Origin of the sequence: Candidatus Pantoea floridensis (genome assembly GCF_900215435.1) — a bacterium.
GTDB classification, from domain to species: domain Bacteria; phylum Pseudomonadota; class Gammaproteobacteria; order Enterobacterales; family Enterobacteriaceae; genus Pantoea; species Pantoea floridensis.
In genome coordinates this window covers 2,124,863-2,182,284 of sequence record NZ_OCMY01000001.1, presented here as the reverse complement: position 1 = coordinate 2,182,284, position 57,422 = coordinate 2,124,863, and the positions used below count along the sequence as shown (strand labels likewise).

The window sequence follows — 57,422 nt, the reverse complement described above, 5'->3', positions numbered from 1 at the left end:
CGTCTACATTCTTCCAGCGCTGACAAAATGCCTGGCGGGCGGCACCGCCTATTACGGCGTGGTGGCGGGACTGGTGGAGAAAGGCTTATACAGCGCCCATAACATCAACGCCTCGGCAGGTTTGTTGATTCAAACCTTCGATCTGCCCGGCATTGGTATTTTCCTTGGCCTTTCAAGCCGCTTCCCGCGCCTGTTCCGCTTCGCCGTTCCCGGCATTCTGCTCGGTATCGCCCTGCGTGCTACGGTACACGCCATCCTATTCTGAGTCTTCATGGCGCTGAATATCCTCTTCAGCACCCTGTGATCAATAACATGCTACTTCACGGTGGTTATGGTTTTACCACTCCACCGTAATTTTGCCGAAATGTCCCGCGCTCTGCTGATGCTTAAACGCTGCCGGGAGATCGCTCAGTGAACCGTAGCTATCGCTGATCACTGGCCGGATATCGTTCTGCTCCAGTGCGCGGACAAAATCCTGCTGCTGGCGGCTATGGCCGACAATCAGCCCCTGAATACGCGCCTGTTTTGCCATCAATAATGAGGTGGGGATCACGCCTTCAAAGCCGGTAAGGACGCCAATGAGCGCGATATGCCCACCAACACGCACCGCCTCAATCGACTGCGCCATGGTGCCAGGACCGCCAAGTTCAATCACCACATCCGCGCCCTGGCCATTGGTTAACTGCTGTACCGCTTTGCCCCACTCCGGCGTGCTGCGATAGTTAATGCCCGCATCGGCACCCAGCTCACGCGCGCGCGCCAGCTTTTCGTCGGAGGAGGAAGTAACAATCACGCGGGCACCCATTGATTTAGCGATCTGCAACGCGGTAATCGACACTCCACCGGTGCCGAGCGTAACGATCGTATCACCCGCTTTGATCTGCGCATCGCCCACCAGCGCACGCCATGCGGTGAGCCCCGACGTGGTGATGGTCGCCGCTTCTGCATGGCGCCAACCGCGCGGTGCCAGCGTGAAGTGCTGCGCCGGACGTACCACCACCTCGGCAGCAAAGCCGTGCGCACCGTCGCCCGGCGTTTGAGTGAAATTGCCCACCTGGCTCAACGGCAACCCATCCTGCCACTGCGGGAAGAAGCATGACACCACATGATCGCCCGGCTTAAATTCAGTAACGCCCGCGCCCACCTCTTCCACCACGCCTGCGCCGTCCGCCATCATAATGCGGCCATCGGCGGTAGGTATCGATCCATCCGCCACCAGTAGATCGTGGAAGTTCAGCGACGTAGCGTGGATCGCTACACGGATCTCTCCCGCGCCAGGTTTGCCGGGATCGGCAAGATCGATCAGCTGCAGGTTTTCTAAGCCGCCGGGATACTTCAGGATCATCGCTTGCATGTTAGAACGTCTCCTTGAGTCATAGGATTGAGCGGATTGGTCGCCATAAATGGCGACCCTACTCTGACCGGTATAGGGTGCACATTCATGCGCACCGGGCAAAATGCATAATGGCTGAGTTTGGCAGCTATCTGCAGATTCCGCCTAACATCCTATGCGGTTGAGCTAAGCAGGTTAGAAACGTAGCAACGTAATCCATATCTATATTTCTATTTTAAATATAGATAATTTTCCGTCCTAAACATCTATAAAAATTGCCAATATAGGTAAAAAAACCTATTGTTATTATCTCCAGTGAAGGAGGTTGTTAACAATGTGAGGTAAGGGAATGCCAGAGCTACATTGGCGCAAAGCGGCTATGAAGCAGATGCAGGGTATTGCAGACGCTAATGAAAGGAAGAAGCTGAAACAGAATATCCCCTTATTTTTCAAAATATTAAAACGCAAAATACTGGAACATAAACCCTATGATCGAATTTATCACTGACAGCGCCGGAAATCGTAAAGCGGCAATCGTCCCCATAGAGTTGTTCGAAAGGCTGACTCGCAATTCTGATTTGCCTGAATTATGGGAGTCAGTTTCTTATGAAGCCGGGAAAAATGACGATGCCATGATCCCTGGCGACGTAGTAAACATTGCGATTGAAAAAGGTGTCACTCTTCATGCCGCATGGCGTATTTATCGCAAACTGACGCAAAAGCAGGTTGCTGAATCAATGGGCATCACGCAAGCGTCTGTCTCTGCGATGGAAAAAAGCGAAAAACCACGTGAGTTTAATCTCGCCAGACTTGCGGAGCTTTACGACTGCACGCCTGAACAACTTACTGATGATTAAATAAAAAGCCGGGAATACCGGCTTTTTTGCGAGTAGCTGCTAAGGGTATTCGCATGTTGTTATAAATTATGCGATTACACGTCCGCGCCGAATGCCACATCGCGCTGCGCGCGCAGCTCCGCCAGACGGCTTTCCAATGCCGCTTCTATGTGCTGATAAGCGGTGCTGCCAAGCGCCAGGCGCAGCGGCATGCTGGGCTTATCAAGCGTCTCAATCATCGCCGTTACGCATTTCCCGGCGTCACCGGCAATGGTGAAATCACCGGATAAAATCGCACGGCGCAGCTGGCCTGAGGCGTTATCGCGGTATACCTCGAGCGCGTCAGCGATATCCAATCCTGTAGCAAAATTCGTCGCCGTTGGGCCCGGCTCCACCAGCAGGAAATCAATGCCGAAGCTGGCCACTTCCTGACGCACCGCCTCGACAAATCCCTCAATGCCCCATTTGCTGGCGTGATACAGGCTGAAGTTGGGATAAGCCACCTGGCCGCCTTCTGAAGAAATCTGCGCGATACGTCCGCCGCCCTGCTGGCGTAACAGGGGAATGACGGCGCGAATCAGCTGGATAGAACCGGTAAGATTGGTGGCGATCTGGCGATCAATCTGCGCATCACTCAACTCTTCCGCCGCGCCGAACAGGCCGTAGGCGGCATTGCTCACCACCACATCAATGCGTTCGACCGCCTTAAAAGCATCCGCAATGGTGGGCGCAATACGATCGGTTTGCGCCAGATCCAGCGCAACAATCTGCAGCTGCTCGCCATAGGTTTGCTGCAGATCGGCCATCGCCTGTTCGCGACGTATGCAAGCCAGCACGCGATCGCCACGCGCCAGTAAACGTTCACTCATCAAACGACCTAGCCCGCTGCTGGCGCCGGTAATTAACCAGGTTTTCATGTTGTGCTCCTCCTATTGAAAACCTGATGGTAGATCGCTTTACTGGTGGAGATAATCTACCTAATCGCGTATGACCCGGTGAGGAAAAACCACCAATGAAACGACCTTCGTGGCACGAGCTGCAAGCCATCAAAACCCTTGGTGAACAGCGCAGCTTTCGTCGTGCCGCCGAGCAGCTCGGATTAAAGCGCTCTTCGCTCAGCCATCTGGTGAAAACGCTGGAGCACAATCTGGGCGTTCAGCTGTTTCAGCGCACCACGCGCAGCGTGTCGCTCACCGATGCCGGGCAGCAGCTACTGGATCGACTCTCGCCGCTCTTGAATCAGATGGATGAGGTGCTGCACGACATCTCAGCCAGCCGCCAACAGCACTACGGCACGTTGCGCATCAGCGCCAGTGATGCCTCGATCGGTTTGCTGTTGCAGCACGTAGTGGCGGAATTTAGCGCCCGTTATCCCGATATCCAGCTCGATTTCGCCGCACAAGGCGCATTGGTGGACATCACCGCCGCCGGTTTTGATGCCGGAATCAGGCTACTTGAGGATGTACCGCAGGATATGGTGGCGGTTCCGCTCGGTGGTCCGCTGACGTTTGTCACCGTGGCAGCACCGGCTTACCTGGCGCTGCACGCGCCGATTAAGCATCCCCGCGATCTGCTGCGGCAGCAGTGCATACGCCAGCGCTTACCCAGCGGCAAACGTTATCACTGGGAATATGCGCAGGCGGCAGAAACGCACGAAATTGATGTGCCCGGCACGCTCACGCTGGACAGCAACGCGCTGATGGCGCAGGCCGCCCTTGCCGGGTTAGGCATTGCTTATGTGCCGTCGCTGTATGTGGAAAAAGCATTGCGCAGCGGCCAGTTGGTTGAACTGCTGGCCGATTGGCGAGTGCAATCAGCGGGGATTGCGCTGTGGTTCCCGCCCAACCGCCACCAATCCATGGCGCTGCGGTTGTTTATTGATGCGTTGAAAGTCAGCTTGCCGCGCATCTCATGATTCGGTCTTAAAAAAGCGTCAGCAATGGCGTTGATTCCGCCGTGCTGACCGGCGTACCCTAACGCCACAAAACCTAAAAAATACACCATCGCAAAATGATCGTACGTCCCCATCAACACTGGTTTATCCGGCTGTTTGACTGGCATGGCTCGGTGCTTAGCAACATCGTGTTTCGCCTGTCGCTCAATCTACTCATGTCGCTGATCGCTATCTTTGGCTATCCGTGGTATTCGACCCTCGGCATTCACCTCACCACCGCGCCTTTTAGTTTGGTCGGGGTGTCGATCGCCATCTTCCTTGGTTTTCGCAACAACGCCAGCTATGCGCGTTTTATCGAAGCCCGCCACTTGTGGGGTAACTTGCATATCACCGAGCGTTCGCTGCTGCGGCAAATTAAAAGCATTCGCGGCATCCGTGAAGAACAGGTGCGGGAATTTACCGGCTTGCTGCTGGCGTTTAGCTGGAGCCTGAAACACCGCCTGCGTAAAACGCCGGTGCAGGCCGATTTGCAGCGCCTGCTGCCCGATAACTGGCACAGCGCAGTGCTGAATCATCCTATGCCTACATCGCAGGTTTTATTGTGTTTGAGCACCTGGCTGGCGCAGCGCCGCGATGAAGGGGACATATCGGATATTATCTGGCAGAGCATTGATGAAAATCTCAATCAGCTGTCCACCATTCTGGGCGGCTGCGATCGCATCGCCAACACGCCGATTCCGTTTGCCTACAGCCTGATCCTGCATCGTACCGTGTATCTGTTCTGCACGCTGCTGCCGTTCGCGCTGGTGGCGGATTTGCATCTGATGACGCCGCTGGTGTCGATGTTTATCTCCTACACCTTTTTGTCACTGGAAGCGCTGGCGGAGGAGCTGGAGCACCCGTTTGGCACCGCGCCGAACCATCTGCCGCTTGATGCGCTGTGCGTTAATATCGCACGCGATCTGAAAGCGATGAATGGCGAACGGTCGCTACCGGAACCGTTAGAGCCGGATGCGCATTTTAATTTGACGTGATGTTTCTGGAGATCTGTAGGGGCGCCATTTATGGCGACCGTCCCCATGCACGCACGAATCATGATGACGCCATTTATGGCGACCAGGGTTAACTCAGATTATCCAGCCAGCGCACATAAGCCTGATCCCACAACGCGGCTGGCGTGCCCGCTTTACCGAGGCCGAACCCGTGTCCGCCTTTGCTGAGCTCAATCAGCTCAACCGGCACGCGCATGCGGCGACAGGTATCCCGCATGATTTCAGTGTTATGAGGATTGGAGGTGTGATCGTCTTCGGCCTGCGCGAGGAAGGTCGGTGGATAGTGCCGCGTGACGTAGTTTTGCACTGACCAGTTGGCTTCCTGCGTTGGCGTGGCGTTATTGCCAACCAGCATCAGGTGGGTGTTGGTGTGCTGATACGGCGCTTCAAGGGTGATCACCGGATAAATCAACCCCACGCTATCGACGTTAGGCGTGACCTGATCCAGCGGATCTTGCGCCGGATACGAGTCGAAATTCGGACGCGCCGCCGCCATGCCGAGCAGATGCCCACCGGCAGAAAAGCCCAGCACGTGCACTTTGCGCTCCATCGAACGCACCAGGCGAATCGCCCGTTGTGCATCCTGCAGCGGTGCCAGATTGCCCGCCTGCCACTTTTCGCCCGGTAAACGGTAGCTGAGGACATACACGGTGTAGCCGTTTGCATTCAGCCAGCGCGCTACCGGCCAGGCTTCGCGCCCCATACCGATAAAACGATAGCCGCCGCCCGCAGCGACGATCACCGCTTCGCCGTTGGGATTTTCCGGACGGAAACGCTGAATGGCGGGGGAAACGATGTTGGTCCAGGAACCGTACTTGTTCACTTTGAGCAAACCTGAAGGGCCGCCGCCGCCTGGCGGATCGTCGGGCCACAGCGGAATGACGTCATCGCGAGCAAACAGCTTGCCCGTGGTCATGGAGAGAACGGTTGCTCCGGTAGCCAACAAAAAGTGACGACGTGTAATCATCTTGCCCAGTGTCAGTATGCAAAAAATGCCAGCTATAAAAGCTGAATCTCATTATGTGATGCGTGTCTTATTTCAACGCTGGCGATTATGTACGTAAATCATACAAAAAAGCCATAAAAAAACGCGCCTGATAAGGCGCGAGCTTTTTCGAATAACCTAAATAATTCGAGCGGCAGCAAGGCGGCAAGTACGTGACAGGGGTGAACGAACGCAGCCAACGCAGCTGCCGCTTGAAGTATGACGGCTATTAATCTTGCTGCTGGAACTGGGTCATCACCGTTTGCTCACATTGCGATTGATCGTGGCGCAGCTTTCCGCGTTCATCCTCGCCCAACTCCAGCCAGGCGCTAATCACTTCCTGCGCGATTTCTTCATTAAATTCCGGTTGCTGTATCGCCGATGACGACTGGCTGGCCGCGAGCTGCGACTTCATTTTCTCGGTGTAACCATCCAAATCGCTGGTCTTCTTTTCGCTACTCACCAAATGACACAGCTGGCTGGCATAAACATTTTCTTCCTGATTATTATCACCGTCGGCGGCCAGCGCGCTGGCGGACAGTGACAGCCCAACGAGGGCGAGTAATAACGCTTTCATAATAGGCTCCAGTAATTTCCAATAAATCAGTTTTCATTGTGCTCTGCGCGGGCGGCCTGGCGGGCGGCACGCCAGTTAAGCAGCGGCGTCACCGTCACGCCGTGCAACACAATGCTGCACACCACCAACGTCAGCGCCATATCCACCATCTGTTCTGCCTCGGGGCCGCGCATACCGTGCACCCATGCATAAGCAATATAATTGATACTGCCGATGCCGCGAATACCCAGCCAGCCAATCAGCAGCCGTCGCATCAGCGGAATGTCGCAGCGCCAGGTGGTGATCCACACCGCCAGCGGGCGCACCACGACAAACAGCAGCAGCGCCAGGCCAATACCGGTGAGATTCCAGTGCTGTGCCAGCGTAATGCCCAGCACCACCATCATGCCCGCCGCCAGCAGGCGTTCGATAGTATCACCAAAGGAGAGCGCATCGCCGATCACCAACCCGACCGATTTCACCATGCCGCTACTGCCTTGCGCCAGGCGCTGGCCGGTATTCACGCGGGCTTCTGCTGGCAGGAAACGCTCCTCTTCTGACATCTCATCTTGTGGATAGTGCTTCACCACGCGTAATTCCGCGCGCCGCAAGCCCACGCCTGCGGCAAACGTGGCGAGGAAGCCCGACGCATCCACCGCCTGCGCGGCGGCGTAGCTCAACGCAATCAACGCAAGGGCGAACAGATCGTTGGGTGCTACATCCTGATTGGCGGTGCGTAAATGCGTTGCCAGTTGGCCAATCAACCAACCCAATGCGAAGCCAATCCCGAGGCCGCCGCCCATGGCCCAGAGCGTATCTTTGGCGAACCATTCACCGAATGAGGAGAGCGTCAGCGCGCCCGGCTGCAGCATGATCATGGCCAGCATCAGCAGCGGCAGCGCTGAGCCATCGTTCATGCCCGCTTCGCTGGAGAGCGCCACGCGCAGTGCGTCGTCATCGCGCGCATCGTTCACCGAAATCAGGCTGGCAAGCACCGGATCGGTCGGCGCCACAATGGCGCCAAATGCCAGCGACAGTGCCCAATCAAAGCCGGTGATCCAGTGCACCAACACCGTCATACTGCCAACGGTCAGCAACATCGCCGGAAACGCCAGCCTGACGCCGATGCGCCATGCGTGCGCGTTGAGCGGCAAACGCAGCTTAAGCCCGGTGATAAACAGCGAGGCGGCCATGGTAATTTCAGTGATGTGCGCGGCGAGGTTGGCGTGACCGATGATATCGACTTGCAGCAAGTTGAGCATCCACGGACCACACAGGATGCCGGCGAACAGATAGAGACCAAATGAGGTCACGGGCCCACGGTGAATCCAACCGGAAGCCAGTGACATAAGAAGTAAGAGACCGCCGGTGGCAGCGGTCCAGGCCAGGAAATTCATAACGCTCCGTTTTTAAATCATATTCTTCCTTTAAGCCTGGCACATGTTAGGCGATCAGTTTTTCAGATGGCGGCTCGCAAGGCGAATCATCAGGGCAAGCGCAGCGGCGAGCGTGGAGAGCGCTACCACGCCGGTCCAGCCCCAATGTGCCAGCGCCAGGCTGCCGAGCGCCGCGCCGGTTGCCATACCGATGAAAACAACGGTAAACATTAAGGCGTTAAGACGGCTGCGTGCTTCCGGCGCCAGGCTGTAAACCAGGGTTTGATGCGCTACCAGCGTAGCCTGCACGCCCAAATCAAAACCGATAGTGCTGATGATAATCAGACCAAGCTGTGCCGGCATCGGCAACAGCGGCAGCAGGAACATCAGCGCGAACGACACCATCACCAATGTGGCGCCGTACTGCGTCACACGCGCAGGGCCGATGCGATCCGCCACGCTGCCAGCTAACGGCGCCGCTAAGGCCCCTGCCGCACCGGCCAAGCCGAACGCACCAGCGACGGCGCTATCCAGATGGAATTTGTCGCTTAGCATTAACGCCAGCGTTGACCAGAAGGCGCTAAAGCCCACCGATAACAAGCCTTGCGCCAGCGCAGCACGGCGCAGCGTTTGATGGTGCTGCCACAAATGCGCCAGCGACAGCAGCAAACGCGGGTAGCTCACCGACGTTCCCGGCGTGAAGCGCGGTAATACGCGCCACAGCGCGACGCTAATTAACAATACGGCCACCGCCGCCACCATATACATGGTGCGCCAGCCGAAATACTCTGCCACCACGCCGCTCACCACGCGCGAAAGTAAAATGCCGACCAGCAATCCCGTCATCACCGTGCCCACGGTTTTACCGCGGCTGCGCTCCGGTGCTAACGCCGCCGACGCCGGAACGATATCTTGCGCCACGGTGGCCGTTAAGCCGGTGACAAAGCTGGCCATCAGCAAGGCGTTCAGCCCCCCTGAAAAGCCGCACAGTAGCAAAGCGGCAACCAGCAGCAAGCCTTTGACTAAAATGATGGTGCGACGATCGTGGCGGTCGCCGAGCGGTGCCAGCAACAAAATGCCCAGCGCATAACCCGCCTGCGTCAGCATCGGCACCATGCCAACGCTGCCAATGCCGACGTTAAACTGTTTGCTGATGATATCCAGCATCGGCTGGCTGTAGTAAATCGATGCAACGCTAAGGCCTGCACCGGCAGCAAGCGTAAAGACCAGCGGTGCGGGCAGTTTCTCCGCCGTGATGACTGAAGATGATGACATGGCTGACATAGTGGATTCCCCCGAGAAAGTGCGCTTATTAAAGCGCGTCGCCGCCATACGCGGTAGAGTGTTCAAACACAGAACTGTTATACGTGGCGCGTATGAATACACCTTCCAGCGTTGACCGCATCGAACTGATGCAAACCTTTATCCGCATTGTTGAAAGTGGATCGCTCTCAGCGGCAGCGACGCAGCTGGGCACCACCCAGCCCACTATCAGCCGCCGCCTGCAGGCGCTTGAACAGCGGCTGGGCCTCAAATTGATTCTGCGTACCACCCATGCGCTGAAGCTCACCGATGATGGCGAGCGTTGTTATGCTCAGGCGCGTCAGCTGCTGGCCACCTGGCACGCGCTGGAAGATGATCTGACCGGGGCCAGTGACGATCCCATTGGCACCCTGCGGGTACGCGCGCCACACGCCTTTGGTCAGGATCAGCTGATTGAACCGCTGATTGATTATCTGCACCGCTATCCACGCTTAACGGTGGAGTGGACGCTGAATGACCGCACGCCGGACTTCATCAGTGAAAACATCGACTGCGCGATTCAGGTCGGTGCGCCGAGCGACTCATCCATCGTGGCGATATTGCTGGCTGAGGTGCCGCGCTTTGTGGTGGCGGCCCCCTCGCTGCTGGCGGCGTATCCGCCGGTGAAGGACGTATCGCAGCTCACCCAACTGCCGTGGCTGGCGCTGACCAGCTTTTATCGTAACGAAATCGCTTTGCAGCGTATCAGCGACGGGCAGCCGGTGAATCTGGCGATTGCCCCGCGCCTCGCCAGCGACAGTTTGTACGCGGTACGCAAAGCCGCCGTGGCCGGGATGGGCGCAGCAGTGGTGTCATCCTGGGTGGTGCAGGAAGATTTAGCGAAAGGGGATTTGATTCAGTTAATGCCAGAGTGGCAAGCGCCGCCGCTGCCGGTGTGGCTGACCTATCCGTGGGCCAGCTATTATCCGGCGCGATTACGGCAGTTTTTCGAGATGATTCGGGAAGTGATGCCAAAGCTGGCGGGAACGCAGCCGGCAACGCGGTAGTGGTTTTCCCCTCACCCTAACCCTCTCCCTGTGGGAGAGGGAACTGATGGCGGCACGGTCAGCCCCCTCGCCCGCTTGCGGGAGAGGGCTGGGGTGAGGGCTAGCGCGCACCAAACTACATCTTTGCCACTTGCTTATCCGCCTTCGACATATTATCCAGCCAGCCCATTACAAACGCCGACAGCACAAATGTCAGGTGAATAATCACGTACCACATCAGCTTTTCGTTGGCGACGTTACGGGCGTCCATAAAAATGCGCAGCAGATGAATCGATGAAATTGCCACAATCGATGCGGCGACTTTATTTTTCAGCGAGCCGGAATCCATTTTACCCAGCCAGCTCAGCTTCTCACGGTCTTCATCGATGTCCAGCTTAGAGACAAAATTCTCGTAACCCGAGAGCATCACCATCACCAGTAAACCGCCCACCAGCGTCATATCCACCAGCGACAGCAGCAGCAAAATCAGATCGTTTTCCGCAATGCTGAAAACATGCGGCAACAGGTGGAAAATTTCCTGGAAAAATTTGATGGTCAGCGCCAAAAGGCCCAATGAAAGTCCTATGTAAACCGGAGCCAGCAGCCAGCGCGATGAATACATCAGGTTTTCGATAAAACGTTCCATAAGTTCCCATTAATCAACAGACAAGTGGGCGAGTATAACCGAACTTATGTGAAGTTATTTCAGTCCCTCTTCAGAAATTTCAGGCGCGGCGGGCAGCGGCAGCGACAAACGAAACACCGCGCCACCTTCTGGCCGGTTTTCTGCCCAGATGCGCCCGCGATGCGATTCGATAATGGTTTTGCCAATCGCCAAACCCAACCCAACGCCGGGCACCGCTGACTCTTTATCCCCGCGCGCAAACTTGTCGAAAATGCGCGTGAGATTCTCTGGCGCAATGCCGGGTCCGCTATCCCACACTGCAATCTCCAGCCGATCTCGCTCGCGCCACGCACGAATGCCGTGCTGCGCGGCATTTCCAGCATATTTCAGGCTATTTTCAACCAGATTGGTAAACACGCGCTCCAGCATGGCGCTGTCGCCCTTGATCAGGACCATTTCGGGCAGGTCGAGAATAAATTCATGCCCCTTGAGCGACGGTCCCATGCTGCTCAGCGCGCCGCCAATCACCTCATCCAGCGCCACCCACTCTTCGCGCAGATTAAGCCCGCCCGACTGAATGCGCGCCATATCCAGCATGTTGCTCACTAAGCGGATGGTGCTCAGCGTCTGCTCGCGAATTTGGTTCGCCTGTCCCACATATTTCGACTGTTCGCTAGCGAGATCGAGCATCAGCATTTCCGCCTGGCCAAACAGCACCGTCAGCGGCGTGCGCAGATCGTGTGACAGCGCCGACAGCAGCGCATTACGCAGTTGCTCGCGCTCGGCGGCAAGACGCGACGCCGCTTCACTGTGCGACAGCGCCATACGCTCCAGCGCGTTGGCGATCAGTACGGTGAACGTTTCCAGCAGACGCTGCTGCTCGGGAATCATCAGCTGTCGCAGGTTTTCCGGCTCAACCACCAGCAAACCGCGACAATGACTGCCGCTTTTCAGCGGCAGAATCTGGTACGGCACCGCCGGTAAGGTATCGGTACCTGCGCCCGCGGGCTGGCCTTTGCTGAAGCTCCATTTGGCGATGGCGAGATCCGGCGGCGTGCCAATCGCGGTATCGCCCACGGTTTGTAGCTCGCCCTGTTCATCGGGCAACAGCAGCAAACTGCGCGCCTGCAAGGTAACGTCAATAATTCGCTGGCTGGTGGTGGCAATATCCTGCGGCGTGAGATCGCTGCCGAGGGATTTCGCCATCTCATACAGATGGCGCGCCCGCTGTTCACGATAGCGCGCCACTTTGGCCTGATAGCGCACGCCCGCCGTCAAATTCCCGACAATCACGCCCACCGCCAGCATCACCGCAAAGGTCACCAGATACTGTAAGTCCGATACCGCGACGGTACCGGTGGGAGCAACAAAAAACAGGTCAAAGGCGAGGATATTGATCACCGTGGCGAACACCGACGGCCAGCGCCCATAGCGCAGCGCTACCAGCACCACCGCCAGCAGATAAATCATGACGCCGTTGGCCGGATCAAACTCCTTCAGCAGCCAGCGGCCCACGGTGGTAACCAACACGCACAACAGCAACGCCATCAGGCAGCCGCGCAGGTGCAGCCGCCATTTTTCACCGCTGGCACGCTGGCCACCGAGCGGATGCGGCGCATCGCGCACCGGTTCGTCCAGCGCCACTACTAATAAATCGAGATCCGGACCGAGTTCGCCCAGACGTTGAGCAAAACTGTCGCGCCGCCAGCGCCGCTGTGGCTGGCGTCCGGTGACAATTTTGCCCAGATTATGCTCGCGCGCGTAACGCAGCACGGCACGCGCTTCATCAGGATCGGAGAGCGTCGCGGTTTCTGCCCCCAGCTCCTGCGCCAGCTGCAGCGTGCGCAAAATAGCGCGACGACGCGCCTCGGGCAGACGATTGAGGCGAGGCGTTTCCACATACACGGCGTGCCATTCGCTGCCGAGCCGTGCCGCCAGGCGCGCAGCGGTGCGCACCAGCTTTTCGCTGCCGGTGTCATCACCAATGCACAGCAGAATGGCATCACGCGTGTGCCACACTTTGTCGCGGCCCTGCTGATCGCGCCAGGCGCGCATCTGGTCATCCACGCGATCGGCGGTGCGTCGCAGCGCCAGCTCGCGCAGCGCGAACAGATTGCCTTTACGGAAGAAGTTTTCGATAGCGCGCTCGGCGCGGTCGCCGACGTAGACTTTGCCCTCTTTTAACCGCTGGCGCAGATCGTCCGGCGGCAGATCGACCAGCACCACTTCGTCGGCGCTATCAAAGAACGGATCGGGCACGGTTTCACGCACCTGAATACCGGTTACGCCGCCAACCACATCATTCAGGCTCTCCAGATGCTGGACGTTGACGGTAGTGATGACATCGATACCCGCCTCGAGCAGCTCCTCAATGTCCTGCCAGCGTTTAGGATGGCGTGAACCCTGCACGTTGGTGTGCGCCAGCTCATCCATCAGAATCACCGCCGGATGGCGCGCCAGCGCGGCATCAAGATCGAATTCAGCATGACGCGAACGCCCGGTGGCACGACGCGGCAGCACCGCCAGCCCGTTGAGCAGCGCGGCGGTCTCTTCGCGGCCATGCGTTTCCACCACGCCGGCTAACACATCGAGGCCTTGCGCGCGCAGGCGCTGTGCTTCCTGCAACATGGCGAAGGTTTTACCCACGCCCGCGCAGGCGCCGAAGTAGATTTTCAGCTTACCGCGATGGCTGTCGCTGTGATTCAGCAGCAGTGCATCGGGATCGGGGCGAGATATGTCGTCGTTCATCGATCGTCCATTGTAAAAACCGCGCGATAAATCGCCTATGTTTGCAGGTGCGCATGAATGCGCACCCTACGAAAATCTCGCAAAATTAGCGTAGGGTCGCCATTCATGGCGGCCGGTTGTTACTGCAAATCATCCAGCGCCATATTCAGGCGCAGCACGTTCACCGTCTCTTCACCGATAAACGGCAACAGCGGGCGCTCGGTTTGACGCGCAATCAGCGCCTCAACATCTTGCAGCGCCATGTGATGCGCGGCGGCGATGCGCGGAGCTTGCCACAAGGCCGCTTCCGGCGAAATATCAGGATCTAAACCGCTCGCCGACGCGGTGACCAACTCCACTGGCACCGCTTTAGCGGCCTGCGGATTCGCCGCGCGCAGCGCAGCGACGCGTTCCGCCACGGCTTTATCCAGCGCCGGATTGCTGGCGGCCAGATTACTGCCGCTGGAGGACAGCGGGTTATAAGGCGCATCACCGGTAGCGGAAGGACGGCCCCAAAAGTGGCCCGGCTGGCTAAAGGCCTGGCCGATCTGCTCAGAACCGCGCACCGCGCCATCCTGCTCAATCAGCGAACCCTTGGCCTGCGACGGGAACCACCACTGCGCCAAACCGGTGGTGAGCAGCGGATACACCGCGCCGGTAAGCAGCGTCAGTATCATTAACAATACAATAGCCGGACGTAACTGACTCATTTCTCTTCTCCTCAAGCCAGGCCAAGCAGCGTCAGCAGCAGGTCGATAGCTTTAATCCCGATAAACGGCACCACTAATCCGCCCGCGCCATAAATCCACAGGTTGCGACGCAGCAGCGCTGCGGCGCTCAACGGGCGATAACTTACGCCTTTTAGCGCCAGCGGGATCAGGAACACAATCACCAGCGCGTTGAAAATCACCGCCGACAGAATCGCCGAATTAGGCGAATGCAGCCCCATCACGTTCAACATGTTGAGCTGCGGATAGGTGGCGGCAAACGCGGCCGGAATAATGGCGAAATACTTCGCCACGTCGTTGGCGATACTGAAGGTGGTGAGCGAACCGCGCGTCATCAGCATCTGTTTGCCGATGTGCACCACTTCCAGCAGCTTGGTTGGGTTAGAGTCGAGATCGACCATGTTACCCGCCTCTTTTGCCGCCTGGGTACCGGAGTTCATCGCCACCGCCACGTCGGCCTGCGCCAGCGCCGGTGCGTCATTGGTGCCGTCGCCGGTCATCGCCACTAAGCGCCCTTCCGCCTGATACTGGCGAATCAGCGCCAGCTTAGCTTCCGGCGTGGCTTCCGACAGGAAATCATCAACGCCCGCTTCCGCCGCAATCGCCGCTGCGGTTAACGGGTTATCGCCGGTAATCATCACCGTTTTGATGCCCATCTTGCGCAGCTCGGCAAAGCGCTCTTTAATGCCGCCTTTGACGATATCTTTCAGCGCCACCACGCCCAGTACTTGTGCACCTTCAGCCACCACCAGCGGTGTACCGCCGGCGCGCGCCACCTCTTCAACGTCAGCGTTCACTTGCGCGGGAAAACGGCCGTTGCTGGCTTCGATATGGCGACGAACGGCATCTACCGCGCCTTTGCGGATCAGGCGATCCTGCACGTTGACGCCGCTCATACGCGTTTGCGCCGAGAATGGAATGAAGCTGGCGCCCATGCTGCTCAGATCGCGCTCACGCAGGTTAAATTTCTGCTTCGCCAGCACCACGATGCTGCGCCCTTCCGGGGTTTCATCGGCCAGCGACGCCAGCTGCGCCGCATCGGCCAGCTGCTGCTCGCTAACGCCCGGTGCCGGCAGGAATTGCGTCGCCTGACGATTGCCGAGGGTAATGGTGCCGGTTTTATCCAGCATCAACACATCGACGTCACCCGCCGCTTCAACGGCACGGCCGCTGGTAGCGATAACATTCGCACCGAGCATGCGGCTCATGCCCGCCACACCGATAGCCGACAACAAGCCGCCGATGGTGGTAGGAATCAGGCACACCAGCAGGGCGACCAGCACCGTCACGCTGACGGGCGTGCCACCATAGGCTGAGAAGGGCCACAGCGTGACGGTTGCCAGCAGGAACACAATCGTCAGCGACACCAGCAGAATGGTCAGCGCCACTTCGTTCGGCGTTTTGCGACGTTTGGCGCCTTCCACCATGGCGATCATGCGATCGAGGAAGGTTTCACCCGGATTGACGCTGCACTGAATCACCAGCCAGTCAGACAGAATGCGTGTACCGCCGGTTACGGAGGAGAAGTCGCCGCCGGATTCACGGATCACCGGCGCAGATTCACCGGTGATTGCGCTTTCATCCACCGATGCGCCACCCTCCAGCACTTCGCCGTCGCAGGGAATGATGTCACCGGCTTCCACCAGCACCACATCGCCTTTGCGCAGCGTGTCGGCGGCCACGTTGTGCCACTGCGCGCCATGGCGCGGTTCGGCCAATTTTTTCGCATCGCTGGTTTTGCTGATGCCTTTCAGGCTGTTGGCCTGCGCCTTGCTGCGCCCTTCCGCCAGCGCTTCGGCAAAGTTAGCAAACAGCACGGTGAACCACAGCCAGATGGCAACCGCAGCGGTAAAGCCAGCGCTGCCGCTGAGCGTGCCGACGGCCATGCCAGCCGCTAATACCGAGGTCAGCACGCTGCCGAGCCACACGATAAACATCACCGGGTTGCGGAACTGTACGCGCGGATCGAGTTTTTTTAGCGCATCCAGCATGGCAACGCGCGTTAGCGCCGCATCAACCAGCGCCAGTTGTTGACGACTCATGATTCCGTTATCCCTGAATAAGTTGCAGATGTTCCGCTACCGGGCCAAGCGCCAGCGCGGGGATGAACGTCAACGCGCCCACCAGCAAGACGGTGCCAATCAGTAGCGCGATAAACAGCGGGCCGTGCGTTGGCAGCGTACCGTTGCCCACCGGCTGAATTTTCTTCGCCGCCAGCGAACCGGCAATCGCCAGCACCGGAATGATGATGCCGAAACGACCGATCAACATGCAGAAACCCAGCAGCAGGTTCCAGAACGGCGTGTTGGCGCTCAGGCCGGCAAAGGCGCTGCCGTTGTTGTTGGCCGCCGATGACACCGCATACAGCACTTCGCTAAAGCCGTGAATGCCGGGATTGGCCATCCCCGCGCGGCCAGCGTCGGTCATCATCGCCAGCGCGGTACCGAGCAGCACCAGCGTTGGCGTCACCAGAATCGCCAGCGCGGTCATCTTCATCTCCCACACGTCGATCTTTTTGCCCATATATTCCGGCGTGCGACCGATCATCAACCCGGCGATAAACACCCCCAGCAGCACGAACAGCAGCATGCCGTACAGACCCGCGCCAACGCCGCCGAATACCACTTCACCCAACTGCATCAGCCACATCGGCACCATGCCGCCGAGCGCGGTGAAAGAGTCATGCATGGCGTTGACCGCACCGCACGATGCCGCGGTGGTGATCACCGCAAACAGGCTGGAGTTGAGGATGCCAAAGCGCGTCTCCTTACCTTCCATGTTGATGGCGCTGTCCGCGCCAAGCGTCAGGAAGTGCGGGTTACCACGCAGTTCGGCCCACATCACGGTGATCACCGCCAGCACGAACATAATGGTCATCGCCCACAGCAGCATGTGGCCCTGACGACGATCGCCAAGATGCTGACCAAAGGTGAAACAGAGCGCTGCCGGGATCAGGAAGATGCTCAGCATCTGGATGAAGTTACTCAGCGCCGTCGGGTTCTCGAACGGATGCGCCGAGTTGACGTTAAAGAAACCGCCGCCGTTGGTGCCAAGCATTTTGATCGCTTCCTGCGACGCCACCGGTCCGAGCGGCAGCGTCTGCTGCGCCCCTTCCAGCGTGGTGAGCGCGTGATAAGGCTCGAACGTTTGAATGCTGCCCTGGCTGACGAAGAACAGCGCCATCACCAGACTGATCGGCAGCAGCACGTAAACGGTGATGCGCGTCAGATCGCGCCAGGCGTTGCCGAGCGTCGCCAGCGAACGGTTGGCGAAACCACGAATCAGCGCAAACGCCACCGCGATGCCGGTTGCCGCCGACAGGAAGTTCTGCACCGTGAGGCCCGCCATCTGACTGAAATAGCTCAGCGTGCTCTCCCCGGCATAAGACTGCCAGTTAGTATTGGTGACGAAACTGATGGCGGTATTCAGCGCCAGATCCCAGCTCAGATTGGGCAGATGCTGTGGGTTGAGCGGCAGCGCCGCCTGCGTCATCAACATCAGCAGCAACACAGCAAAACCGAGCAGGTTAAACAGCAAAATCGCCAGCAGATAGTGCGGCCAGCGCATGGCGTCGCCGTCCGCGCCGGCCAGTCGCCACAGCGCGCGTTCGGTGCGCGGCAGCAGCGGCTTATCCGCGACGAACAGCGCGAGGTAACGACCCAGCGGTTGTGCCAGCACCATCAGTACCAGCAGGAATACCGCAATCAGCAAGAATGCATTCGCAGCCATCAGAACGCCTCCGCATTAAGCAGGGCATAAATCAGGTAGCCCAGAAGAATAAACACCAGCACGATGCTGGCTATCACGCCCACGCTCACAGCAACCTCCAGAGGATTTGGTAGTGCTGCAAGCATGCGCGGCGCGGCATAAAGAAGGGGTAAAAAGGCAGGAGACGGGCGTAAATAAAGTATAAAAATGGTGTGAAATTAAGCGCTTTCTAACGCCCAGATACGATTCAGATCGACGTTGTGCCACAGCCCGCTGTCCTCAGCGCCGGTAATACTGTCGGTGCAGAAGCTGTCGCCGAGATCGAGCGCTTCCGCTTTCACTTCGCGTTGAGCGTGAAGCGACCAGAAAACATGCACTTTTGGTTTCAGCAATGATTTTTCACCGCCCTGCACCACCAGCGCCACGCGCCCGGAAGCCAGCCGTACCAGCGATCCCACCGGATAAATCCCGATAGTACGCACGAAAGTATGCATCAGCGTGTTGTCGAAATGGCCGCGCCAGCTCAGCATATGGTGCATCGCTTCAGCAGGGGTCCAGCCTTTGCGATACGCGCGATTCGAGGTCACCGCATCATAGACGTCACACACCGCCGCCATGCGGGAAAACAGCGTGATGTCCTCTCCTTTCAGGCCGTGTGGATAGCCGCTGCCGTCATATTTTTCATGGTGGTGCAGCGCGATATCCAGCAGATCTTCACCGGCATCGGCTTCCATCAACATCTGCGCGCCGACAATCGGATGCTGGCGCATCACGGTAAACTCTTCGTCGCTCAGCCTGCCGGGCTTGTTGAGAATCTCCAGCGGCACCGCCGCTTTACCGACATCATGCAGCAAACCGCCCATGCCGACGCGACGCAGCTGTTGCTCATCCAGGCCCATTTTTTTGCCGAGCGAAATCATTAATCCGCACACCGCCATCGAGTGCAGATAGGTGTAATCGTCATGATTTTTCAGCCGTGCCACACTGAGCAATGCCGTTGGCTCGCGGGTAATCGAACCGGCAATTTGATCCACCAGATCAAGGGTATAATCAAGGTCAAGCCTTTGCCCCATGCGCGCCTCATTAAACATCGCCAGCACCTGCGGCTTCCCCTGATTGAAAATACTTTGCGCTTGATCCATCTCCTGAAAAAAGGGCGTTTGCGGAATTGCTTTCTGCGGCATAGGCTCGACAGGAGCCTGAACCGATTTATCGAGATCGATCCACAACTGCAGGATCCCCTCGTTACGGATCATCGCGATCTGGCGTTTATCGGTGATCAGCATTTGGTTGCGGATGCGCTTATCTTTTACCCACCAAACCTCAAGTTTGTGGATAAACATGCCCTGCCGCAGTTCGTCAACGTTAATCAGCTTTATCACGATATCGCTCCTTAATATCAGTGGGTGGTAAGGAGATATCGGCAGCTGAACAAAAAATCTTCAGGAGGGATTTGTGCGATTGGTGAGGATTGTGGGGGGAGGTGCGCATCGATGCGCACCGTATGACGGTAAGGGCTTTGACCAGGTGCGCATAAATGCGCCCCCTACGGGGTTGTAGGGTCGCCATTCATGGCGACCTGGCTTGAAGTCTCCTGCTCCTCGCCGACGCGTTCAATCGGTCCCATCACCAGCAGGAACAGCAGTGCCGCGACGACGCAGTGCGCACCCACGAATACCAGCCCGATGCTGTAACTGCCGGTTAAACCGACGATGATGCCGAACAGCAGCGGCGTGATAAAACCAGCCATATTGCCGATGCCGTTAAAAATCGCACCTGCCAGGCCAACCGCTTCTTTCGGTGCGGTATCGCTAACAATCGTCCAGGTGCCCGCGCCTGCCGCCACGCCTTTGCCAAAGAAGGCGAAGGACATAATGGCGATAATGCCGACGTTGCTGGGGATAATCGCCGCCAGAATCAGCGATGCGGCCATCAGCATGCCAACGATATACGGCGTCTTACGCGCCCACGACAAACTCCAGCCGTTCGCCAGCAGTTTGTCGGAGATATAGCCGCCGCTGATACCGCCGAGGAAGCCGAACAGCGCCGGCGCGATGGTGGCAAAGCCGGCATCCATAATGTTCATGCCGCGCGCCTGCACCAGATAGATCGGGAACCAGGTGATAAAGAAGTAGCTCAGCGCAATAGTGCAATATTGGCCGATATAGGCGCACCACAGCATGCGGTTACTCAGCAGCTTTTTGAACATCGCTTTGCTCAGCGGCGGCCGGGCTTTTAAGGTGTGCGCCTCATCAATATCCACCAGCGCACCGCCCTGCTCGATATAGCGCAGCTCCGCGTCCGATACCTGTGGATGGTGGCGCGGGCTGCGCATAAAGCCCATCCAGACAAACACCGCCAACACGCCAATGCCGCCCAACACAAAGAATGGCCATTCCCAGCCGAAGCGCGACACCAGCCAGCCAGAAAGCGGCGAGAAGATGGCCACGGCAAAATATTGCGCCGAAGCAAATAACGAAGAGGCACGACCGCGTTCAGCGCTCGGAAACCACATAATCACCGCGCGCGCATTGGCAGGAAAACTCGGTGCTTCAATCAGGCCCAGTGCAAAACGCAGCGCAAACATCAGCGTTAACGCCATGGTCATTCCGCTGGAGAACTCTCCCACAAAGCCCATTAGCAGCGTGGAAATCGACCACAGCGCCAGCGTCACGCCATAAACTTTTTTGGTGCCGAAGCGATCGAGAAACAGCCCGCCAGGGATCTGGCCGATCACATACGCCCAGCTGAAGGCTGAGAGGATCAGGCCAAGCTGAATCGCCGAAAGTCCAAACTCATCTTTGATCGCCGATCCGGAGATCGACAGGATCGAACGGTCGGCGTACGCCACCACGGAAAGAAACAGGATCAAGCATAAGATCCACACGCGTACGTGGCTATTCTGCCTGCGGTTATTGGCTTGTTGCATGGGCTGAATTCCTTAATGAGTGCGCTCGATGTCTTGCAGGAATACCGCTTTATTTCCCCTGTTCAGCAACTATAGGAAGCCAATTCAGCCGCAGTCATTGGGCGAATGGCGGAATCGCGCGGGCAAAATGGCATCGGATTTGGCAACTGCCACAAGGCGAGGTGCGGCGCTGCACAAAACCAACAAGAACAGCGTGCTTTTGCACCAGAATGTGCGCCTGTTCCAGGAAAATCCTTCGCATCAACACTATGAGCGCGCGAAGGGAGGGCGCGCCTGGCAGCAAAGTGTGCGCTTAGCTGCAAAATCCGCCCAAGCAGATTGTCAGCCGCCTGACGGACTCGTAGGCTGAAAATGATTTCATTGAGCCATTTTTAATTCCAATGAAACATTCATTCTAATAACAAGCTTACTCTGGAGTCTGCGATGAAAACCCTCAAGGCGATTGTGTTGCTCGGCCTGCTCTCAGTTTCTGCCTCGGCACTGGCGGAAAAAATTGGCGTATCAATGGCCTACTTCGATCAAAACTTCCTGACGATTATTCGCCAGTCGATTGATAAAGAAGCTAAAGCGCGCGGACTCGATATTCAGTTTGAAGATGCACGCGGTGACGTTGGCCGCCAAACCGATCAGGTGCAGAGTTTCATCGGCTCAGGTGTGGACGCCATCATCGTCGATCCAGTCGATTCCGCCAGCACGCCGCAACTCACCAGGCTGGCGCAGCAGGCGAAAATTCCGCTGGTGTACGTTAACCGCACGCCGGGCGATAAATCGCTGCCGCCGGGCGTAGTGTTTGTCGGCTCCGACGAGCGTGAATCCGGCACTTTGCAGATGGAAGCGCTGGCCAAAATGGCCAATTACAAAGGTAACGTGGCGATCATGATCGGCAACCTGACCGATGCCGGCGCGCTGCAACGTACTAAAGACGTTGAACAAGTGGTGGCGAAATATCCCGGCATGAAAGTGGTGCAGAAGCAGCCCGCCAACTATGCGCGTAATGAAGGCATGGATCTGATGAACAACTGGCTGGGCAACGATGAAGCGATTGATATTGTTGCCGCCAATAACGATGAGATGGCGATTGGCGCAGCAATGGCGCTGGCCAAGGGCAACAAAAAAGTGCTGGTGGGCGGCATCGATGCCACGCCGGATGGTTTGAAAGCGCTGTCGCAGGACAAGATTCAGGTGACGGTGTTCCAGGATGCGGTCGGCCAGGGCAAAGCGTCGGTGGATGTGGCGCAGAAGCTGATTAAAGGCGAGAACGTCGATTCACACGTGTGGATCCCGTTCGAGCTGGTAACCAAAGAGAATATGCAGAAGTACGTGGAAAAGAGTCAGTAACAGGTCAAATTCGCGCGATAAATCGCGCCGCTACAAAAATGTGCACAACCCGTAGCGGCGCAATTTATTGCGCAAAATCAATCAGTTTTTAGTTTAGCCATCTGCACAATATCGTGATACTCGCCGTCGCGCAGGCAGGCTTTGCGCTTCACGCCTTCGCGCTCGAAGCCCAGCTTTTGATACAGGCCCAGCGCGCGCTCGTTGTCGTGGAACACTTCCAGCTCAATGCGCATTATCCCCAGCCAGTTGTAGGCGTAATCGATGGCGTGGCGAATCAGCTTTTCACCGATGCCGCGTCCGCCATAAGCCGGATCGACGCTAATGCCAAAACTGATGCTGTGGCGGGTACGCGGGCGCTGCTCAACAAATAGCGTCAGCTCGCCAACCATCGCGCCATCAATCTCCGCCACAAAGCCGATATACCCCAGCTCATCCATTTTCTCGAACTTTTTCTCCCAGGTCGCCACGCTAGGACACGGCAGCTGCGTGGTCCAGCGATACACATCAGGATGGCTATAAAGACGCTGGTAGGCGGCGGCATCGCCCGGTTCACGACCGCGAATCAGTAAATCCATGTCGGTAATCCCTTTTCACTTGCACTAAGCTGTTAACTCTCACCAATTTGGGAAGAGTGACTCTATGTTGTATCGTCGTTTTGAACGTTTTATCAATATTTTCCAGGATGCGCCAACCGATTCCCCACCTTCCAGCGTTTGGCCGTTTTACTTCTATTATCTGCGTCAGGTTTGGCCAAGCTTTGTCGCGCTGCTGATTGTTGGGCTGGCGCAGGCGCTGATTGAAGTGGCGCTGTTTAGCTATCTCAGCCGCATTATTGACCTGGTTAATCACTCCACGCCCGCCACGCTGTTTAGCGATAACGGGCCGGTGCTGCTGTGGATGGCCTTTGTGGCGCTGATCCTGCGGCCGGTGGTGATTGCCGTACACGACATGCTGGTACATCAAAGCATTAACCCGAGTATGACCAGCATGATCCGCTGGCAGCATCACAACTACGTGCTGCGCCAAAGTCTGAACTTCTTCCAGAACGATTTTGCCGGGCGCATCGCCCAGCGCATCATGCAAACCGGTAACTCACTGCGTGATTCGGCGGTACAGCTGGTGGATGCCATCTGGCACGTGGTGATCTATGCGGTGACCTCGCTGGTGCTGTTCGCCGAAGCGGACTGGCGCCTGATGATTCCGCTGGTGATCTGGATTGTCGCCTACAGCGTATCGCTGAGCTTCTTCGTGCCGCGCGTCAAGCAGCGTTCGGTGGTGTCATCGGAAGCACGCTCCAAATTGATGGGCACCATCGTCGATGGCTACACCAATATCGCCACCATCAAACTGTTCTCGCATAACGATCTGGAGAAGCGTTACGCGCGCGAAGCGATTCAGGAGCAAACCGACAAAACCCAGCATGCCAGCCGCATGGTGACCACCATGGATATCACGCTCTCAACGCTGAATGGTCTGCTGATTGTCAGCACCTCGGCGCTGGCGTTGTGGCTGTGGAGCCAGTCGCTGATAAGCGTAGGTGCGATTGCGCTGGCGACCGGTTTGGTGATCCGCCTGGTGAACATGTCCGGCTGGATCATGTGGGTAGTGAACGGCATCTTCGAAAATATCGGCATGGTACAGGATGGCCTGAACACCATCGCGCAGCCGCTGAGCGTGCAGGATGAGCCCAACGCTAAAAAGATGCAGGTGACGCGCGGCCAGATCCGCTTCGAAGATGTACGTTTCGATTACGGCGGCAGCCGTCAGGTGATCAATCGCCTCAATCTCAACATTAAGCCAGGCGAGAAAATCGGTTTGATTGGCCCGTCCGGTGCCGGTAAATCCACCCTGGTGAATCTGCTACTGCGGCTGTATGACATCAACAGCGGGCGCATTGTGATTGACGATCAGAACATCGCCGAAGTGACGCAGGAGAGCCTGCGCGGGCAAATCGGCATGATCACCCAGGATACCTCGCTGCTGCACCGCTCGATTCGCGACAACCTGCTGTATGGTCGACCAGACGCGACAGAAGCGGAGTTGCAGGCGGCGATTATCCGCGCGCGCGCCGACGAGTTCATTCCGCTGCTCTCCGATCCGCAAGGCCGTACCGGGCTGGATGCGCACGTTGGCGAACGCGGCGTGAAGCTGTCGGGCGGCCAGCGTCAGCGTATCGCTATCGCCCGCGTGCTGCTGAAAGATGCGCCGATTCTGATCATGGATGAAGCCACCTCCGCGCTCGATTCCGAGGTAGAAGCGGCGATTCAGGAGAGCCTGGAAACGCTGATGCAGGGCAAAACGGTGATCGCCATCGCGCACCGTCTCTCCACTATCGCGAAGATGGATCGTCTGGTGGTGCTGGAGAAAGGGGAGATTGTCGAGATGGGCAACCACCGCGAACTGCTGGCGCAAGGCGGCTTGTACGCGCGCCTGTGGCAGCATCAGACCGGCGGTTTTGTCGGCGCGGATTAATCACCGCGTCGATACGGCAGGGATTCGCGCGCTTCTATCGCCCAGGCGCGCACCCCTGCCCGTTCCTGCTGCAGATAATCGGCTACCGCTTCACGCAACCCGGGATGAGACAGATAGTGCCACGAGTGCGTGATGTGCGGCTCAAAGCCGCGTACCAGCTTGTGCTCGCCCTGCGCACCGGCATCAAAACGCTGCAAACCTTCCGCAATGGCGAAATCCATGCCCTGATAAAAACAGGTTTCAAAATGCAGGCGATCAAACTCCGCCAGGCAGCCCCAATAGCGGCCATACAGCGTATTGCCATCCACTAAACAGAACGCCATCGCCGCCGGTTGGCCCTGCAGCGTCGAAATCACCACCCGAATCGAACGTGGCATCCGTTCTGCCAGCAGGCTAAAAAATTGGCGCGTCAGATACGGTCGCTGACCGCGCACCGCATAGGTGTTGGCGTAACAGGTGTAGATGAAATCCCACTGATCTTCGCGCAGCTCATCGCCGCGATACCAGGTGAAATCAAAACCGTTGTTCATCACCTGTTCACGCTCTTTGCGCAGCTGTTTACGCTTGCGTGACATCAGCGTGTCGAGGAAATCCTGGAAATCGCGATAGCCTTTATTATGCCAGTGATACTGCAGACCAAGGCGCTCCAGCCAATCTGGCTGCTGTTCAATGATTTGGTTAGCGAACGGCGTGGTGAAGTTGATATGCGCACCGCTCAGGCCGTGCTCAAACAGGTTATCCGGCAGCGCGTTGAGCAGTTTTCGCACCGCCGCTTCATCGCCCAGCAGGCGTGCGCCGGTTACTGGGCTGAACGGAATCGCGCCCAGCCATTTCGGGTAATACGCAATACCCGCGCGCTGACAGGCATCCGCCCACGCATGGTCAAACACATATTCCCCGCGCGAATGGCGTTTGCGATAGCCCGGCAGCGCCGCGCGCACGCTACCATTCTCACGCCATAACAGGTGATCGGGCTGCCAGCCATTTTCCGGCCGAACGCTGCCGCTCTCTTCTAATGTCAGGAGAAAGGCGTGGCGTAAAAAAGGTTGATCGTCAGGTAACAGCGCATCCCACTCGACAGCAGAAATCTCCGCCAGCGACGACAGATGAAACAAAGACATTCACGGCTCCCGGCCAGGTGAAAGCAAAAGTCTAGTTCAACAGGTTTTCCCGCGCGGGAAAAGGTGCAGCGCACTGAATGTGTAATGGAGGTATTTAACCGGTTGCGCGCCCTGCGGTTGATTGATTTTAGGTCGCCATAAATGGCGCCCCTACGATGGACCGACGCGTTTTGTAGGGTCGCCATTCATGGCGACCGTGTGCACAATTTGACACGGGCGACCCGCAGGCCGCACCCTACGATTTTCTCGTCACCTGGAATCTTGATGGATCGACTCGATTGTGACCGCATGTTCGTCGCGGTGCTGGAAGTGGGCAGCTTTGCCGGCGCGGCGGCGCGTCTTGGCACCAGCAGTGGCCAGGCCTCAAAGCTGGTTTCGCGGCTTGAGCAGGAGCTCGGTGTGCAGCTGTTGAAACGCAGCACGCGCGCGCTGTCGCCCACTGAAGTCGGTCGCACCTACTACGAGCGAGTGAAAACGCTGCTGGAAGCCTTTGCTACGCTGGATGCCACAGTGCGCGACAGTGCGACTACGCCAACCGGCCGCCTGAAAATCAGCGCTCCAGGCACTTTCGGCACGGCGATACTTTCCAGCGTATTGGTCGAGTTCGCACGCCACTATCCGCAGATCGAACTCGACGTTAACTTCTCCGATCGCGCAGTGAATATCGTCGATGAAGGATTTGATATGGCGATCCGTATCGGCAAGCTCGACGACAGCAGCCTAATCGCCCGCCGCCTCGGCGATGTGCCGATTCGCGTTGCTGCCTCTCCGGGCTATTTGCTCCAGCACGGCACGCCGCAGCACTGGCGCGATTTGGCGACGCATCAATGTATTAGTGACACCAACTTCCGCGATCCCTGGCATTGGCCGTTCGTTACGCCGTGCGGCGACAGCGTAAGCATGCCGATTCGTGGTCGTCTCTGTTTCTCCAATACCGAAGCCTGTTTACAGGCGGCGATGGCCGGATTAGGCATCGCGCGCCTGCCGGGCTTTATTGCCGTATCCGCGCTGCAGCGTGGCGATATCGTCCCATTGCTGGAAGCGTTTGCTACGCCGCCGCTCGGCCTGTTTGCGCTCTATCCGCCGGCGCGCCATCTGGCGCAAAAAACCCGGCTGCTGATCGATTTCCTCGCCAACCATTTCCAGCACCATCCGCCCGGCTGACTCCTTCCAAAATGGAAGCAATGAAAGCCGTTTTGCCCGGATTATCACTTATCCAGCAGCGATGTATGCTCTCTTCATCAACGTAGAGGAGCAAAATTATGCTGGTAAACGGTAAGTGGAGTGCAGAGTGGCATCCGGTGCAAGCCACCGACAAACAGGGCGGATTTGTGCGTCAGACCTCCAGTTTTCGTCACTGGATTAGCGCAGATGGCTCCAGCGAATTTGCGGCCGAGCCGCATCGTTATCACCTCTATGTGGCACTGATTTGTCCCTGGGCTTCACGCACGCTGCTGGCGCGCAGCCTGAAAGGGCTAGAGCACGTGATCAGCGTGTCGGTGGTTGAGCCGCAGCTCGGCGCGCAGGGCTGGCGCTTCGGCGATTATCCCGGTGCAGATCGCGACTGGCTCAACAAAGCCGAATACCTTCACGAGCTTTACACCCGCGCCGATGCCGATTTCACCGGGCGCGCCACCGTGCCGGTGCTGTGGGACAAGCAGACGCACACCATCGTTAATAACGAGTCGGCCGATATTTTGCGCATGCTGAACAGCGGCTTTGGCGCGCTGGCGGACGATCGCATCGATCTCTATCCCGAGGATCTGCGTGCCGAGATCGACGCGCTGAATGAAGCGATCTATCCGCGCCTGAATAACGGCGTCTATCGCACCGGCTTTGCCACCACGCAAGTGAGCTATCAGCAGGCGTTTAACGACGTGTTCAGCCAGCTGGATGAGCTGGAGCTGCGTTTGCAGGATGGCCGCACTTTCCTGCTCGGCGAGCGCGTAACCGAAGCGGATATCCGCCTGTTTGTCACGCTGGTGCGCTTTGACGTCGCCTATCACGGCCTGTTTAAATGCAACCTGCGCCGCCTGCACGACTATCCGCTGCTCGATCGTTATCTGAAGAGTATGCTGGCGGTTTCGGGCGTGCGTCAGACGGTGAATATCGACCATATCAAACAGGGCTATTATTCGATTAAAGCGCTGAATCCCAACGGCATTGTGCCGGTTGGCCCGGATATGACGGCCTACGGTTTATAAGGAGCAGTGCGATGGCAAAAGCGTTAGTGATTTTTTTACACGGCGTCGGCAGCAGCGGCGACGATCTGGCGGTGCTCGGCGAACATTGGGCGCGTCTGCTGCCGGATGTGGCATTTGCCTCGCCGAATGCGCCCTTCCCATTCGAACATGCGATGGGATATCAATGGTTCAGCCTGACTGGCATCACGCCGGAAAACCGCCCGGCGCGCGTACGCGACGCGCGTGCCGCCTTTGATGCCACGCTGCAACAGCTGATGGCGCAACACGGCATGGCGGACGCGTGGGATAAAGTGATTCTGGTGGGTTTTTCGCAGGGTTCAATTATGGCGCTGGATGCGTTAGCGTCTGGCCGTTATCCGCTGGCGGGCGTGGTGGCGTTTTCCGGCCGCCTGGCGTTTGACGCAGCCTTAACGCCGCAGCCCTACACGCCTGCGCTGCTGATTCACGGCAAAGCCGATGATGTGATTCCGTTTAGCGAAAGCGAATCGGCGGCGCAGCGTTTGCAGCAGGCGGGCGTTACGGTGGAAGCGCGTTATGAAGCGGCAACCGGCCACACCATTTCATCGCAGGGCGCGATGGATGCAGCCGGGTTTATTGCCCAATGCTTGCAGGATTAAGGCCAGTAGCGGTTTAACGCCTGCCACGCCTTGTGCGCAGCCACGTCCGCTGGCTGCGCTTTCAGCTCATCATTAAACACTTCAATGCCGACCGGCCCGCTGTAACCCGCACTTTTCAGCTTATCGACAAAGCGTTCCACTTCGATAATGCCGTCGCCCGGCAGCAAACGCTGATGACGCGCATACTCGCTGAGCGGCTTTTTATCCTGCGGCGGCATCTCTGCCATGTCGCACAGCTGCACTTCATAGATACGATCGGCAGGAATGCCATCCAGCTGCGACGCATCGCCGCCTGGCGCACAGATGTGGAACAGATCGACCACTAAACCGATATTCGGTTGGTCCAGCCGCTGCAGCCGTTCCCACGCCAGCGGCAGCGTGTTATCCACGCTGCACCACGCCATTGGCTCATACATGATGCGCATGTTGTAGCGCGCGGCTTCCGACGCCAGCCAGCGCAAATCTTCATCAATCCGCGCCGCCACGCAATCTTCGCGCGTGCTGGCCGGTGCCTGGATGGTGTCGCAGCCGATGGTCTGAGCAATCTGAATAAACTGGCGCAGTTCTTCGCGTTTTTGCTGACGATCGCGATCCGGCGCACCGGTGAAATCGCGTAGCACCTGTACATTGGTGAAACCCAGCTGCAACTGCTTTGCGAGCTGCGGCGTACTGGCCTGCACATCTTCACGCCAGATCTCCACCTGGTCGAAACCGGCGGCGCGTGCGGCGCGCAGCTTTTCCTCAGGTTCACCGTTTAACAACACCAGGTTAAGGAATTTGGGGTTACGGCGCATTAATCAGCTCCTTAATCGTCCGGATAATCGGTGACAAATTCTGTCCGTCACGCGGACAGAACGGCGTTCAGTATCTACCTCTTAGGAGTTATTTCAAGCGTGGCGGTTATCCCAGCAGATTCACCACGGCAAAACCGGCGAAGGTCATCAGCAGAGAACCGATAACGTGCACCATGACACTCGACATCGCCCAAAGGTATTTACCTGATTGTAGCAGCCCGACAATTTCCGCCGAAAAAGTGGAAAAGGTGGTTAAACCGCCACACAAGCCGGTAACTATCAGTAACTTCCAGAAAGGATCGATCTGTGGATTACGGACAAAAAACGCCAGCGCGGCGCCAATAATAAAACCGCCCACAAGATTCACCATCAAGGTGCCCGGCGGCAAATTGGGAAATAGCGCGTTAAACCGCAAAGAGATTAACCAGCGCAATGAACAGCCCACTGCACCGCCAACGATAACCGCCAGTAACGACTTCAACATAGTGTGTAGCTCCTGAAATGAAATACGCGCAGGGCCGCGGCAGGACAGAAAACACCTGACACACCGCCGTCTCCCGCGCAGGGATACGAGTGTTGTCAGGCGTCATCAGCCGTCTGTGACCAGAACGGCGGTTGGGGAAGGTGGCACGCCATCACCTTAGGCGGGAGATAATACGCTGGCTGGGCAATGCAGACAATATGGTGAAAGAGGCACAATGTTGTAGCGGCGCGATTTATCGCGTGTATCAATGAAGGCACAGTGCCAACCCATCTTTGCGCAATAAATTGCGCCGCTACGGTGTGTGCGAATATCAACGATTGAAATGAATCACGCCCTTAATCAGTTCGCGATTATTGATGACCTCGGCTTCAAAGGTCTCCGCCAGCGTAGAGAAATCATAGTGACGATTCAGCATCATATCGGCACGAAGCTGACCGTTAGCCATCAGTTCGCCGACTTTGGCGAAATCTTCCAGCGTGGCGTTGCGGCTGCCCATCAAGGTGGCCTCCTTTTTATGGAACTCGATGTCGGGAATCACCAAATCCCCTTTATGCAGGCCAACAAACACGATGGTGCCGCCGTGACGAATCAGTTTTACCGCACCGTTCATTGCTGCCGGGCTGCCGGTAGCATCGATCACTTTGGCGGCTAAGCGTCCGCCAAACTCCGCTTTCAGCTGCGTTGCAAAATCCTCTTCCAACGGATTTACCGTCGCCACACCCAGCTTCTCCGTCACATGCGCACGCCGCTGCTCGCTGGTATCCGCCACCACCACATGAGCGCCAGCCGCTGCCGCAATCGCCGCCACGCCGAGACCAATCGGCCCTGCGCCCACCACCAATACCTGTTCATCCGCCACCACCGCTGCACGGCGTACCGCATGGGCGCTAATGGCAAAGGGTTCAATCAGCGCGGCGGCTTGCGGATCGACATCATCTACCGCCAGTAAATTGCTGGCGGGCACGCTAAGGAATTCGCAGAAACCGCCATCCTGATGCACACCAATCACCGAGATTTTTTCGCAGCAGTTGGTTTTGCCGCTCAGGCAGGCATCGCACTGCTGGCAAGCCACATAAGGAATCAGCGCCACGCGCTGCCCTGTCCGGAAGCCGCTCGCCTGGCTACCGAGTTGCACTACTTCACCACACAACTCATGCCCCAACACGCGCGGATAGCTGAAGAACGGCTGATTTCCGGCCCAGGCATGAATGTCGGTGCCGCAAATCCCGGCGGCGATCGGTTTGATGAGGACTTCATTCGCGGCAGGCGTCGGTTTAGCACGCTGCTGCCACACCATCTGGCGCGGCTCGGCGACCACCAGCGTTTTCATTGTTGTCATGGGTTTCTCCTGTGCTGATGTCGCAGTTATGGCGAAAATCATTAGTTGTAGGTTTTTACGTGGGGGGAAGTGTGAAGCGAGCCGCTTTTTTTGGGCTTTGTATGGTTTTTAATTAATAAAAAACCGGAGACGCGTATGAGCCGCAGTCAAAACCTACGTCAGAACGTGATTAACCAAATGCTGGAGGGCATTGCCAAACGGCATATCCGTTCGCCGCTGCCACCGCAGGCGGCGCTGGCTGAGATGTTCAATATCAGCCGCACGACGGTGCGCTACACGTTACAGCACCTGCATGAGCGCGGCGTGCTGGAGAAGGTGGATGAAACCTACGTGATTGTGCGCGATCCCTGCGATGAAGACGGTTTTAACGCTCTCACACCGCCCATTGAACAGCAGGCCATGCAGTTTGAGCAGACCTTTTTCAACCTGATTAACCAGCGCCAGCTGATGCCGGGCGACACCTTTAGCGAGCTGCAACTGGCGCAGCAGGTGAAAGTGAGCCCGATTGTGGTGCGCGAATTTTTGCTGCGCTTTATGCGCTATGACCTGCTGGAACCGGTGAAACGTGGTCAGTGGCGCATGAAGAAGTTCGATCAAAACTATGCCGAAAATCTGTTTGAGCTGCGCGAAATGCTGGAAACCCACGCGCTGACGCGCTTTCTCAATCTTCCTTCTCAGGATGAGCGCTGGATGCAGGCGCGCGATCTGCTCGATCGCCATCGGTCGATGCGCGATACCATCGCCAGCAATTACCGCCACTTCGCCGCGCTGGATAAAGAGATGCACACGCTGATTCTCTCGGCCGCCAACAATCCTTTTTTCAATCAATCGCTGGAGATCATTTCAGTGATTTTTCACTCGCACTATCAGTGGGATGAAACCGATCTCAAGCAGCGCAATATCGTGGCGCTGGAGGAGCATATGGCGATTCTCACCGCGCTGATTAGCCGTCAGGATGTGGAAGCGCTGTGCGCCCTGCATAATCATCTCAGTACAGCCAAGACCTCGATGATCCGCTCGATTCGTCAGTACAATTAAAAACCGATTAAAAACCACAAAGCATTAGCTCCCGCACGAATCTGAAACATCTCCGCAACATCCGAACGGTTTGCTTCTAGTCTCGAAGTCAATCCGTTGTGGCAGCACCGTTTCGCTGCCGCAGGATCCCACATCCACGCATAACGATAAGTACCCACATCCGGGAGGTTGCAATGGAAAATACTTCGGCTCGTGGTCGCGAAAATGCGCCACAACCCGCTGCTGACGGGCAAGATTTTATCCCGGCACGCGGTGATGTAGTGCGCTCGCCGCGCATCAAAAAGATTCAGGTCACCGCCATGTTGCTGCTGCTGTTTGCCGCCATGATCAACTATCTCGATCGCAGCTCGCTGTCGGTCGCCAACATGACCATCCGCGGCGAACTGGGGTTATCCGCGACCGAGATTGGTTTACTGCTTTCGGCGTTTTCCCTGGCTTACGGCCTGGCACAGCTGCCGTGTGGCGCGCTGCTGGATCGCAAAGGGCCACGCATTATGCTCGCGATTGGCATGTTCTTCTGGTCGCTGTTCCAGGCCGCAGCCGGTTTGGTACATAACTTCACCCAGTTTATTTTCGTGCGCATCGGTTTGGGGATTGGTGAAGCGCCGATGAACCCGTGCGGCGTGAAGGTGATTAACGACTGGTTCAACATCAAAGATCGCGGCATGCCGATGGGCATGTTTAACGCCGCTTCGATGATTGGTTTATCCATCGCGCCGCCTATTTTGGCGGCGATGATGATGGTCATGGGCTGGCGCGGCATGTTCATTACCATCGGCGTGCTGGGCATGTTCCTCGCCATCGGCTGGTATCTGATGTACCGCGACCGCGACAACAGCAAACTGAGCGGTGAAGAGATTCACTATTTGCAGGCGGGCAGCGTGGCATCACGCAAGGAACCGCTGAGTTTTGCCGAGTGGCGCGGCCTGTTCAAGCAGCGCACCATGTGGGGCATGATGATTGGCTTCAGCGGCATCAACTACACCGCGTGGCTGTATATCGCGTGGCTGCCGGGCTATCTGCAATCCACCTATAACCTCGACCTGAAAAGCACCGGTTTACTGGCGGCGATTCCTTTCCTGTTCGGCGCGGCGGGCATGCTGCTGAACGGTTATGTGGTAGATGCGCTGGTGCGTCGCGGTCACGATGCGGTGAAGGTGCGTAAGATCTCCATCGTCAGCGGCATGTTGCTGTCCGCCGCGTTTACTGCGTTTGTCACCCGTGCCACCGACACCACCAGTGCGGTGACGCTGATTGGTATGGCGCTGTTCTGCATCCACTTTGCCGGGACATCGTGCTGGGGTTTGATTCACGCCAACGTCACGGCACGCATGACGGCATCGGTCGGCAGCATCCAGAACTTCGCCAGCTTCGTTTTCGCCTCGTTCGCCCCGGTGATTACCGGTTGGGTGCTGGATACCACCAAGTCATTTAGCCTGGCGTTGATGATTTGCGCCGGTGTGACGGTGGTGGGGGCGCTGGCGTATTTGCTGCTGGTACGTAAACCGATTACGGATGGGATTTGATACAGAGCCGGCGGTCGCCGTGAATGGCGACCCTACGGGTTTTGTAGGGTGCGCATTTATGCGCACCAGCAATAGGCGTTATGCCTGCCGGGTAAAAAACTGCGATTCACACTGCCGGGCAATCTCCCACAGCTTGTTGCGAATCACCTGTTTCAGCTGCAGCGTGGACTGCGACTGCGGCCGATCGCGGCGACTGATTAACATCACTTCAAACGGCAGCGGCTGCGCCACCGGTAGCAGCTTGAGCTGGTCGGCATAACGACAGGCGGTGAACAGATCGACAATTCCCACGCCGCCGCCCGCCAGCACCATATCGGCAATCACCGAATAGGTTTTGATCGACAGCGAAACCGCTGGATTCAGCCCCTTATCGCGCAGCGCGCGGTGCAGTACCCGACCCAGCGGATCCTGATTCTGCATCATCAGCAGGTTGTTGGCGCACAGCCACTCCAGCGTCACCGGCTCATGATGGGTGTGATGGCGCGGCAGCAGCGCCACCATCGATGACTGAAACAGCGGCTCGGCAAGTAAGTCCGCCTCCACCTGCTGCCCAAACACCAGCGCGAAATCGAGCTGATTATCCATGATCATGCGGCATAAGGTGCTGAAGTGCTCGGTCACCAACTCGACGCTAACCGACGCCGCCTGTTGTCGCCAGTTCACCAGCGCCGGTGCCAATACCATCTGACCAAATGCGTGCGCGGCGCCAACGCGCACCGTTTGCCCTTCGCCGCGCCGCAGCTGTTCGGTCAATTGGGTAATCGACTGTAAACGTTGATAGATATCTTCCACTTCCGGCAGCAAGCGCCGCCCTTCTGCGGTAACAACCATCCCCTGCGCACGCCGTTCGAACAGGGCAAAGCCAAGCTGCTGCTCGGCGTGATTCAGCACCCGGCTAACATTCGGCTGCGACACATTGAGCAGGCGCGCCGCCGCACTGATGCTGCCGGTCTGCACAATCGCCTGAAAGACTTCAATATGCCGCAGCCGCATGGTTATTCGCCCCAGGTGGCTTCAAGTACGCGCAGCCAGTTGCCGTGGCAAATCTTCTCCAGCAGCGCGTGCGAATAGCCGCGTGCCGCCAGCGCCTGCACCAGCAGCGGGAATCCGGCCACGTCTTTCAGGTCGCCCGGCATGGTTGCGCCATCGAGATCCGAACCAAATCCGACGCCATCTTCACCGACTTTTTCCAGCAGATACTCGACGTGACGCACGATGGCATCAACGCCGGTCGGCGCATGGCGATCGCCATCTTCGCGCAGGAACGGCACTGCAAAGTTAACCCCGACAAAGCCGTGAGTTTCGGCAATCGCTGCCAGCTGGCGATCGGTGAGATTACGTGACTGCGCGCTTAGCGCATGCGCGTTGGAGTGGCTCGCCACCAGCGGTGCATCGCTGATCTCTGCGGTGTGCCAGAAGCCTTTCTCATCCATGTGCGACAGATCGACCATGATGCGGCGGCGATTACAGTCACGCACCAGCTGCTTGCCCGCCGCCGTCAGGCCGTTGCCGACATCCGGGGACGAAGGATAGAGGAACGGCACGCCCTCGCCGAACTGATTCGGACGGCTCCACAGCGGCCCCAGCGTACGCAAACCGCTGGCGTAGAGGATATCAAGCAGCTCGCCATCGCTATCGAGTGCTTCCGCGCCTTCCACGTGCATCACCACCGCTAATACGTTGTGAGCCATGCAGTGGCGAATATCGCGCACGCTGCGGCAAATCTTCACCTGGCCATTTGAGGCCTGCTCAATGCGCAGCAGCAGCGCCAGCATGGAAAAGGTGGCGTCGCGCGCAGCGCTGATAATTTCCTGCGGAAAATTTGCGAGGTCTGGCGCACTTCTTGCAATCAGAGGGTGGGACGGTACCCAGGTGGCGAAAATGCCACCTAACATATTTCCCTGACGGATACGCGGAAAATCCATTTGGCCGCTGTGGGTGCCCGTAAAAAATGCCTTAACTGCGTCCGGCTGATGGTGCTGCCAGAGTTTATTCAGCACATCGTTATGGCCATCAAAAACCGGAATGGTGAAGGTTGTCGCATCAGACATGTTGTTCAGTTCCATGTTCGGGAGAAAGCGCAGCACTGCCAGCTGGCGGAGCAAATTGCACCAAAAAAGGGCGTGTGAAACAAAAGGCTTCGTGCCGGTATTAATCCTCCCGCACGCCAGGAAAGTCAAGACATAAAAACGCAAAATAACAATTTTTTATTTTAATTATCAATCAGTTGGGAGTTTACATGGTTACCAGAAGACGTTTTCTTGCAGGATGCACTGCCGTACCTGTTGTTTCCTACCTCAGCCTGAATTCCGCATTCGCCGCCACGCCACCCAGCATGCTGGTGATAGCGATGCAGCTCGATAACATCACCAGCCTCGATCCGCATGAAAGCTTCGAAGCCACCGGCGGCCAGATCTGCGGCAACCTGTATCAACGTTTAGTCACGCCCGATCCGCAACAAGCCGACAAAGTCATTGGCCAGCTGGCGCAAAGCTGGGACGTCAGCAGCGATAACAGCACGTATACCTTTCATCTCGATCCGGCGGCGAAATTCGCCGATGGTTCACCGCTCACCGCGGAAGATGTCGCATTCTCGATTGAACGTATCGTTAAGCTGGATAAGAGCCCGGCGTTTATCATCAACCAGTTTGGTTTCACCAAAGATAACGTGACGCAGCAGGTGACGGCGAAAGATGCCCACACCGTGGAGATGAAACTCGGTGCGCCAGCGGCAGAAACTTTCCTGCTTTACTGCCTGTCCGCTACCGTTGGCAGCATCGTGTCGAAGAAGGCTTGTCTGGCGAATCAGCAGAACAACGATTTCGGCAACGGCTGGCTGAAGCAGCACAGCGCCGGATCCGGTGCGTTTACGCTGCGCACCTGGAATGCCAGCGAAACGGTGATTCTGGAACTCAGCCCGCAATATGCCGCGCAGAGCAAAATCAAACGCGTGATCCTTAAACATATCGCCGACCCAGCGGCGCAGGCGCTGATGCTGAAGAAAGGCGATGTCGATGCGGCGTATGACCTCACCACCGAACAGCTGCTGCAGGTGAAAAACGACAGCAGCGTGGCGCTGGTGAATCAATCGCTGTCGGCCATCATGCTGATGTCGTGCAACACCAATAATCAATATCTGAAAAAGCCGCAGGTGTGGCAGGCGCTGAAGTGGGCGCTGGATTACGACAGCATCCAGAAAAACATTCTGTCGATGAGTTTTGTCACCCATCAGAGTTTCCTGCCGAGCGGTTTCCCGGCGGCGCTGGACGATACGCCATTCCACAACGATCTGGCAAAAGCCAAAGCGCTGCTGGCCGAAGCCGGTTATCCGGATGGCTTCGAAATCACTCTCGATCACTACTCGATGCAGCCGTACCCGGACATCGCGCAGGCAATTCAGACCCAGCTGGGCGCGATTGGCATCAAAGTGTCATTGATCGCCGCCGAAAACCGCCAGGTGCTGACCAAAATGCGCGCGCGTCAGCATCAACTGGCACTCACCGTGTGGGGCGCCGATTACTTCGATCCCAACTCCAACACCGAAGCCTTCTGCGTCAACACCGACAACAGCGATAACGCACGTGCGCGTACCCTGGCGTGGCGCTGCAGCTGGTCAGATGAACAGTTCAATAAACTGACCGAGCAGGCGCTGCACGAGCCGGATCCGGCAAAACGTATTGCCCTCTACCAGCAGATCCAGCAGCTGGGGCGTGAAAAGAGTCCGTTCATTTTCATGATGCAGAAGACCAAGAATGTCGCCACCCGCAAAGGCCTGGCGGATGTGCACATGACCGTGCTGGAGCAGTGGCCGTATGCGCAGGTGAAAAAAGCCTGATGCCGTTACTGAAGAGAATCGTCAGCACCCTGGGAAGCCTGGTGCTGACGCTGTTTGGTCTGTCGGTGTTGACCTTTTTCATCGGCCGCGTCATGCCCACCGATCCGGTGCTGGCGGCGGTCGGCGATAACGCACCACAATCGGTGGTGGAGCGCGTGCGGACGGAAATGGGGCTGGATCAGCCGCTTTACGTGCAGTTTGGTCACTACCTCAATCAACTGCTGCATGGCGATCTCGGCCGATCGATTCTTACCTCCAATCCGGTGAGCACCGATATCGCGCACTTCTTCCCCGCCACCATGGAACTGGCGACCGCAGCCATCATTATCGCTGCGCTCATCGGTATTCCACTCGGCGTATGGGCGGCGGTGCGTCAGGGTTCGTGGCTCGACCAAACCATTCGCGTGATCTGTCTCGCCGGCCATTCGCTGCCGGTGTTCGTGCTGGCGCTGTTGAGCCTGCTGGTGTTCTACGCGGTGCTTGGCATTGCGCCCGGTCCCGGCCGGCAGGACATTATCTGGCAGGATATGGTGCCGCAGGTGACCGGCTTCCTCACCATCGACTCGCTGCTGGCGGGAGAAATGGACGCCTTCTGGGATGCGCTGGCGCACATGGCGCAGCCGGTGCTGATTCTGGCCTACTTCAGCATGGCCTACATTACGCGCATGACGCGCACCTTTATGCTGAATGCGCTGAGCGGCGAATTCGTGATTACCGCGCGCGCCAAAGGGCTATCCTCGCGCCGGGTCATCTGGCGCCATGCCTTTCCCACCGTGGCGGTGCAGCTGGTGACGGTGCTGGCATTGACCTACGCCGGGCTGCTGGAAGGCGCGGTGGTGACGGAAAACGTCTTCGCCTGGCCGGGGCTGGGTCAATATCTCACCACCTCGCTGATGAACGCCGATATGAATCCGGTGGTCGGCGCGACGCTGCTGGTCGGCACCGTGTACGTGCTGCTCAACCAGCTGGCTGACCTTCTCTATCGACTTTGGGACCCGCGCGTAAAATGATCTTCTTCTCTCGAGACTGGCTGCTTGACGACACGCCAGCCAACCGCCGCCAGGCGGTGTGGGGCCGACGCTATCGCCTGTGGCTCAACCTGCGCAGCAATCCGCTGGCGATGATCGGCCTGCTGGTGATCAGCGTAATGCTGTTTCTGGCGCTGTTTGCGCCGTGGCTGACACCCTTTGATCCCGGCGTGCAGCATCTGGAAAACCGCCTCGCTGCGCCTTCTGCCGCGCACTGGCTCGGCACCGATGAGCTGGGGCGCGATGTCTGGACGCGCATTATCTACGGCGGCCGCACCACGCTCGGCATGGTGATCGCTGTGGTGCTGCTCACCGCGCCGCTCGGCCTGCTGATTGGCTGCATCGCCGGCTATGCGGGCGGCTTCGTTGATAAAGCGTTAATGCGCATCACCGATATCTTCCTCGCCTTCCCGCGTTTGATTCTGGCGCTGGCGTTTGTCGCGGCCCTGAAGCCAGGTGTGGAGAGCGCGATTCTGGCGATTGCCCTCACCTCCTGGCCGCCATATGCGCGCCTGGCACGCGCCGAAACCTTACAGTTTCGTCATAGCGATTTTATCGCCGCCAGCCGCCTGACCGGCGCTTCGCCGCTGCGCATTATTCTGCGCCACATCATGCCGCTGTGCGTACCGAGCCTGATTGTGCGGGTCACGCTGGATATGAGTTCCATCATTATCACCGCCGCCAGTCTGGGCTTTCTTGGCATGGGCGCGCAGCCGCCGTCACCGGAATGGGGCACGATGATCGCCACCGCGCGTCGTTTCCTGTTCAGTGAATGGTGGGTGCCACTGATGCCCTGTATCGCGATTTTCCTGACGTCGCTGGCGTTCAACTTTCTCGGCGACGGTCTGCGCGACGTGCTGGATCCTAAGGAGCGCTAAATGTTGGTGGAAATTAGTAACCTGCGCATTGCCTTCCGCTCGCGCAGCGAAACCTTTGAAGCGGTGCGCGGCGTCAGTTTTAGCGTTGGCCGCGAGAAGTTTGCGATTGTTGGCGAAAGCGGCTCTGGCAAATCGCTCACCGCGCGCAGCCTGATGCAGCTGCTGCCGGGCAATGCCGAGGTCAGCGCTGATGTACTGCGCTTTGATGGCATCGATCTGCGCGGTGCCAGCGAGAAAGTGATGCGCAAAATTCGTGGCAAGCGCGTCGGTTTTATCCTGCAGGACCCAAAGTATTCGCTCAATCCGGTGATGACTATTGGCCAGCAGATTGCCGAAGCCTGGCGCGAGCACAAAGGCGGCAGCCATAAAGCGGCGATGCAGGCGGCGATTGCGCTGCTGGAACAGGTGAAGATTCGCGATCCAGCTGCCGTGGCGAAACGCTATCCGCATGAAGTATCGGGCGGCATGGGCCAACGCGTGATGATTGCCATGATGCTGGCACCCGATCCGGAGCTGCTGATTGCCGATGAACCCACCAGCGCGCTGGATGCCACGGTGCAGGCCGAGATCCTTAAGTTGATTGACGAACTGGTGTCGGCGCGCGGCATGGGGCTGATCCTGATTAGCCACGATCTGCCGCTGGTGTCGCACTTCTGCGATCGTGTGGCGGTGATGTACGGCGGCCGCATCGTCGAGCTGCTCGACGCCGGGCAACTGCAGCAGGCACAGCATCCCTATACGCGCGGTTTGTTGGCCTGTTTGCCATCGCTGCGCCATGCGCGTGAGCGTTTACCCGTATTGCAGCGCGATGCCGCATGGCGGGAATAATTGGCAGGTCGCCATGAATGGCGCCCCTACGATCGTTCAGCGCGTTTTTGTAGGGTCGGCATTCATGCCGACCGTTTCCATGCCCGCACGGAGCATCCATGATTCAAATCGATAACCTGCACATCGCCTTCGGTGCGCACACGGCGGTGAATAACGTCAGCTTTGCGGTGGGTAACGGCGAAAGCTTTGGCCTGGTGGGTGAAAGCGGCTCGGGAAAATCCACCATTCTGCGTGCGCTCGCCGGGCTGAATGCCGACTGGCAAGGCAGCATGCTGTTTGGCGGCATGCAGCTCAGCGCCAAACGCAGCCGCGCTTTTTATCGTCAGGTGCAGATGGTATTTCAGGACCCGTTTGGTTCGCTGCATCCGCGCCAGACCATCGATCGTATCCTGCACGAACCGCTGCTGGTGCATCAGCTCGATCGCGCCGAGCAGCGCATCAGCCAGGCGTTAAGCGAAGTGGGTTTGCCGGCGGCGGTGCGTTTCCGCTATCCGCACCAGCTCTCCGGCGGCCAGCGCCAGCGCGTAGCGATTGCCCGCGCGCTGATCGCCGAACCGGAAGTGCTGCTGCTGGATGAACCTACCTCCGCGCTGGATGTGTCGGTGCAGGCCGAAATCCTGAATTTACTCAGCGATCTACGCAGCGAGCGCAAACTCACCTACATTATGGTGACGCATAACCTCGCGGTGGTAACGCACCTGTGTCAGCGCATTGGCGTGATGCAGCACGGCGAGATGGTGGAGCAGCTGAGCGCCGACGATCTGCGCGCGCGACGCATCCAGCATCCGCATACCGCCCAACTTTTCGATCTCAGCATGACGCTGGAGGAACCGGCATGACCGCTAACTGGCAACACGCTGCGGATATCGCACAACAGATTACCGAGAGCTGGCAGCAGCCGGGCGCGCCGGGCGGCGCAATCGTGCTGTTTGATGCGCAGCAGATTCACGCCACCCACTGCGCTGGCCTGGCCGATTTGGCGCAGCAAACGCCATTCAGCGCCGACAGCGTGGTGCGCTTCGCCTCCATCACCAAACATATCTTTGCCGCGTTGGTAACCGGCCCCGGCCGCCGCTATCTGCAGCTTGATGACACGCTGGCGCAGCATCTGCAGCAGCTCAGCGGCGCCAACGGGCAGATTACCGTTGGCCAGGCGCTGGACATGAGCAGCGGCCTGCCGGACGTGCGCGAAACCTTATCGCTGCTGGGATTGTCGGTGTACAACGCGACGCGCGCCGCCGACCTGTTAGATTTTATCGCGCGTGAAGGCGAGCTCAATTATCAGCCCGGCAGCGAAATTTCTTACACCAACACCGGCTACCGGCTGGTGGAAGAAGCGCTAAAAGCCAAAGGCGTACGCTTCAACGATTTGCTGCAGCAGTACATCAGCGATCCGCTGGATATCAACCTGATTGCGCCGGAAAGCTGGTTCGATATCGTGCCCGGTTTAGCGCCGGGTTACTGGCAAAACGGCGACCATTGGCAGCTCGCCAGCGCCGGTTTGCATCTCTCGGCTTCGGGCAGCGTAACCGGCAGCCTCAATCATCTGACACGCTGGCTGCAAAGCCTGCTGGCCGATAGCGGACCGGGCGCGGGCGTGCTGCAGCGCCTGACTGCACCGCGCAATCTCAACGATGGCCGCACCAGCGGTTACGGTTTGGGCATTACCAGCTCGACGCTTGGCAGCCAGACGCTGTTTGGCCACGGCGGTTCGCACGCCGGTTATAAGAGCTATTTTCTGCTGCATCCGGAGCTGAAAATCGGCGTGGCGCTGGTCGCCAATCGCGAAGATGTCACCACTTCCGAAAGCGTGTTGCGCGTGATGGCGGCGCTGCTTAATCGCGAATTGCCGGAGAAAGGACACGATTTAACGCCGGGGCTCTACGTGGCGGAAGACGCCGCCGATTGGCTGGAGATCAAGGGCGTGACTGCCACCTGGCTTGGCGCAGGCGAAACGCTGTGGCGCGATGATGCGCACGGCGATGCGGTTTCGCTCTCCAGCACCTTTCCGATGCAGTTGCGTCACGAGGGCGCGGCGATTGTCGGTGAAATTGGCCATGTCGCACGACGTTTTGTGCCGGTGCAGCCCGACCAAGCCAGCCTCGATAATCTGCAGGGCCGCTGGTTCGCGCCGCAGTGGCGCAGCGAGTTGGTGGTTGAAGGCGATAGCTTGCTGATGGGCATCGGTCCGGCGGCGATTCGTGCCCGGTTACAGTCGTTAGGCGGCGATCGCGTACTGGCCACCGCGCAGGATGGACCCTGGGAGAAACGTTTTGTGATTGCGCGCGCAGGCGACACGCTGCAGTTAATGTTGAACCGCAGCCGGGTGGTGAGGTTTAGCCGTTAAACCAGGTGCGCATAAATGCGCACCCTACAAGACCGGCTCGATTCTGTCGTAGGGTCGCCATTAATGGCGACCGCATTGCACGCGTTTACGCCAGGTGCGCATTAATGCGCACCCTACAAAACCGGCTCGATTCTGTCGTAGGGTCGCCATTGATGGCGACCGCATTCAGACCACGCGGTGACGCAAGCGGCCGATTTTCTCGATCTCCACTTCAATCTCATCGCCGGGGAACATAAACAGCGGCGGCGTACGCTTTTTGCCCACGCCACCCGGTGAACCGGTGATGATCACATCGCCTGGCGACAGCGGGCTGAACGCTGAAATGTACTCAATGATCTTCGCCACCGGATGCACCATGCTGGCGGTGGTATCGTTCTGCACTTCGCGCTGATTCAGCCAGGTTTTAATTGCCAGCTGCTGTGGATCGGGGATCTCATCGGCGGTGGTCATCCACGGCCCAAACCCCCCGGTTTGCTGCCAGTTTTTACCGGCGGTGAACCAGGTAAACTGCATGTCGCGCACCGTGGCGTCCATAAAGCAGCTATAGCCAGCAACGTGCTGCAACGCATCGGCGGCCTTCACCTGATAGGCCGCTTTGCCAATGACCACCGCCAGTTCGCCTTCGTAATCAAACTCCTGCGTAGTGGCCGGTTTCAGCAGCGGCTGTTCGTGCGCCGCCAGCGAATCCGCAAAACGCACAAACAGCGTGGGCGCTTCAATCGTCTCAGCAAACTCTTTGCGTTTGTCGGCGTAGTTCATGCCAACGCAGAACACTTTGCCCGGATTTTCCACTACCGGCAGGAAGCGAATGGCGCTAAACGGATGATCAACGGGTTGCGCAAGGTAGGCATCAAGATCGCTCAACGCGCCGCGTTGCAGCAACGTTTTGAGATCCGGGCAGTCCGCACCGAGGCGCGCACCGATATCAATCACACCTTCCTGCTGCACAATACCGTAACTTTTTCTTTGCTGGTCAATAAGATAAAAACTGCAGAGCTGCATGACTGCCTCGTTGTTATAGATAAATTGCGCGCAGGTTAGCAAAATTCAGCAGGAGATGCGGACCGACCTGCTGATTTAGCGGTCGCCATAAATGGCGCCCCTACGTGTTGCATGTGGCAACGTCGTAGGGTGCGCATTAATGCGCAATTACGACTGCGTGCTCGCCAGATAGGAGAAGGCGCTCAGCAGGCCGATCAGCGTGTTCATCTCATCCGCGCGATAGCCGACGGTCACCGCATCAATGCGCGTCACGCCGGGAATCAGGCTGAACAGATCCGCCAGCACCGGTTTGCTGGCCTGCAGCTGCATCTCATAAGGCGCGCTCAGGCGCGTGGTGCTGACCTGCCGTTTACGCTGTACGGCGGCGGTCGCCGCTGCGCGAATAACGTTTTGCGCCGCCTGCGGGCTGATGGATTCCGCGCAGGTGTGCGAGATGGCGCGTTTCACACAGACGTAATCCACCGAGGGATAGTGCTCCGCCATCCAGCCTTTAAGCTGATCGTCACCGCTCACCAGCCACAGCGGCGTGCCCTGTTCGGCCGCCGCGGCCGCGTAGATGTCGCTTTCACCCATCACTTTACCGTTGATGTGAATACGCCAGAATGCGCGGCCGTTAATGGTGTGCGCCAGCACGCCAGGCTCGCCCGCCGCGCTGTGGTAGCCGATAAAGAACAGGCCATCAAACGGCTGCTGTTCAATGCCTTCCACCATCGATAAACCGCGTGGTTTGCCCTGCACCATGCGCGCACGCGGATCGATATTTTCCGCGCGCAGGTTGGTCATCTGCGCGTGGCTGTCGGCTACCACCACTTCGGTGGCGCCACCGGTGAAGGCACCGTCGATGGCGGCATTGACTTCCTGTTCCATTAGTCCGCGCGCCAATTGATATTCCGCGTGGCCAGGTGAACACTGTTCCGGGCGCATCACGCCCGCGGTGCCTTCGATATCGGCTGAGATGAAGATTTTCATGGGGTTGGGGTTCCGTGCGGTTATTAGCAGAGGCCGCCATGAATGGCGACCCTACGGGCCTGTGGTGTTTTTTGTAGGGTCGGCATTTATGCCGACCGGGACGACAGCGCCAATCGATCCAAAACGTCGCTTAACGACGGACGATAATGCCTGCGGAAACCGGTGACGGCTTCGGCGCTCAGCAAGGCATCCAGCACCGCGTGTTCGGTGGCATCGGCGGCGGCGGCGAGCAGCGGTTCCAGCGTGGATTCTTCCGGCGGTTGTGGCCGGGGCTGGGTGGAAAACGCCACAGCAATATCGCCCGAGCCGTGGCCCCAATAGCTGCCCAAACGCCCTAAACCGGCACCTGCGCGTTTGGCGACGCGCTTCAGTTGGCGCGCATCAAGCGGCGCATCGGTCGCCATAATAATGATGATGGAACCGGCATCGCGCTGCGGCGTCAGTTCCGGCAGCAGCGGCGCAATCATCTCGCCAAGGCGCACGCCGTCCAACGTCAGTGCGGTTAAGGCACCAAAGTTGGCCAGCACGAATACGCCAAGCGTGGCATTGAGCGACGGAATCAGGCGCGATGCCGTGCCAATGCCGCCTTTTAAACTGAAGCAGCTCATGCCGCGCCCGGCACCGACGCTGCCACGCGCAAAATCGGCGGTGGCGTTATCCAGTGCCTGTTGCGCCATGGCTTCCGTTATTGCCAGCGCCTGAATGTCATTCAGCCAGCCGTCGTTGCACTCCAGCGCCAGCGGATTGACCGTCGGCAAGCTGCGGCCCAACTCGTGGTTGCGGCTGATGGCATCGCGCACCAGCGTGGTAAATAGCGTGCCCACCGCCAGCGTGTTGCTGAGCAAAATCGGCGTCTGCAGCACGCCCAACTCTTCAACCTGCACCAGGCCAACCGGCTTTGCGAAACCGTTGAACACCGCAGCCGCACAGGGCAGCGGCTGAGTAAACAGATTGTCGCCCGGCGGCACAATCGCGGTGACGCCGGTTTGCCGCTCGCCGTCCGCCAGCGTGTAATGTCCGACGCGCACGCCCGGCACATCGCTGATGCGATTAGTGGCACCGCTAACGCTGCGCGGTTGTCCCAGCTGGCGCTCGCTGCGCCAGCGTTGCAGCAGCAGATCGCGCTGTTGTTGTTGAAAATCCATACTTAGCTCTTCAGTTTAGGATCGAGCGTGTCGCGCAGCGCGTCACCCAGCAGGTTAAACGCCAGCACGGTAATGAATATCGCCAGACCTGGAAACACACTGACGTGCCACAAGCCAGCCATCATCATGCTGCGGCTCATCGCCAGAATATTGCCCCACTCCGGCACATCTGGTTCAGGGCCGAGGCCGATAAAACTCAGCCCGGCAGCAGTGAGAATACTGGTACCGATACGCATGGTGAAATAGACAATCACGTTAGAGAGCGTGCCTGGCAGAATATGGCGCAGCAGAATCACGCGATCCGGCGCGCCGGCGCAGCGCACCGCTTCGACATACGCCGCCTGCTTTAACGACAGCGTGGAAGCACGCACGATGCGGGCAAACACCGGCACGCTGAAGATGGCCACCGCAATGATGACGTTATTCAGTCCCGGCCCGAGAATCGCTACCACCGCAATCGCCAGCAGCATGCCGGGAAAGGCGAAGAGCACGTCGGAGCCGCGCATAATCAGCATATCGATCCAGCGGCCATAATAGCCCGCCAGCAGGCCCAGCAGTACGCCGACTATCATGCCGAGCGTCACCGACAGCACGCCAACGTACAGCGAAATGCGTGCGCCAAAGATAATACGACTTAACAAGTCACGGCCAAGTTCGTCGGTGCCCATCCAGTGCGTGCTGGACGGCGGTGATGACAGCGCCATCCAGTCCGGTGCCATTGGATCCCAGGGCGCCAGCCACGGTGCGAAGACGGCCACCAGCACCAGCAGCAGCACAAAACCGCCGGAAACCAGCGCCAGCGGATTACGCACCAGCGCGTGCAGGAAATCACGCCACGGCGAACGGATCGCCTCCTGCGCGTGGGCAGGCAGAGATTGCAGACTCATTACGGCTCCTGTCGCAGGCGAATCGCTGGGTTGACCACGGCATACAGCAGATCGACCAGCAGGTTAATCACAATAAATTCAAACACGAACAGCATCACTAACGCCTGGATCACCGGCTGATCCTGCGCCTTGATCGACTCGATCAACAGCCAGCCTAATCCCGGCCAGTTGAAGACGCTTTCGACCACAATCGATCCGCCGAGCAGAAAACCAAACTGCAAGCCGAGCATGGTGATCACCGGGATCAATGCATTGCGCATCACGTGTTTCCACGTCACCAGCCGATTACGCAGCCCTTTGGCTTTGGCGGTGCGCACGTAATCTTCCTGCGCCACTTCGAGAAACGCCGAGCGGGTGAAGCGCGCCATCACCGCCGCCACCGATGATCCGAGCGTGATGGCCGGTAATACGATGTCGCTGGGTTGATTGAAGCCGCTGACCGAAAACAGGCCAAACGGCATGGCGACGAACTGGATCAGCAGCAGGCCCAGCCAGAAAGTCGGCATCGAGATGCCGCCCACGGCGACGCTCATCAACGTCCAGTCCTGCCATTTACCGCGTTTCAGCGCGGCAAACACGCCGAGGAACAGGCCGAGCATCACCGACCAGGCAAAACCCGCCAGCGCCAGCCACATCGTCGGCATAAAGCCTTGTTTAATCACTTCCAGCACCGGCTGCTGGGTGCGATAGGTGACGCCAAGATCGCCGCGCAGCAGGCCGCCGATCCAGTTGATGTATTGCTGCGGTAGCGGATCGTTAAGTCCGAGATGCTGGCGCGCAGCTTCCACCGCGGCTAAAGGCGCATCCGGCCCGGCGTAGATGCGCGCCGGATCGCCGGGCAGCAGCTTGATGAAGCCGAAGACCAGCAGCGAGACCACCAGCAGTACGGGGATCATCTCCAGCAGTCGACGAATGATGTATGCGAACATGCGGTTCCTTTTGGTTGGGTGCGGTTATTGCCCTCACCCTAGCCCTCTCCCGCTTGCGGGAGAGGGAATAGATCGTGCTAGCTCTCTCCCGCAAGCGGGAGAGGGAGTTATTCGTCCCCTCTCCCGCTTGCGGGAGAGGGTTAGGGTGAGGGCTTTACTTAAACGCCGCCTGATTAAACAGGAAGTTACCATCCGGCAGCATCGACACACCGTTCAGCGTGCTGCGCTTGCCAACCAGATTGTCTGGCGTGCCGAGGAAGGCCACCGGTGCCTCTTTCCACAACACTTTCTGCGCTTCAGCGTATGCCTCGCCACGTTTGGCCGGATCGGCGGTGGCTAAACCTCCGGCAATCGCTTTGTCGGCTTCGGCATTGCTGAAGTACGAAACGTTGTACGAGGTTGGCACCCAGGATTCGGTGGCATAGAGTGGACGCAGCGCCCAATCGGCATCACCGGTTGAGGTCGACCAGCCGCCGTAATAGAGGTCAAATTCCGCCTGTTTCGGGTCTTTCACGCCCCACAGTTTGGCGTTGCGCGTGCCAGAATCCATCGGCGTGACCGTGGCGCGAATGCCCACCGTTGCCAGCTGCGCTTTGAGCACCTGCGCGGCACGCACGCTGGCGGTGGCGTTGGTGACCCACACTTTCAGGTCGAGGCCGTTCGGATAACCCGCTTCCTTCAACAGCGCTTTGGCCTCATCCGGCGCATAGCGATAGTTCGGCGCGCTCTGCTTCTGATAGAACTGCACGCCTTGCGGAATCGCCGAGCTGGCCGGTTTACCCATGCCGGCAAACGCCACTTTCAGCCACAGATCGCGGTCGATGGCGTAATTGATCGCCTGGCGTACACGTACATCGGCGAGCGGCTTGTGCTGGGTGTTGATCGCCATGTAGTAGAGGTAAATGCTTGGATCGCGCTGGATCGCCAGTTTGCTGTCGCTCTGCACGGTGGCGATCAGATCCGACGGCAGCGGCCAGATCGCATCAACCTGCCCCGATTTTAGTGCCGCGACGCGCGTGGCATCTTCCGGGCTGGGCGAGAAGATCACGTTATCCACCTTCGGCCAGCCCTTTTGCCAGTAGCCTTCGTACTTCGCTAAGCTGACAGCTTTACCCGGCTGCCAGCTGACGAATTTGAACGGGCCGGTGCCCACCGGATGCAGGCGCAGCTGCGCTTCTTCCGGATATTGCTTCAGGATTGCCGGGCTCCACATCACCGCCGACGGATGCGCCAGCGTGTTGATGAAGGCACCAAACGATTGGTTCAGCTCGATTTTTACCTGGTCCGGCGCCAGCACCGTCACCTTCTCAATCATCTTGTACAGGCTGTTGCGCTTGAGGCCTTTTTTCTGGTCGGCGAGGCGATCGAGGTTGGCTTTTACTGCTTCCGCATCGAACGGCGTACCGTCCTGGAAGGTGACGTCTTTACGCAGCGTCAGGGTAAATTCAGTGGCGCTGTCGTTGCTGGTGTAGCGGGTGGCCAGCCACGGCTGCAGCTTCATCTGTGCATCGAACTGGAACAAGCGCTCAAAGATGCCGCTCTGCACCGAGTAGCTGACGTTGTCGGAAGTATCGTGCGGATCGAGGCCGGTGATATCGGCATACATCGAAATGCGCAGATCCTGTGCCTGAGCAGCAGCGGCCAGCGAGAGGGTCAATCCCAGCGCAAGCGCCGTACGGCGGAAAATCGGGTTCATGAAATCTCCTGGTATTGAGGGTTAGCGCGAAACACAGTCAGCGACCCAGTGTTGCGGAGCAACCTGGCGATAACGTGGTTTGATGACCGTTTCTCCCACCTTGCGCAGCGGCGAAGGGATTTCGCTCTCTTCGAAAGTGCGGGGTTGCCGGTTCTGAGGATCGGCTACCGGCACCGAGGCCAGCAGACGTTGGGTATAAGGATGTTGTGGCTGGTTGAACACCGACTGGCGCGGCCCGAGCTCAACAATCTGGCCGAGATACATCACCGCCACGCGGTTAGCAATGCGTTCTACCACCGCCATATCATGCGAAATAAAAATCCACGCCACGCCGGTTTGCTGTTGCAGATCCATCATCAGATTGACCACCTGCGCCTGAATCGACACGTCCAACGCCGAAACGGCTTCATCGGCAATGATCACCTTGGGTTTCAACGCCATAGCGCGCGCAATGGCGATACGCTGGCGCTGGCCGCCGGAAAATTCGTGCGGATAGCGCCGCGCATGTTCCGGCAGCAGTCCCACGCTTTTTAGCAGCGCATCGACCTGCGGCGAGGCCTCGTCCAGCGACTTCACCATGCCGTGCAGCAGCAGCGGCTCGGCAATGGTGAAACCAACCGTCAAACGCGGATTAAGTGAGGCGTAGGGATCCTGAAATACCATCTGAATTTCACGGCGCAGCGGTTGAAACTGTGCCTCTTTCAGGTTGGCGATTTCATTGCCCTGAAAATGGATGCTGTCGGCGTCGCTGTTAATCAGCCGCATCAGCGCGCGTCCGGTCGTAGACTTACCGCAGCCGCTTTCGCCGACAATCGCCAGGGTTTCGCCCGGCCACAGGCTGAAATCGATCTGCTCCACCGCGTGCACCTGATGGGTCAGCGCCGAGAAAATGCCGCTGCGAATCGGGTAGTACACTTTCAGACCACGCACATCCAGCAGTGGCGTTTGGTCGTAGCGCGCGGTGCGCTGCTCGCTGCGATCGTTGGCCTCGCTGCCCAACAGCGGAAAGCGCTGCGGCCACGCGTGTTCGCGCATATCGCCGAGTTTCGGCACCGCGGCGAGTAATGCTTTGGTGTAAGGATGCTGCGGCGCACTGAAGATGTCGCTGACCGTGCCCTGCTCAACCACTTCGCCACGTAGCATTACCACTACGCGATCGGCGATTTCGGCCACCACGCCCATGTCGTGGGTGATAAACAGCACCGCCATCTGCTTCTCGCGCTGCAGGTCGCGCAGGATGTGCAGAATGCGCGCCTGCACCGTAACGTCCAGCGCGGTGGTCGGCTCATCGGCAATCAGCAGCTGCGGATCGCAGGCCAGCGCCTGGGCAATCATCACGCGCTGGCGCATGCCGCCCGACAGCGAATGCGGATAACTTTTCATCACGCGATCCACATCGGCAATACGCACCTGGCGTAATAACTCACGCGCGCGCGCCTCGGCCTGGCTTTTGTCGCAAATCTGGTGGTCACGCAGCGCTTCAGTCAGCTGATCGCCAACGCGTAATACCGGATTGAGCGAGGTCATCGGCTCCTGAAAAATCATCGCCATCTCACGGCCACGCAAAGTGCGGCGCTGAGCTTCAGTAAGGTTGGCCAACTGATGGGCGTTGCCCTGGCGATCGCGAAACTGCATGCTGCCGCGATCGATGCGCCCAGAGGCGGCCAGCAAGCCCATCACCGCCAGCGAAGTGACCGATTTTCCCGAGCCGCTTTCGCCCACCACGGCGACAATTTCGCCCTGATGAATGTTAAAACTGATGCCCTTCAGCGCCTGATTCTCGCCGCTGCGGCCGCGAAAACTGACGCTGAGATCCTGAATCGCGAGCACCGGCTCAGAACCGGCAACGCTGGCGGCGTAGGGGGTAAGTAAAGTGTCCGTCATCGTTGCTCCGCGTGCGGGTTACAGCCAGATTCGGCCTTGAGCGTAAGAAAGGAACGGCGAGCTGTCGGCGGCCAGCCAGATCGGGCCATCGAGATCGACATGTTCGGCGGCTATCGCCACCGGCAGCGCCGCCTCCATCGCCAGCGATGAGCCGAGCATGCAGCCCACCATCAGCCGCATATCGCACTTCTGCGCCTCTTCCACCATCGCCAGCGCTTCGGTGAGCCCCCCGCACTTATCCAGCTTGATGTTGATCATCTCGTAGCGATTGCGCAGCGGCGCGATGTCTTCTCGCGTGTGGCAGCTCTCATCGGCACAGATTGGAATCGGGTGCGCAAACCGCTGCAGCGCCTGATCCTGGCCCGCCGGCAGCGGTTGCTCGACCATCGCGATGTTGTAGCTAACCAGCGCATTGAGCAGGCTGGGCAGATCGACGCCCGACCAGGCTTCATTGGCATCAATGATTAAGGTAGCGCGCGGCGCGGCCTGACGGATCGCCGCGACTTTTTCAAGAATCTCGTCGCGATTAAGTTTGATTTTCAATAGGATGGCACCGCGCGATACCGCATCGGCAGCCGCGGCGGCCATGTTCTCGATGGAATCGAGGCTGAGAGTTTCGGCGGTAATCACCGAAGGCGGCTGAGCGCGACCGCACTGTTGCCACAGCGTGTGCTTCGCCAGCGCGGCATCCAGGCGCCACAGCGCACAGTCCAGCGCATTACGCGCTGCACCCGCAGACAAACGGCTTTGCAGATCGAGGCGGCTCAAGCCCGCTTCAATGTCGGCGCGCAGCGTTTCCAGTTCAGCGTTGACGCTTTCCGGCGTTTCATCGTAGCGCGGCGTTGGCGTACATTCGCCCCGACCAATGAAGCCGTTCTGCTCCAGCGTCACGCGAATCACCGTGACCGCCGTACGCGTGCCGCGCGAGATGGCAAATGGACGCGCCAGCGGCAGCTCCAGCACTTCAATCTGCATGCGCCGCATGTTAGCCACGCTCCTGCAGCAGCGCGGCGATATCCGCCATGCCAAATCGCACCGGATCGGTGGCCGGCACGCCGAATTCAGCGCTGATTTCGCTGCAGTAGGCGCGCGCTTCCTGTTCGCTATAGTTCGAGGTGTTGATGGCAAAACCGGCCAGTTGCACAACCTCGCTGGTGACGTGCGCCGCGCGCAGGTTGGCTTCGACACAATCCTTCAGGCTCACCATCGGCTGATGCGGCAGATGACGCATATGCGGACGGCCCATTTCGTGACACATCACCAGCCAATGCGGCTGTGCACCGTGGATCAGTCCCATACTGACGCCGGCGTAAGAGGGATGGAACAATGAACCCTGGCCTTCAACGATATCCCAGTGATCGGCATCATTGGCAGGCGACAATGCTTCGGCCGCACCGGCGATGAAGTCGGCAATCACCGCGTCAATCGCAATCCCTTCGCCTGCCACTAAAATGCCGGTCTGACCGGTAGCGCGGAAATCGGCTTTCATGCCGCGTTCGCGCATCGCCGCTTCCAGCGCCAGCGAGGTGTACATTTTGCCCACCGAGCAGTCGGTGCCAACAGTAAGCACTCGCTTACCTGTACGCTTTTTACCACTTCCCACGTTCAGTTTTGGACGCATATGGCGCAGGTCAAACAGCTTAACCCCTTGCGCTTCTGCTAACGCGACCAATTCCGGTTCATCGACTAAACGGTGGTGCAAGCCGCTGGCGACGTTCATCCCGGCAGCAATGGCGCTTTTCACCGTGTCGAGCCAGTGTGTTGGCAGGTAACCACCGGCATTGGCGGTGCCAAGCACCAGCGTTTTGGTGCCGCGCGCTTTGGCGGCGGCGATATCCAGTTCTTCGAGGCCAAGGCTAACGGTGCAGCCTGGCAGTTTGATTTCGCCAACGCACTGCTCGGGTCGCCATACCTGAATGCCGCGCGCGGTTTTAGCGGCCAATGGATCGGTAACGTCGCCGAGGAAGAGTAAATAAGGTTGAGGGATAAGCATGATGTTTCTCGTTTCAGACGGTTTATAGGGCCTGAGCTGACTATTTCATGCAGAAGAAAAGGTGACGAATGCTTGTTTAGTAGCGGGGTATAACCTGCGGCTATAGCCAGATCGAAATGTGATGACTGAAGGGATAAATCAATGAATTAGGGAGAGAATTACGGCAGAAGTGGTGAGAGCGATAAGAAAACAGTTGATAACCACAGGTCGATCCCTGACCGCGATTATCGAGGGTATGCTGGGGAGATCTTAATTAAGCGCGCCCGGCGGTACGTGTTTGAAGGTTTCGACATAAGAACGGAACACGTAGCGGAAAAAGCGTTTCATAAGGCACCTGGTTCAAAAATTGTTGAAGAAATACGCAAAAAGTATAGCGTCTGAGCGTTTTTACCGCAATTTTTTTTGAAGTAGATCACAGAATGGGGGTTTATTGCGGGTTTGCGGTGGTCGCCATGAATGGCGCCACTACGGTAGGCGCAGGTGAAGTTGTAGGGTGTGCATTTATGCGCACCAGGGGCAGCAGCGGGCTTAGCTGAACCAGCCCATGTGCTCGCTTAAAATGGTGCAGCCAATACTGATCAGTACCACGCCACCGAGGACTTCAGCCCATTTGCCCATCACCGGACCAATAAAGCGTCCTACCAGCACGCCGGTGGTCGCCATCACGGTGGTCGCGGCGCCAATGGTAACGGCGGTCATAATGATATTAACCTGCAGGAACGCCAACCCAACACCGACCGCCAGCGCATCCAGGCTGGTAGCAACGGCGGTTAATGCCAGCACCATAAAACCGTGCCGCTGCGGCGCTTCGCAAGGCTCATCGGCCGTTTGACGGAAACCTTCCATGATCATACGACCGCCCAGTATGGTTAACAGGCCAAACGCTACCCAGTGATCCCACGCCATAACGTAGCGGCTGGCCGCGAGACCAATCGCCCAGCCAATCAGCGGCGTCAGCATTTCGATCACGCCAAAGATTAAGCCAGTACGCAGCGCTTCTTTGAAATTCGGGCGATGCAATGATGCGCCTTTGCCCAGTGCTGCGGCGAAAGCGTCCATCGACATACCAAAGGCCAGAATCAGGGTTGCGATAAATGTCATGGGTTTTCAATCAATGCCGCGGAACAGGCCCTAAAGCCGCTACTTCTCCGCATTTATTGTTCAGTAATGAAAAAGTGCGCGCAGTCTAACATGCTAAAACGCCAAAAAAAAGACAGTAAAATCAGGGATTTAAGTATAGCAAAGGCTATAACTCTTAACTTCCGCTATTTTTGTCGCTAAGTGAATGGAATAGAAGAAATTTCTTAGCGCGATCCGGCACGGGGATTGCACCGTAGCGCCCTTTTATGCGCTAATGCCGACGCTAACTGATTTGGAAGATGACCATGAATAACCCATTCGAAACGCTGATTATCCCGGGTGGCATTCTGCTGCTGGGCTTTCTCTCCGCTCTGCTGCTGCCCGCGCCCTCGTTTGGCATTGAGCTGGCAAAACGGCTGCAGGAAAGTTTGCATCTGATGGATGTTAATCAGCTGTATACGATTGTTTTTAGCCTGTGGTTTTTGCTGCTGGGTGCCATTGAGTTTTTCGTCATTCGTTTCCTGTGGCGACGTCGTTCGCGTTGATCGCTCTCCGCATGGTGATGCATTTTTCTTCTGCAGGAGTCGCCTCCTCATACCAAAATTCATCACCACAAAATTGTAACATTACTTTTACACAGACTGGCTAAATATTGAGCACCACAAATTCCGCATAAATAATCAATCCACCAAAAACAGATAAAAATCATTGACTTAAATTGTGATACATGTCACTACACCTCTCCTTCCCCCATAACAACACTCACAAAGCCATAACATTCACATTACGATAAGCATCTGATTAAGAGATAAAAATCCCTTATGGCAGCGGGGTTGAGCTGATTAATTCTTATGCTGAATCATTTCCGCCTTTAAAAAATAAACAAACGTTTAATTCCGATACGAGAATGTTATATTCGAATGCATATGCATAACGTGCAGTTAACCGTTATCGTCCCTATGACTTATACCTGAGTCTTAACCTTTGAGAAGTAGCACCACGCGCTCGAAAGAAGCGCGGCTATTTCGCCTGCGAACCTGTTGAGCTTCAGGTCAACAGAGAGAGGAGATGTCGCCTCATGAGTACTACTGCGGTAAATCTGGCGCTCGCCGCCGCTGGCAAGGAAAGCGCACACCTTCAGGACCGAAAAGACGTCGACGTACTGCTGATTGGCGCAGGCGTGATGAGTGCGACCCTGGGCACATGGCTGCAGGATCTCGAGCCTGACTGGTCGATTGAGATGGTTGAACGTCTTGATGACGTTGCCGTTGAATCCTCTAATGGCTGGAACAATGCGGGAACCGGCCATGCCGCGCTGGCGGAGCTGAACTATACGCCGCAAAAGGCGGATGGCAGCATCGACATCGCTAAAGCGGTGGCGATTAACGAATCGTTCCAGATTTCGCGCCAGTTCTGGGCCTATCACGTTCAGAAAGGCAACCTGCGCAATCCTAAAAGCTTTATCCACAGTACGCCGCACATGAGTTTCGTCTGGGGCAACGATAACGTTGAATTTCTGCGCAAGCGCTTCAATGCGTTGCAAAAAAGTACGCTGTTCCGCGGCATGAGCTATTCAGAAGACCGCGATCAAATCACCCGCTGGATTCCGCTGGTGATGAACGGGCGTGACAGCAAGCAGAAAGTTGCCGCCACCTGGACCGAGATGGGCACCGATGTGAACTTCGGTGAAGTGACGCGTCAGCTGATTGCTGCTTTAGAGAAGAAAGCCAATTTCCGCCTGCGTCTGCGCCAGGAAGTGCGTGACATTAAGCGCCTGAGCGACGGCCGCTGGCAGGTCAGCCTGCATAATCTGGCCAGCGGAGAAAACCGTGTGCTGACTACGCGCCAGCTGTTTATTGGTGCGGGCGGCGCGGCGTTGCCGCTGCTGCAGAAATCCGGCATTCCCGAAGTGAAAGGCTACGCCGGCTTCCCGGTGGGCGGCTCTTTCCTCGTTACGGAAAATCCGGACGTGGTGAAACAGCACATGGCGAAGGTGTATGGCAAAGCCAGCGTCGGGGCACCGCCGATGTCGGTGCCGCACGTTGATACCCGCGTGCTGGATGGCAAGCAGGTGCTGCTCTTTGGCCCGTTCGCCACCTTCTCCACCAAATTCCTTAAGCAAGGTTCGCTGCTGGATATGTTCGGCGCGATGAATGGCAGCAACCTGAAACCGATGGTGCAGGTTGGCCTGAAGAGTTTCGACCTGGTGAAATATCTGGTTGATCAGGTGCTGCAAAGCGACAGCGATCGTATGGAAGCCTTGCGAGCTTACGTCCCGCAGGCGCAGCAGGAAGATTGGCGTTTGGTGACGGCAGGCCAGCGCGTGCAGATCATTAAAAATGACGAGAAAGAGGGCGGCGTGCTGCGTCTTGGCACCGAAGTGGTGACGTCTGAAGACGGTTCGATTTCGGCGTTGCTCGGCGCCTCGCCTGGTGCATCAACCGCCGCACCGATTATGCTCGAGCTGATGGCGAAAGCCTTCCCGGAGCACATGCGTTCACCGGAGTGGCAGACTAAAATCCGCATGGTGATCCCATCGTGGGGCCGCAAACTGAACGGCGATGTGGCGCTAACCGAGAAAGTGCTGGCCGACACCAGTCGCGTGCTGCAACTCGATTACGAACCCGTTGTTACACCGGATGCCGCCAACGATGAAGCGCGCGAAACGGCGCACGTGGTGGGGAAGTAATAAGGTGGTCTCAACCCAGGTCGCCATGAATGGCGACCCTACATTGTAGGGTGCGCATTCATGCGCACCGCAATCACTAGCTTAGCAGTACCGCGTCATACAGCATCCACGCCGTAGTTGCCACCAGCGATAACGCCATCAAACCGTTAAACGCCTGACGTTTCCACGCCACTTGCAGATGGCTGCGCAAGCGGTCGCCCAGCGCGGCCCAAATCAAAATGCACGGCAGATTCAACGCTGCAAATCCCAATAATACGGTCAG

The 57,422-nt window shown here is 57.8% G+C and carries 53 protein-coding genes and 1 riboswitch (2 of these 54 running past the window's edge); of the genes, 20 read left to right on the top strand and 33 right to left on the bottom strand.

The genetic code is table 11. The features are described 5' to 3' along the window. Positions 1–265, top strand: the final stretch of a protein-coding gene (locus CRO19_RS10215) for a nucleoside recognition family protein (RefSeq protein WP_097095734.1). The gene continues 668 nt to the left of window position 1, outside the view; the window shows 265 of its 933 coding nt (coding positions 669–933); the start codon falls outside the window, past its left edge; it ends in the stop codon at positions 263–265. A 72-nt stretch (positions 266–337) separates the two neighbouring features. On the opposite strand, the gene CRO19_RS10210 is transcribed toward CRO19_RS10215, so the two are convergent. Then, positions 338–1,354, bottom strand: coding sequence for a zinc-dependent alcohol dehydrogenase family protein (locus tag CRO19_RS10210; protein ID WP_097095733.1), 1,017 nt, complete (start codon positions 1,352–1,354; stop codon positions 338–340). A 467-nt stretch (positions 1,355–1,821) separates the two neighbouring features. Between CRO19_RS10210 and CRO19_RS10205 the strand changes: the two genes are divergently transcribed. Beyond that, positions 1,822–2,190, top strand: a complete 369-nt coding sequence (locus tag CRO19_RS10205; RefSeq protein WP_097095732.1) for a helix-turn-helix domain-containing protein — start codon at positions 1,822–1,824, stop codon at positions 2,188–2,190. A 74-nt stretch (positions 2,191–2,264) separates the two neighbouring features. Here the strand turns inward: CRO19_RS10205 and CRO19_RS10200 are convergent, their stop codons facing one another. Further along, complete coding sequence (locus CRO19_RS10200) at positions 2,265–3,086, bottom strand: SDR family oxidoreductase (protein WP_097095731.1); 822 nt, start codon at positions 3,084–3,086, stop codon at positions 2,265–2,267. Between the two features lie 95 nt (positions 3,087–3,181). Here CRO19_RS10200 and CRO19_RS10195 point away from each other — a divergent pair, with 95 nt between their 5' ends. Together CRO19_RS10195 and CRO19_RS10190 are read left to right on the top strand one after the other, a co-directional pair. Beyond that, positions 3,182–4,084 (top strand): LysR family transcriptional regulator, encoded by a 903-nt coding sequence (locus CRO19_RS10195; RefSeq protein WP_097095730.1) that lies wholly within the window; start codon positions 3,182–3,184, stop codon positions 4,082–4,084. 95 nt (positions 4,085–4,179) lie between these two features. Beyond that, complete coding sequence (locus CRO19_RS10190; protein ID WP_097095729.1) at positions 4,180–5,097, top strand: bestrophin family protein; 918 nt, start codon at positions 4,180–4,182, stop codon at positions 5,095–5,097. Between the two features lie 88 nt (positions 5,098–5,185). Here CRO19_RS10190 and CRO19_RS10185 read toward each other — a convergent pair whose 3' ends face one another. The 4 genes from CRO19_RS10185 to CRO19_RS10170 form a co-directional block, all read right to left on the bottom strand. Continuing rightward, complete coding sequence (locus tag CRO19_RS10185) at positions 5,186–6,082, bottom strand: alpha/beta hydrolase (RefSeq protein WP_097095728.1); 897 nt, start codon at positions 6,080–6,082, stop codon at positions 5,186–5,188. A gap of 247 nt (positions 6,083–6,329) precedes the next feature. Further along, positions 6,330–6,677, bottom strand: coding sequence for a hypothetical protein (locus CRO19_RS10180; RefSeq protein ID WP_097095727.1), 348 nt, complete (start codon positions 6,675–6,677; stop codon positions 6,330–6,332). 26 nt (positions 6,678–6,703) lie between these two features. Then, complete coding sequence (locus tag CRO19_RS10175; RefSeq protein WP_097095726.1) at positions 6,704–8,053, bottom strand: cation:proton antiporter; 1,350 nt, start codon at positions 8,051–8,053, stop codon at positions 6,704–6,706. A 54-nt stretch (positions 8,054–8,107) separates the two neighbouring features. Beyond that, a complete protein-coding gene (locus CRO19_RS10170) occupies positions 8,108–9,316 on the bottom strand; it encodes an MFS transporter (protein WP_097095725.1) in 1,209 nt (402 codons plus the stop codon). Positions 9,317–9,408: 92 nt separating this feature from the next. Here CRO19_RS10170 and CRO19_RS10165 point away from each other — a divergent pair, with 92 nt between their 5' ends. Continuing rightward, complete coding sequence (locus CRO19_RS10165; RefSeq protein WP_097095724.1) at positions 9,409–10,341, top strand: LysR family transcriptional regulator; 933 nt, start codon at positions 9,409–9,411, stop codon at positions 10,339–10,341. 115 nt (positions 10,342–10,456) lie between these two features. Here CRO19_RS10165 and CRO19_RS10160 read toward each other — a convergent pair whose 3' ends face one another. The 8 genes from CRO19_RS10160 to CRO19_RS10125 form a co-directional block, all read right to left on the bottom strand. After that, positions 10,457–10,966, bottom strand: coding sequence for a TIGR00645 family protein (locus CRO19_RS10160; protein ID WP_097095723.1), 510 nt, complete (start codon positions 10,964–10,966; stop codon positions 10,457–10,459). A 54-nt stretch (positions 10,967–11,020) separates the two neighbouring features. After that, positions 11,021–13,693, bottom strand: a complete 2,673-nt coding sequence (gene kdpD / locus CRO19_RS10155) for a two-component system sensor histidine kinase KdpD (protein ID WP_097095722.1) — start codon at positions 13,691–13,693, stop codon at positions 11,021–11,023. Between the two features lie 119 nt (positions 13,694–13,812). Then, positions 13,813–14,382, bottom strand: a complete 570-nt coding sequence (gene kdpC, locus CRO19_RS10150) for a potassium-transporting ATPase subunit KdpC (RefSeq protein ID WP_097095721.1) — start codon at positions 14,380–14,382, stop codon at positions 13,813–13,815. Between the two features lie 11 nt (positions 14,383–14,393). Further along, the gene (gene kdpB, locus CRO19_RS10145) at positions 14,394–16,442 is read right to left on the bottom strand and encodes a potassium-transporting ATPase subunit KdpB (protein WP_097095720.1); all 2,049 of its coding nucleotides are present in this window, start codon (positions 16,440–16,442) and stop codon (positions 14,394–14,396) included. A gap of 7 nt (positions 16,443–16,449) precedes the next feature. Beyond that, the gene (gene kdpA / locus CRO19_RS10140) at positions 16,450–18,129 is read right to left on the bottom strand and encodes a potassium-transporting ATPase subunit KdpA (protein ID WP_097095719.1); all 1,680 of its coding nucleotides are present in this window, start codon (positions 18,127–18,129) and stop codon (positions 16,450–16,452) included. Beyond that, complete coding sequence (kdpF, locus tag CRO19_RS10135) at positions 18,129–18,218, bottom strand: K(+)-transporting ATPase subunit F (protein ID WP_099686964.1); 90 nt, start codon at positions 18,216–18,218, stop codon at positions 18,129–18,131. Before kdpF ends, kdpA begins: the two co-directional genes overlap by 1 nt. 108 nt (positions 18,219–18,326) lie before the next feature. Beyond that, positions 18,327–19,490 (bottom strand): HD-GYP domain-containing protein, encoded by a 1,164-nt coding sequence (locus tag CRO19_RS10130; RefSeq protein ID WP_097095717.1) that lies wholly within the window; start codon positions 19,488–19,490, stop codon positions 18,327–18,329. A gap of 164 nt (positions 19,491–19,654) precedes the next feature. Next, positions 19,655–21,037 (bottom strand): MFS transporter, encoded by a 1,383-nt coding sequence (locus CRO19_RS10125; RefSeq protein ID WP_097095716.1) that lies wholly within the window; start codon positions 21,035–21,037, stop codon positions 19,655–19,657. Between the two features lie 423 nt (positions 21,038–21,460). On the opposite strand from CRO19_RS10125, the gene CRO19_RS10115 reads away from it, so the two are divergent. Beyond that, the gene (locus tag CRO19_RS10115) at positions 21,461–22,375 is read left to right on the top strand and encodes a sugar ABC transporter substrate-binding protein (protein ID WP_097095714.1); all 915 of its coding nucleotides are present in this window, start codon (positions 21,461–21,463) and stop codon (positions 22,373–22,375) included. Between the two features lie 77 nt (positions 22,376–22,452). Here the strand turns inward: CRO19_RS10115 and CRO19_RS10110 are convergent, their stop codons facing one another. Beyond that, entirely contained in the window at positions 22,453–22,950 is a 498-nt protein-coding gene (locus tag CRO19_RS10110; RefSeq protein ID WP_097095713.1) for a GNAT family N-acetyltransferase, read from the bottom strand. 64 nt (positions 22,951–23,014) lie between these two features. On the opposite strand from CRO19_RS10110, the gene CRO19_RS10105 reads away from it, so the two are divergent. Continuing rightward, on the top strand, positions 23,015–24,847 hold the full coding sequence (locus CRO19_RS10105; RefSeq protein ID WP_097095712.1) for an ABC transporter ATP-binding protein: 1,833 nt from the start codon (positions 23,015–23,017) through the stop codon (positions 24,845–24,847). On the opposite strand, the gene CRO19_RS10100 is transcribed toward CRO19_RS10105, so the two are convergent. After that, entirely contained in the window at positions 24,844–25,968 is a 1,125-nt protein-coding gene (locus tag CRO19_RS10100) for a GNAT family N-acetyltransferase (RefSeq protein ID WP_097095711.1), read from the bottom strand. The genes CRO19_RS10105 and CRO19_RS10100 overlap by 4 nt on opposite strands. Before the next feature lie 264 nt (positions 25,969–26,232). Here CRO19_RS10100 and CRO19_RS10095 point away from each other — a divergent pair, with 264 nt between their 5' ends. From CRO19_RS10095 to CRO19_RS10085, 3 genes are all read left to right on the top strand, one after another. Next, a complete protein-coding gene (locus tag CRO19_RS10095) occupies positions 26,233–27,132 on the top strand; it encodes a LysR family transcriptional regulator (protein ID WP_097095710.1) in 900 nt (299 codons plus the stop codon). 98 nt (positions 27,133–27,230) lie between these two features. Then, positions 27,231–28,172, top strand: a complete 942-nt coding sequence (locus CRO19_RS10090; RefSeq protein WP_097095709.1) for a glutathione S-transferase family protein — start codon at positions 27,231–27,233, stop codon at positions 28,170–28,172. A gap of 11 nt (positions 28,173–28,183) precedes the next feature. Further along, complete coding sequence (locus CRO19_RS10085; RefSeq protein WP_097095708.1) at positions 28,184–28,789, top strand: alpha/beta hydrolase; 606 nt, start codon at positions 28,184–28,186, stop codon at positions 28,787–28,789. On the opposite strand, the gene CRO19_RS10080 is transcribed toward CRO19_RS10085, so the two are convergent. The 3 genes from CRO19_RS10080 to CRO19_RS10070 form a co-directional block, all read right to left on the bottom strand. Further along, entirely contained in the window at positions 28,786–29,583 is a 798-nt protein-coding gene (locus CRO19_RS10080; RefSeq protein ID WP_097095707.1) for a sugar phosphate isomerase/epimerase family protein, read from the bottom strand. The genes CRO19_RS10085 and CRO19_RS10080 overlap by 4 nt on opposite strands. A gap of 106 nt (positions 29,584–29,689) precedes the next feature. After that, positions 29,690–30,067, bottom strand: a complete 378-nt coding sequence (gene crcB / locus CRO19_RS10075; RefSeq protein WP_097095706.1) for a fluoride efflux transporter CrcB — start codon at positions 30,065–30,067, stop codon at positions 29,690–29,692. 89 nt (positions 30,068–30,156) lie between these two features. Continuing rightward, positions 30,157–30,232: riboswitch (Fluoride riboswitch) on the bottom strand. Between the two features lie 145 nt (positions 30,233–30,377). Next, positions 30,378–31,406: a zinc-binding alcohol dehydrogenase family protein gene (locus CRO19_RS10070; RefSeq protein WP_097095705.1), complete on the bottom strand. Its 1,029-nt coding sequence runs from the start codon at positions 31,404–31,406 to the stop codon at positions 30,378–30,380. Between the two features lie 135 nt (positions 31,407–31,541). Here CRO19_RS10070 and CRO19_RS10065 point away from each other — a divergent pair, with 135 nt between their 5' ends. Together CRO19_RS10065 and CRO19_RS10060 are read left to right on the top strand one after the other, a co-directional pair. Then, on the top strand, positions 31,542–32,444 hold the full coding sequence (locus CRO19_RS10065; protein WP_097095704.1) for a GntR family transcriptional regulator: 903 nt from the start codon (positions 31,542–31,544) through the stop codon (positions 32,442–32,444). Between the two features lie 173 nt (positions 32,445–32,617). Next, entirely contained in the window at positions 32,618–33,970 is a 1,353-nt protein-coding gene (locus CRO19_RS10060) for an MFS transporter (RefSeq protein ID WP_097095703.1), read from the top strand. Positions 33,971–34,048: 78 nt separating this feature from the next. On the opposite strand, the gene CRO19_RS10055 is transcribed toward CRO19_RS10060, so the two are convergent. Both CRO19_RS10055 and CRO19_RS10050 read right to left on the bottom strand, forming a co-directional pair. Further along, positions 34,049–34,963 carry a LysR family transcriptional regulator gene (locus CRO19_RS10055; protein WP_097095702.1) on the bottom strand — a complete coding sequence of 305 codons (915 nt, stop codon included), beginning with the start codon at positions 34,961–34,963 and terminating at the stop codon, positions 34,049–34,051. A gap of 2 nt (positions 34,964–34,965) precedes the next feature. Beyond that, a complete protein-coding gene (locus CRO19_RS10050; protein WP_097095701.1) occupies positions 34,966–36,021 on the bottom strand; it encodes a dipeptidase in 1,056 nt (351 codons plus the stop codon). Positions 36,022–36,209: 188 nt separating this feature from the next. Between CRO19_RS10050 and CRO19_RS10045 the strand changes: the two genes are divergently transcribed. The 6 genes from CRO19_RS10045 (at position 36,210) to CRO19_RS10020 (ending at position 42,886) form a co-directional block, all read left to right on the top strand. Then, positions 36,210–37,805, top strand: a complete 1,596-nt coding sequence (locus tag CRO19_RS10045) for an ABC transporter substrate-binding protein (RefSeq protein ID WP_097095700.1) — start codon at positions 36,210–36,212, stop codon at positions 37,803–37,805. Then, entirely contained in the window at positions 37,805–38,815 is a 1,011-nt protein-coding gene (locus CRO19_RS10040) for an ABC transporter permease (RefSeq protein WP_097095699.1), read from the top strand. Before CRO19_RS10045 ends, CRO19_RS10040 begins: the two co-directional genes overlap by 1 nt. Beyond that, entirely contained in the window at positions 38,812–39,711 is a 900-nt protein-coding gene (locus CRO19_RS10035) for an ABC transporter permease (protein ID WP_097095698.1), read from the top strand. The genes CRO19_RS10040 and CRO19_RS10035 overlap by 4 nt, the downstream gene beginning before the upstream one ends. Continuing rightward, complete coding sequence (locus CRO19_RS10030) at positions 39,712–40,539, top strand: ABC transporter ATP-binding protein (RefSeq protein WP_097095697.1); 828 nt, start codon at positions 39,712–39,714, stop codon at positions 40,537–40,539. Between the two features lie 98 nt (positions 40,540–40,637). Then, entirely contained in the window at positions 40,638–41,378 is a 741-nt protein-coding gene (locus CRO19_RS10025; protein WP_097095696.1) for an ABC transporter ATP-binding protein, read from the top strand. Then, on the top strand, positions 41,375–42,886 hold the full coding sequence (locus CRO19_RS10020; RefSeq protein ID WP_097095695.1) for a serine hydrolase domain-containing protein: 1,512 nt from the start codon (positions 41,375–41,377) through the stop codon (positions 42,884–42,886). Before CRO19_RS10025 ends, CRO19_RS10020 begins: the two co-directional genes overlap by 4 nt. A 165-nt stretch (positions 42,887–43,051) precedes the next feature. On the opposite strand, the gene CRO19_RS10015 is transcribed toward CRO19_RS10020, so the two are convergent. The 11 genes from CRO19_RS10015 to mntP form a co-directional block, all read right to left on the bottom strand. Beyond that, positions 43,052–43,888 (bottom strand): fumarylacetoacetate hydrolase family protein, encoded by an 837-nt coding sequence (locus CRO19_RS10015; RefSeq protein ID WP_097095694.1) that lies wholly within the window; start codon positions 43,886–43,888, stop codon positions 43,052–43,054. A gap of 147 nt (positions 43,889–44,035) precedes the next feature. Next, positions 44,036–44,857, bottom strand: a complete 822-nt coding sequence (locus CRO19_RS10010; protein WP_097095693.1) for a M55 family metallopeptidase — start codon at positions 44,855–44,857, stop codon at positions 44,036–44,038. An 86-nt stretch (positions 44,858–44,943) separates the two neighbouring features. Next, the gene (locus CRO19_RS10005) at positions 44,944–46,002 is read right to left on the bottom strand and encodes a DmpA family aminopeptidase (protein ID WP_097095692.1); all 1,059 of its coding nucleotides are present in this window, start codon (positions 46,000–46,002) and stop codon (positions 44,944–44,946) included. A gap of 2 nt (positions 46,003–46,004) precedes the next feature. Continuing rightward, the gene (locus tag CRO19_RS10000; RefSeq protein ID WP_097095691.1) at positions 46,005–46,889 is read right to left on the bottom strand and encodes an ABC transporter permease subunit; all 885 of its coding nucleotides are present in this window, start codon (positions 46,887–46,889) and stop codon (positions 46,005–46,007) included. Continuing rightward, positions 46,889–47,818, bottom strand: coding sequence for an ABC transporter permease (locus tag CRO19_RS09995; protein ID WP_097095690.1), 930 nt, complete (start codon positions 47,816–47,818; stop codon positions 46,889–46,891). Before CRO19_RS09995 ends, CRO19_RS10000 begins: the two co-directional genes overlap by 1 nt. A gap of 154 nt (positions 47,819–47,972) precedes the next feature. After that, a complete protein-coding gene (locus CRO19_RS09990) occupies positions 47,973–49,514 on the bottom strand; it encodes a glutathione ABC transporter substrate-binding protein (protein ID WP_097095689.1) in 1,542 nt (513 codons plus the stop codon). Positions 49,515–49,535: 21 nt separating this feature from the next. Then, on the bottom strand, positions 49,536–51,398 hold the full coding sequence (locus tag CRO19_RS09985) for an ABC transporter ATP-binding protein (RefSeq protein ID WP_097095688.1): 1,863 nt from the start codon (positions 51,396–51,398) through the stop codon (positions 49,536–49,538). Positions 51,399–51,416: 18 nt separating this feature from the next. Beyond that, positions 51,417–52,382 carry an N-acetyl-D-Glu racemase DgcA gene (gene dgcA, locus CRO19_RS09980; RefSeq protein ID WP_097095687.1) on the bottom strand — a complete coding sequence of 322 codons (966 nt, stop codon included), beginning with the start codon at positions 52,380–52,382 and terminating at the stop codon, positions 51,417–51,419. A gap of 1 nt (position 52,383) precedes the next feature. Continuing rightward, positions 52,384–53,391 carry an N-acetyltransferase DgcN gene (gene dgcN, locus CRO19_RS09975; protein WP_097095686.1) on the bottom strand — a complete coding sequence of 336 codons (1,008 nt, stop codon included), beginning with the start codon at positions 53,389–53,391 and terminating at the stop codon, positions 52,384–52,386. A 249-nt stretch (positions 53,392–53,640) separates the two neighbouring features. After that, positions 53,641–53,718: a stress response protein AzuC gene (gene azuC, locus CRO19_RS26470; protein ID WP_141400269.1), complete on the bottom strand. Its 78-nt coding sequence runs from the start codon at positions 53,716–53,718 to the stop codon at positions 53,641–53,643. Positions 53,719–53,919: 201 nt separating this feature from the next. Further along, positions 53,920–54,492 (bottom strand): manganese efflux pump MntP, encoded by a 573-nt coding sequence (mntP, locus tag CRO19_RS09970; RefSeq protein WP_097095685.1) that lies wholly within the window; start codon positions 54,490–54,492, stop codon positions 53,920–53,922. Between the two features lie 284 nt (positions 54,493–54,776). Between mntP and CRO19_RS09965 the strand changes: the two genes are divergently transcribed. Beyond that, complete coding sequence (locus tag CRO19_RS09965) at positions 54,777–55,016, top strand: DUF1158 domain-containing protein (RefSeq protein WP_097097629.1); 240 nt, start codon at positions 54,777–54,779, stop codon at positions 55,014–55,016. 533 nt (positions 55,017–55,549) lie between these two features. Further along, complete coding sequence (gene mqo / locus CRO19_RS09960) at positions 55,550–57,160, top strand: malate dehydrogenase (quinone) (RefSeq protein WP_097095684.1); 1,611 nt, start codon at positions 55,550–55,552, stop codon at positions 57,158–57,160. A gap of 76 nt (positions 57,161–57,236) precedes the next feature. Here the strand turns inward: mqo and CRO19_RS09955 are convergent, their stop codons facing one another. Continuing rightward, positions 57,237–57,422 carry the 3' portion of a LysE family translocator gene (locus CRO19_RS09955; RefSeq protein WP_097095683.1) on the bottom strand. The gene runs 402 nt beyond the window's last position, so 186 of the gene's 588 nt are visible here — the last part of the coding sequence; the start codon falls outside the window, past its right edge; it ends in the stop codon at positions 57,237–57,239.

Bases quoted from the DNA above. Each gene is read 5' to 3' on its own strand.
- dgcN (WP_097095686.1), bottom strand. From the start codon at position 53,391: ATGCTTATCCCTCAACCTTATTTACTCTTCCTCGGCGACGTTACCGAT.
- CRO19_RS09995 (WP_097095690.1), bottom strand. From the start codon at position 47,818: ATGTTCGCATACATCATTCGTCGACTGCTGGAGATGATCCCCGTACTG.
- CRO19_RS10175 (WP_097095726.1), bottom strand. From the start codon at position 8,053: ATGAATTTCCTGGCCTGGACCGCTGCCACCGGCGGTCTCTTACTTCTT.
- CRO19_RS10055 (WP_097095702.1), bottom strand. From the start codon at position 34,963: ATGCGGCTGCGGCATATTGAAGTCTTTCAGGCGATTGTGCAGACCGGC.
- CRO19_RS10020 (WP_097095695.1), top strand. From the start codon at position 41,375: ATGACCGCTAACTGGCAACACGCTGCGGATATCGCACAACAGATTACC.
- CRO19_RS10085 (WP_097095708.1), top strand. From the start codon at position 28,184: ATGGCAAAAGCGTTAGTGATTTTTTTACACGGCGTCGGCAGCAGCGGC.
- CRO19_RS10005 (WP_097095692.1), bottom strand. From the start codon at position 46,002: ATGGATTTTCAACAACAACAGCGCGATCTGCTGCTGCAACGCTGGCGC.
- CRO19_RS10010 (WP_097095693.1), bottom strand. From the start codon at position 44,857: ATGAAAATCTTCATCTCAGCCGATATCGAAGGCACCGCGGGCGTGATG.
- azuC (WP_141400269.1), bottom strand. From the start codon at position 53,718: ATGAAACGCTTTTTCCGCTACGTGTTCCGTTCTTATGTCGAAACCTTC.
- CRO19_RS10040 (WP_097095699.1), top strand. From the start codon at position 37,805: ATGCCGTTACTGAAGAGAATCGTCAGCACCCTGGGAAGCCTGGTGCTG.
- CRO19_RS10160 (WP_097095723.1), bottom strand. From the start codon at position 10,966: ATGGAACGTTTTATCGAAAACCTGATGTATTCATCGCGCTGGCTGCTG.
- dgcA (WP_097095687.1), bottom strand. From the start codon at position 52,382: ATGCGGCGCATGCAGATTGAAGTGCTGGAGCTGCCGCTGGCGCGTCCA.
- CRO19_RS10105 (WP_097095712.1), top strand. From the start codon at position 23,015: ATGTTGTATCGTCGTTTTGAACGTTTTATCAATATTTTCCAGGATGCG.
- CRO19_RS10165 (WP_097095724.1), top strand. From the start codon at position 9,409: ATGAATACACCTTCCAGCGTTGACCGCATCGAACTGATGCAAACCTTT.
- mntP (WP_097095685.1), bottom strand. From the start codon at position 54,492: ATGACATTTATCGCAACCCTGATTCTGGCCTTTGGTATGTCGATGGAC.
- CRO19_RS10195 (WP_097095730.1), top strand. From the start codon at position 3,182: ATGAAACGACCTTCGTGGCACGAGCTGCAAGCCATCAAAACCCTTGGT.
- CRO19_RS10070 (WP_097095705.1), bottom strand. From the start codon at position 31,406: ATGACAACAATGAAAACGCTGGTGGTCGCCGAGCCGCGCCAGATGGTG.
- CRO19_RS10110 (WP_097095713.1), bottom strand. From the start codon at position 22,950: ATGGATTTACTGATTCGCGGTCGTGAACCGGGCGATGCCGCCGCCTAC.
- CRO19_RS10090 (WP_097095709.1), top strand. From the start codon at position 27,231: ATGCTGGTAAACGGTAAGTGGAGTGCAGAGTGGCATCCGGTGCAAGCC.
- CRO19_RS10065 (WP_097095704.1), top strand. From the start codon at position 31,542: ATGAGCCGCAGTCAAAACCTACGTCAGAACGTGATTAACCAAATGCTG.
- CRO19_RS10100 (WP_097095711.1), bottom strand. From the start codon at position 25,968: ATGTCTTTGTTTCATCTGTCGTCGCTGGCGGAGATTTCTGCTGTCGAG.
- crcB (WP_097095706.1), bottom strand. From the start codon at position 30,067: ATGTTGAAGTCGTTACTGGCGGTTATCGTTGGCGGTGCAGTGGGCTGT.
- kdpB (WP_097095720.1), bottom strand. From the start codon at position 16,442: ATGAGTCGTCAACAACTGGCGCTGGTTGATGCGGCGCTAACGCGCGTT.
- CRO19_RS09990 (WP_097095689.1), bottom strand. From the start codon at position 49,514: ATGAACCCGATTTTCCGCCGTACGGCGCTTGCGCTGGGATTGACCCTC.
- CRO19_RS10125 (WP_097095716.1), bottom strand. From the start codon at position 21,037: ATGCAACAAGCCAATAACCGCAGGCAGAATAGCCACGTACGCGTGTGG.
- CRO19_RS09965 (WP_097097629.1), top strand. From the start codon at position 54,777: ATGAATAACCCATTCGAAACGCTGATTATCCCGGGTGGCATTCTGCTG.
- CRO19_RS10185 (WP_097095728.1), bottom strand. From the start codon at position 6,082: ATGATTACACGTCGTCACTTTTTGTTGGCTACCGGAGCAACCGTTCTC.
- CRO19_RS10095 (WP_097095710.1), top strand. From the start codon at position 26,233: ATGGATCGACTCGATTGTGACCGCATGTTCGTCGCGGTGCTGGAAGTG.
- CRO19_RS10190 (WP_097095729.1), top strand. From the start codon at position 4,180: ATGATCGTACGTCCCCATCAACACTGGTTTATCCGGCTGTTTGACTGG.
- CRO19_RS09985 (WP_097095688.1), bottom strand. From the start codon at position 51,398: ATGACGGACACTTTACTTACCCCCTACGCCGCCAGCGTTGCCGGTTCT.
- CRO19_RS10025 (WP_097095696.1), top strand. From the start codon at position 40,638: ATGATTCAAATCGATAACCTGCACATCGCCTTCGGTGCGCACACGGCG.
- CRO19_RS10200 (WP_097095731.1), bottom strand. From the start codon at position 3,086: ATGAAAACCTGGTTAATTACCGGCGCCAGCAGCGGGCTAGGTCGTTTG.
- CRO19_RS10080 (WP_097095707.1), bottom strand. From the start codon at position 29,583: ATGCGCCGTAACCCCAAATTCCTTAACCTGGTGTTGTTAAACGGTGAA.
- CRO19_RS10115 (WP_097095714.1), top strand. From the start codon at position 21,461: ATGAAAACCCTCAAGGCGATTGTGTTGCTCGGCCTGCTCTCAGTTTCT.
- kdpC (WP_097095721.1), bottom strand. From the start codon at position 14,382: ATGAGTCAGTTACGTCCGGCTATTGTATTGTTAATGATACTGACGCTG.
- kdpD (WP_097095722.1), bottom strand. From the start codon at position 13,693: ATGAACGACGACATATCTCGCCCCGATCCCGATGCACTGCTGCTGAAT.
- CRO19_RS10030 (WP_097095697.1), top strand. From the start codon at position 39,712: ATGTTGGTGGAAATTAGTAACCTGCGCATTGCCTTCCGCTCGCGCAGC.
- CRO19_RS10060 (WP_097095703.1), top strand. From the start codon at position 32,618: ATGGAAAATACTTCGGCTCGTGGTCGCGAAAATGCGCCACAACCCGCT.
- CRO19_RS10015 (WP_097095694.1), bottom strand. From the start codon at position 43,888: ATGCAGCTCTGCAGTTTTTATCTTATTGACCAGCAAAGAAAAAGTTAC.
- CRO19_RS10170 (WP_097095725.1), bottom strand. From the start codon at position 9,316: ATGTCAGCCATGTCATCATCTTCAGTCATCACGGCGGAGAAACTGCCC.
- kdpA (WP_097095719.1), bottom strand. From the start codon at position 18,129: ATGGCTGCGAATGCATTCTTGCTGATTGCGGTATTCCTGCTGGTACTG.
- mqo (WP_097095684.1), top strand. From the start codon at position 55,550: ATGAGTACTACTGCGGTAAATCTGGCGCTCGCCGCCGCTGGCAAGGAA.
- CRO19_RS10050 (WP_097095701.1), bottom strand. From the start codon at position 36,021: ATGTCTGATGCGACAACCTTCACCATTCCGGTTTTTGATGGCCATAAC.
- CRO19_RS10000 (WP_097095691.1), bottom strand. From the start codon at position 46,889: ATGAGTCTGCAATCTCTGCCTGCCCACGCGCAGGAGGCGATCCGTTCG.
- CRO19_RS10180 (WP_097095727.1), bottom strand. From the start codon at position 6,677: ATGAAAGCGTTATTACTCGCCCTCGTTGGGCTGTCACTGTCCGCCAGC.
- CRO19_RS10210 (WP_097095733.1), bottom strand. From the start codon at position 1,354: ATGCAAGCGATGATCCTGAAGTATCCCGGCGGCTTAGAAAACCTGCAG.
- CRO19_RS10205 (WP_097095732.1), top strand. From the start codon at position 1,822: ATGATCGAATTTATCACTGACAGCGCCGGAAATCGTAAAGCGGCAATC.
- CRO19_RS10035 (WP_097095698.1), top strand. From the start codon at position 38,812: ATGATCTTCTTCTCTCGAGACTGGCTGCTTGACGACACGCCAGCCAAC.
- CRO19_RS10045 (WP_097095700.1), top strand. From the start codon at position 36,210: ATGGTTACCAGAAGACGTTTTCTTGCAGGATGCACTGCCGTACCTGTT.